The organism is Nonomuraea sp. NPDC050404 (genome assembly GCF_040655495.1).
GTDB lineage: Bacteria > Actinomycetota > Actinomycetes > Streptosporangiales > Streptosporangiaceae > Nonomuraea.
On sequence record NZ_JBFAKB010000023.1, the window covers coordinates 1 to 57671 of the forward strand.

Below are 57671 nucleotides of genomic sequence, written 5' to 3' on the forward strand. Positions count from 1 at the left end.
GCGCGCCCCCGACTACGGCCCTGTCGCGGCCCCCCGGCGCGACTTCGGCCCTGTCGCGGCCCCCCGGCGCGACTTCGGCCCTGTCGCGGCCCCCCGGCGCGACTTCGGTCCCGTCGCGGCCCCCTGGCGCGACTTCGGTCCTTCGGTGGGCTACTTCGCGGCTACTCGCACGCCGTGAGGATCTCGGCGTCGCACTTGTCGACGCCGTCACCGCCGTGCGCGCTGTCGAGCCCGTCGGCCCCGAGCAGCACGTCGTCGCCCGCGTTCCCGGCGAGCCGGTCGTTGCCGACGTCGCCGAACGCCATGTCCACGCCCGCCCCGCCGACGAACTGGTCCGCGCCGGCCCCGAGCACCGCCCGCGAACGCAGCAGCGTCCTGTTCTCCAGCCGGTCGTCACCGTCGCCCAGGTCGGCCACGATCGTGGTGACCCCCTCGGCCGGGCAGACCGAGACGTTCTTGGCGGTCGCCACGCAGGGAGCGGCGGGGATCAGCAGTCCCCCGTCGTTCCTGATGACCAGCCGGTTGCCGACCTGCGTGACCAGGACGTTGTCGGACGCGGCGTCCGAGTCGATCTGCAGCACCGAGCCGGACACGCTCACGTTGGCGGTGGCGTGCGCGGGCCCGGCCACGGCCATCAGCGCGCCCGCCAGCGCGGCGCCCGCCGTCAGCGCGCGCACCCCGTGCCGGCGCAGGACGGTGGCCCTCGACCGTCTCTCAGTCCCCCGAGTCGTACTCATCTGTCCCCCTCTGTCGGATGGCAGGCCGCCGGAGTCGGCGGCCGAAGATGAGTACAACTCGGTTGCGGGCAACACTCAGTACCGGAACGGACAGCCCGTACGTGCCGTTTTACCTGGTCTCAGAGCCAGCCCATCTGCTGGGCGGTACGGATGGCCTCCAGCCGGTTCTGCGCGTTGAGCTTGGTCATGGCGCTGGACAGGTAGTTGCGCACGGTGCCCTCGGTCAGATGCAGTTCGGAGGCGATCCGCGCGATCGCGGCGCCGTCGGCCGCCAGGCGCAGCGCGTCGCGCTCGCGTTCGGTCAGCGGGCTGTCGCCGGCCGCCATCGCCGCCGCGGCCAGCTCCGCGTCCAGGTAGCGCCCGCCGGCCTGGACCTTGCGGATGGCCATCGCCAGCTCCTCCGCGGAGGCGTCCTTGCCCAGGAAGCCGCTCACGCCCGCCGCCATGGCCCGGCGCAGGTAGCCGGGGCGGCCCAGGCTCGTCAGGATGACGATCTTGCACTGGGAGCTGATCCGCTCGGCCGCGCTCAGCCCGTCCATGCCGGGCATCTCGATGTCGAGCACGGCCACGTCGGGCCGGTGCTCGGCGACCGCCGCCACCACCTCGTCGCCCCTGCCCACCTGGGCCACGACCTCGATGCCGTCCTCCAGGTCGAGCAGGGCGGCGATGGCGCCGCGGATGAGGTGCTCGTCGTCGGCCAGCAGCACGCGGGTGATCATGCCGGCACCGCCGCCCGCAGGAGGTAGCGGCCCGCCTGGTCCGGCCGCGCCTCCAGGGTGCCGCCCACCGCGCGCACCCGCTGCGCCAGCCCGGCCAGGCCGTTGGACGCGTGCTCGCTCACCGGGCCGCTCACCCCGTCGTTGGACATCTCCAGCACTCCATCCTCGATCGTGATCGTGCAGCTCTCCGCCTTGCTGTGCTTGAGCACGTTCGTCGCGCCCTCGCGTACGACGGTGGCCAGCAGCGTACGCGTCTCGGGCGACAACGAGCCGGTGTCGGTGCGCACCGTGCAGCGCACGTCGGCGGCCTCCAGCACCGCGCGCACGCTGGCCAGCACCTCGTCCAGGTCGATGGCCCGGTAGTTCTGCACGACGGTGCGCACCTCGCGCAGCGACCGCCTGGACAGGTCGCGCACCTCGAACATCTCGGCCGCCGCCGCCTCCCGGTCGGTGCGCAGGGTCCGCTCGGCGTGCTCGGCCCCGGCCGCGACGTCGGCCAGGCTCTGCCCGAGCAGGTCGTGCAGGTCGCGGGCGAACCGCAGCCGCTCCTCCGAGACCGCCAGCCTGGCCATCGTGTCCTCCCCGTCGTAGGCGTCCTTGGTCAGCCGCCAGAGCGCCAGGTTGGCCCAGACCACGCCGACCGAGATCACCGTGCACAGGAACTGCACCGGGATCATCAGGGAGACGTTGTAGCCGTCGAGGAAGGAGATGTAGAAGTTGAAGGCCGCGATCGAGGCGAGCGACGCGGCGACGACGACGCGTTTGCGGGCGAAGACGGCCAGCAGCGCCAGCCAGGTCGGGATCGACCACATCTGCCCGAGCAGGGCGAGCACCAGCGTGATCGCCCCGGTGACCGCCAGGATGCCCGTGGGGCGCCGGCCGCCCTTGACGGCGATCCTGAGCGGGCGCGTGCTCAGCACGTTGAAGACGGCCAGCAGCACGGCCCCGCCCAGGACCAGCGGCCCCGGCACACCGTCGCGCTCCCAGCGCAGGTACAGGCCGAAATAGCCGGCGATGGGCAGCACGAGGATGATCTCCGTGCAGTACGTGATCATCCAGCGGACCTTGTCCAGCTTCGGCGCGTCCCGCACCCGGGCCCAGACGCTCACGCCGGCACCGCCGCCCGCAGCACGAACTCTCCCGTCGCCGTGGCCTCGGCGGAGAACGAGCCGCCCGCCGCGACCAGCCGCTCGGACAGGCCGCGCAGACCGCTGCCCGACTCCGGGGACAGGCCGCGCAGGCCGCTGCCCGACCCCGCGGACAGGCCATGCGGGCCGCCGCCCGGCTCCGCGGACCCGCCGCGCGGGCCGTTGCCGGGCTCGGCGGGCCGGCCCGGCACTCCGTCGTTGAGCATCTCCAGCACGCCTCCGTCGATCCTGATCGTGCAGCGCGTGGCCTTGCTGTGCTTGATGATGTTGGTGCCGCCCTCGCGCACCGCCCAGGCCAGCAGCGTCCTGGCGACCGGCGACAGGTCGTCGGTCCTGGCCTCGACCAGGCAGCTGGCCCCGGCCGCCTCCAGGGTGGCGCGTACCCCGGCGAGTTCCTCGTCCAGGTCGAGCCCTTGGTAGCCGTGCACGGCCTGCTGCACCTCGAACAGCGACTCCCCGGCCAGCCGGCGTACCGCGGCCATCTCCTCCGCCGACCGCCGCGCGTCCTTGGTCGCCAGCTTGGCCGCCAGCTCGCTCTTCAGCGTGATGACGGACAGGCTGTGCCCGAGCAGGTCGTGCAGGTCGCGGGCGAACCGCAGCCGCTCTTCCGCGACGGCCAGCTGGGCCCTGGCCTCCCGGCTGCGGTGGGCGTCCCTGATCACCCACCAGAGCCAGCGCCACAGCAGCATGGCCGGCGCCAGGAGGGCGACGTTGATCGCCTCGTTGACCAGGATGGGCTGCCACGGGCGGCCGGTCACGAACGCGCCGTAGCAGGTCTGCACCGCGACCACGGCCACGACCAGCAGAACCGTGGCCCGGAAGCGCAGATAGAGGGCGGCGAGCGAGATCCACAACGTCGCGGTCCCGAGCCAGATGCTGTCCATGGCGGTGTCCACAGGCAGGATCACGAGCAGCGCCGCCGAGAGCACTCCCGCGACCACCAGCTTCGGAGTGGGTCTGGGACGGTGGTCGAACGCCTCGCGCATGAGCATGGGCGCCAGCACGAAGAAGCCGACCAGCAGGACCAGCACGGCCGACATCCGCGGGATCGAGATCGCGCCCTGCATCCCCGCCGCGATGCCGAGCAGCAGGAACATGACGAACCCGAACGCCATCGCGGCGTCCATCCAGTGCAGGAGGATCTTCTTCGCGGTCTCGGGACGTGTGGCCATCACGCGCCCTCCCCCTGCCGAACCGATCCCTCCTGGTCAGCGAAATCCTATCTTCAGGTTGGAGTACGCCAAAGAATCCGGGACACGTCCGGCTCGGGCGTGACTCCGCGCAGTGACAACCAGGCCAGCCCGTGACGGGTGGCGTACGCCGACAGCGTACGGGCGTCGCGCTCGCTCAGGTCGCGCTCCCCGGCCAGCACCGGCGTCAGCGCGATGCGCGGCCACGCCTGGCCCGCGTCTTCCAGTCCCTGCGCCCGCGCGATCTGCGCACCGGCCGCCCGCACGGCCGCCGCCACCCGGCCCAGGCGGGCGCCCCGGGTGCCGCGCGGCTCGATGGGGGCCAGCAGGTTGACCGTGCGGACCTCCGCGCCCGCCCGGCGGGTGGCGCGCAACATCGCCGCGTCGCCGGGTGCCAGCCCGTCGGGCCGCAGCGGCAGCGTGAAGCTGACCCCTAGCCGCAGCTCGCGCTGCATGGCGTGGATGGCCCGCGCGCGGCGCAGCACCGCCGCCCGGTCGGCGCTGTCGCGGATCTCGAAGTCGATGGCGGCGGCGTCGAACTCCCCGACCACCCTGCGGTAGGCGGCGGCCAGCCCGCCCGGCCTGGTGCAGGTGGCCGCCAGCTCCCGGCCCGCCGGCCCGCCGAAGACGAGGGCGGCGTCACCGCCCATCGCCCGCAGGCGGCCGATCCGGTCGGAGATCTGGAGCTTGACGAGGTCGGGCAGGCCAGACAGCGTGCCGGGGCCGGACAGCGTGCCGGAGCCGGACAATGTGCCGGGGCCGGACAACGGCGTCCGCCCGGAACCGGGCCGACCCGGCTGGTCGGACTGGTCGGGCTGGTCGGACTGGTCGGGCTGGTCGGAGCCGGGCAGGCCGGACCGATCCTGGCCGGGCAAGTCGGAGCCGGGCAGGTCGGAACGGTCGGCGACCAGGTTGCTGTCCGGGGCGGGCGAGCCGGTCCACCTGGGCACGCAACCGTCGCCGCCCGCGATGAGGTGGCCGAGCGCGTACCGACGGATCCCGGTGCGGCGGGAATCGGCGGGCAGGTCGAAGGCGGGCTGCCGGGCGGTGTCGACGAACGCCACGAACGCGGCGGGCGACGGCGCGGGTACCCGGGCGGGGATCGGCACGGGGAGCGGCGACGCGGTGGCGACCGGCCGCGCGACCGGCGGGCGCGACGGCGCGTAGCCCGTCGGCAGCAGGCGGAGGGCCGTCACGGTTCCGGCGGCGAGGACGAGCGCCCCGAGAACGGCGAGAGGGCGCGGGAGCATGCCGGGCTCGCTCCTGTGCCGAGACATGGGCCACCCCAGGTGGTCGATCGGCTACGGTTTGTGACGCTGGCTGGTGAACGCTAGCAAGCATGTACGGCGCGGCGCGGGCCTTTTCCGGTTCGCGTCCGTTGTGTGCGGATAATGTGGTCCATGAAGCTGCGGATCTTCACCGAGCCCCAGCAGGGCGCCACCTATGACGACCTGCTCGCCGTTGCCCAGGCCACCGAACGCCTGGGTTTCGATGCCTTCTTCCGGTCCGACCACTACCAGCATTTCGGCCCCGGCGACCCGGGCCCCGGCTCGACCGACGCGTGGATCACCCTTGCCGGCCTGGCCAGGGAGACCTCCACGATCCGGCTGGGCACGCTGGTGTCACCGGCCACGTTCCGGCTGCCGGGACCGCTGGCGATCAGCGTGGCGCAGGTGGACCAGATGAGCGGCGGCCGGGTCGAACTGGGTCTGGGAACCGGTTGGCACGACGGCGAGCACGCGGCGTACGGCATTCCGTTCCCGCCGCTGGGCGAGCGGTTCGGCCGGTTCGAGGAGCAACTGGAGGTGATCACCGGTCTGTGGACGGCGGACAAGGACTACTCCTTCGAGGGCCGTTACTACCGGCTGGTGGACTCCCCCGCGCTGCCCAAGCCGGTCCAGCGCCCGCGCCCGCCGCTGATCGTGGGCGGTTTCGGGGCCAAGCGCACGCCGCGGCTGGCGGCGACGTACGCCGATGAGTACAACGTGCCGTTCCACAATCTGAGCGACACCGGCCAGGCGTTCACGCGGGTCCGGGAGGCGTGCGAGACGACCGGCCGCACCGTGCTGCTGTCGGCGGCGCAGACCACGCTCGTGGGGGCGGACCGGGCGGAGTACGAGCGGCGGGCGGCCGCCATCGGCGAGGACCCGGACAAGCTGCGCGAGAACGGCCTGGGCGGCACCCCCGCCGAGGTCCTCGAGAAGATCGGGAAGTACGCGGAGCTGGGCGCCGAGCGGGTCTACCTGCAGATCATGGACCTCAGCGACCTGGAGCACCTGGAACTGATCGCCGCCGAGGTCCTGCCGCACGTGTAGCGACCGGCCGCCGCTGACCGCGGTACCTGCAGCGGCCGGTCGCGCCGCTGGTCGCGGCACCTGCGGCGGCCGGCCGGGCCGCTCGCCGCGGTCACATGCAGCGGCCGGCCGGGCCGCTCGCCCCACCACGTGCGGTAATCGGTTCGCGCCGATTCGCCGACGTACGGCAGACTTGGGGCGTGCTGCTGACGATCACGACCACCGCGAAGCCAGCCACCGACCTGGGCTTTCTCCTGCACAAGCATCCCGAGCGCGTGCAGGAGTTCAGCCAGTCTTTCGGCATGGCCACGGTGTTCTATCCGGAGGCGGGCGAGGAGCGCTGCACCGCGGCGCTCATGCTCGAAGTGGACCCGATCGCGCTGGTCAGGTCCCGGGGCAAGCACTCGCCCGACTTCAGCCTGTCGCAGTACGTCAACGACCGCCCCTACGCCGCCTCCTCGCTGATGGCGGTGGCGCTGGCCGACGTGTTCCGCACGGCTCGGGCCGGGCGCTGCAAGGCCAGGCCCGACCTGCCCGGCACGCCGCTGCCGCTGGAGCTGCGCCTGCCCGCGCTGCCCTGCCGGGGCGGGCCCGAGCTGGCCGGACGACTGTTCGAGCCGCTCGGGTGGGAGGTGGACGCGCGGCCCGTACCGCTGGACGAGGGCTTCCCCGAGTGGGGCGAGTCCCGCTATGTCGGGCTCACCCTGCGCGGCACCGTCCGCCTGGTGGACGCGCTCAACCACCTGTACGTGCTCCTGCCGGTGCTCGACGACAACAAGCACTACTGGGTCGCGCCGGACGAGGTGGACAAGCTGATCAGGGCGGGTGAGGGCTGGCTGGGCGGCCATCCGGAGCGCGCCCTGATCACCCGCCGTTACCTGGGACGGCGCTGGGCCCTTGCACGCACCGCGCTGTCGCGGCTGGCGGAGCTGGGCGATGAGACCGAGGAGCGGCTGGAACCCGCGGTCGAGGAGGAGGCGCCCGCCGACACGACCGCCTCCGACGAGGCCGCCGAAGCCGAAGCCGAAGCCGCCGCAGCTGAGGCCGAGGCGCAGGAACAGTCCCCCCAGCAGGAGTGGTCCCCTCAGCAGGAGCGGTCCCCTCAGCAGGAGCAGCCCTCCCAGGAGGAAGTGCCTCGGGAGGCGGCGGCCAAGCCCCGGTCGCTGAGCGTGCTGCGGCGGGAGGCCGTCCTGGGCAGGCTGGAGGGTCTCGGCGCGGTCAGCGTGATCGACCTCGGCTGCGGCCAGGGCGAGCTGGTCGGTGCGCTGCTGGCCAGGCCCAGGTTCGCCAGGGTCGGCGGCATGGACGTCTCGCCGATGGCGCTCACCATCGCCGCCCGCAAGCTGCGCCTGGAACGCATGCCCGACGCCAAGCGCGCCCGGCTCACCCTCTTCCAGGGCGCGCTCACGTACGCCGACAAGCGCCTGTCCGGCTACGACGCCGCGGTCCTCATGGAGGTGATCGAGCACGTCGACCCGCCGCGCCTGCCCGCGCTCGAACGCGTCGTGTTCGGCCGCGCCAAGCCCCGCCACGTGCTCGTCACCACCCCCAACATCGAGTACAACGTGCGCTACGAGTCCCTGACCGGGCTGCGCCACAACGACCACCGCTTCGAGTGGACCAGGGCCGAGTTCGCCGCCTGGGCCACCCGGGTGGCGGAGCAGTACGGCTACCGGGTCTCCTTCGCGCCGGTCGGCGACGACGACCCCGAGGTCGGCCCCCCGACCCAGATGGGAGTGTTCACCCTTGATCAGCGTTCCTGAGCTGTCCCTCGTGGTGCTCGTCGGCGTGTCGGGCAGCGGCAAGTCCACGTTCGCGCGCAGGCACTTCAAGCCCACGCAGGTCATCTCCTCCGACTTCTGCCGCGGCCTGGTGGCCGACGACGAGAACGACCAGTCGGCCACCCCGGCGGCGTTCGACCTGCTGCACCACATCGTCGGCGTGCGCCTGGCCAGGGGCCTGCTCACGGTCGTGGACGCCACCAACGTGCAGTACGCCGCCCGCAGGAGCCTCATCGACCTGGCCAGGAAGCACAACGTGCTGGCCGACGCGATCGTCCTGGACGTGCCCGAGGAGGTGGCGATCGAGCGCAACGCCGGCCGCCCCGACCGCGACTTCGGGCCCGGCGTGGTGATCAGGCAGCGCAAGGACCTGCGGCGCTCGCTCGGCAAGATCTCGAACGACGGCTTCAGGCGGGTGCACGTGCTGCGCGGCCTGGAGGAGATCGACCGGACCGAGATCACGTACGAGAAGGCGTGGTCGGACAAGACGGAGCTGACGGGACCGTTCGACATCATCGGCGACGTGCACGGCTGCCGCTCGGAGCTGGAGACGCTGCTGCGCGAGCTGGGCTGGCAGGGGACGCGGCACCCGGAGGGCCGTACCGCGGTGTTCGTCGGCGACCTGGTGGACCGCGGCCCCGACACCCCGGGCGTGTTGCGCCTGGTCATGGACATGGTCGAGGCGGGCACCGCGATCTGCGTGTCCGGCAACCACGAGCAGAAGCTGCTGCGCGCGCTGAACGGCCGCAAGGTCAAGGTCGCGCACGGCCTGCAGGAGTCGCTCGACCAGCTCGCCGCGCAGCCGCCGGAGCTCGTGGCGCGGGCCAGGGCGTTCATGGACGGCCTGATCAGCCACTACCGGCTGGACGGCGGCCGGCTGGTCGTCGCGCACGCGGGGCTGAAGGAGGAGTACCACGGCCGCGCCTCCGGCCGGGTGCGTTCCTTCGCCCTGTACGGCGACACCACCGGCGAGACCGACGAGTACGGCCTGCCGGTCCGCTACCCGTGGGCCGACGAGTACCGCGGCCGGGCCATGGTCGTCTACGGCCACACCCCCACCCTCCGCCCCGAATGGGTCAACAACACGATCTGTCTGGACACGGGCGTGGTGTTCGGCGGCGACCTGACCGCGCTGCGCTACCCGGAGCGGCAGATCGTCCAGGTTCCCGCGGAGAAGGTGTGGTACGAGCCGAGCAAGCCGCTCGCGGCCACCGCCGGCCGCGACCCCGGCACGCTGGACATCAACGACGTGATCGGCACCCGGTACGTCGAGACCAGGCACGGCCCGCGGGTCAAGATCATGGAGCAGAACTCCGCCGCCGCGCTGGAGGTCATGAGCCGCTTCGCGGTGGACCCGCGCTGGCTGGTCTACCTGCCGCCGACCATGGCCCCGCCGGAGACCTCGAAGCTCGACGGCTACCTGGAGCACCCGCACGAGGCGTTCGAGGAGTTCGCCGCCGCCGGGGTGCGCGAGGTCGTGTGCGAGGAGAAGCACATGGGCTCGCGGGCCGTGGCCGTGTTGTGCCGGACGCCGCAGGTGGCCGCGGACCGGTTCGGGGTGGGTGACGGGAGCACGGGCGCGATCTTCACGCGTACCGGGCGGCCGTTCTTCGCCGACACGGCGCCGCTGGTGGAGCGGCTGCGGGAGGCGTGCGAGCCGCTCTGGGCCGAGCTGGGCTCGGACTGGGTGGTGCTCGACTGCGAGTTGCTGCCCTGGTCGGCGAAGGCCGGCGAGCTGATCAGGTCGCAGTACGCCTCCGTCGGGGCGGCCGCCCGCGTGGCGCTGCCCGAGGCGGTCTCGGCTCTGGAAGCGGCGGCCGGGCGCGGGCTGGGTGTGAGCGATCTCTTGGACCGCACCCGCCGCCGCTCTGACTACGCTGCCCTGTTCCGCGACGCTTACGCACGCTACTGCTGGCCGACCGAGGGGCTGGAGGGGATCCGGGTGGCGCCGTTCCAGATCCTGGCCTGCGAGGGGCGGGCCACGGCGCTGGAGCCGCACGCCTGGCACCTGTCCACGCTGGCGCTGCTCGGCTCGCCGCTGATCACGCAGACCCGGCACGTCTCCGTCACGCTCGACTCGCCGCGGTCCCGGGCCGAGGCGACCGCCTGGTGGGAGTCGATGACGGCGGCCGGCGGCGAGGGCATGGTGGTCAAGCCGGCCGCGTACACGCCGGGCCGGGTGCAGCCGGGGGTCAAGGTGCGCGGGCGCGAGTACCTGCGCATCATCTACGGCCCCGACTACACCGAGTCGCTCGACGTGCTGCGCCGCCGTTTCCTCGGCAAGAAGCGGTCGCTGGCCCTGCGCGAGTACGCGCTCGGCCTGGAGGCGCTGTCGCGGCTGGCGGACGGCGAGGCGGGCTGGCGGGTGCACGAGCCGGTCTTCGCGGTGCTCGCGCTGGAGTCGGAGCCGGTCGACCCGCGCCTTTGAGGTGAATACGCAGGTTATCGGCGGGTAGTTCCCCGATCATTCGGGGGAGGTACCTGCATGGCTACTCAATACACCCATCAGGAGCATCTGGGGCACGTCGTGTTCATCACGGCGGCCGCGGCGATCGGTGGGTTCCTGTTCGGGTACGACAGCTCCGTCATCAACGGCGCGGTCGTCGGGATCCAGAACCACTTCCAGGTGGGCTCGGTCGAGACCGGCTTCGTGGTGGCCATCGCGCTGCTGGGCTCGGCCGTGGGCGCCTGGGTGGGCGGCGGGCTGGCGGACCGGTGGGGGCGTACGCGGTCGATGCAGGTCGCGGCGTTGTTGTTCGCGGTCAGCTCGATCGGGCAGATGTTGCCGTTCGCGATCTGGGACCTGGGGTTGTGGCGGATCGTCGCGGGCTTCGCGATCGGCATGGCGTCGGTGCTCGGCCCCGCCTACATCGCCGAGGTCGCCCCGGCCGCCTACCGTGGCCGGCTGGGCTCCTTCCAGCAACTGGCGATCGTGCTCGGCATCGCGGTCTCGCAGCTCGTCAACTACGTGATCGCGCGGCTGGCCGGCGGGAACGTCAACAACCACCTGCTGGGGCTGCAGGCGTGGCAGTGGATGCTGGGCGCGTGCGTGGTGCCCGCGCTCCTGTACGGGTTGTTCGCCCTGACCATCCCCGAATCGCCGCGCTACCTCATCATGTCCGGCCGCACCCGCAAGGCGCGCGAGGTGCTGGCCGAGGTCGAGGGCGAGGACGTGGACCTGGACGGCCGCATCTCGGAGATCCAGCACGTGCTGCGCACCGAGCGCGTGCCCGGCCTGAAGGATCTGCGCGGCGGCGCGATGGGCCTGCTGCCGATCGTCTGGATCGGCATCGTGTTGTCGATGTTCCAGCAGCTCGTCGGCATCAACGTGATCTTCTACTACTCGTCGGTGTTGTGGCAGTCGGTCGGCATCAACCAGAGCGACTCGCTGCTGATCAGCTTCTCCAGCTCGATCATCAACATCATCGGCACGTTCATCGCGATCTCCCTGGTGGACAAGATCGGGCGAAAGCCACTGCTCCTGATCGGCTCCGCCGGGATGGCGATCGCGCTGGCCACGGCGGCGTGGGCGTTCAGCTTCGCCGGGGGCGAGGGCGAGTCGGTCACGCTGCCGGACCCGCAGGGTGCGATCGCGCTGGTGGCCGCCAACGCGTTCGTGTTGTTCTTCGCGTTGTCGTGGGGCGTGGTGGTCTGGGTCCTGCTCGGGGAGATGTTCCCCAACCGCATCCGCGCCGCCGCCCTGGGGGTCGCGGCCGCGGCCCAGTGGCTGGCCAACTGGCTGATCACGGTCTCGTTCCCGGCACTGGCCGAGTGGAACCTGCCGCTCACGTACGCGATGTACGCCCTGTTCGCCCTGCTGTCCCTGCTGTTCGTGACCAAATGGGTCAAGGAGACCAAGGGCCGCAGGCTGGAGGAGATGGGCTGAGCGTCCACCGGGATGAGTTACCCTCCGGCACGTGCTCAACGACGTGCTCGGTCCCTCCATGAAAGTGTTGTTCTGCGGCATCAACCCCGGCCTCATGTCCGAGGCCACCGGACACCACTTCGCCCGTCCCGGCAACCGCTTCTGGCCGGCGCTGCACCTGTCCGGCTTCACGCCGCGCCTGCTGGCGCCCGCCGAGCAGCACCTGCTGCCCTCGTACGGGCTGGGCATCACGAACATCGTGCCCCGCGCCAGCGCCAAGGCCGCCGAGCTGACCCGGGAGGAGCTGGCGGCCGGTGGGCGGGCCCTGGCCGCCAAGGTGGCCGAGTTGGCTCCCCAGGTGCTGGCCGTCCTGGGCGTGTCGGCGTACCGGACGGCCTTCGCGCTGCCCAAGGCCCGGATCGGGCCGCAGGACTCGCTCGTGGGAGGGGCCAGGGTCTGGGTGCTGCCCAACCCGAGCGGGCTGAACGCGCACTGGACCCTGGCCACCATCGCAGGCGAACTCGAACGCCTGCGTGCCTCGCTCGACTGACTCTTTGCGGCCTACTTGGCCGCGAAGTCCTGCGTCCAGTAGATCGCGCCCCGCGAGTCCTTGACCGCGCCGACCCCGATCAGGTTGTACTTGCAGTTCATGATGTTGGTCTTGTGACCGGGGCTGTTCATCCAGGAGTTCATCACCGAGGTGGGGCTGGTCTGCCCCTTGGCGATGTTCTCCGCCCAGCCGGAGCCGCCGGTGAACCCGGCCGCCTTGATCCGGTCCATGAACGAGCGGCCGTCCTGGGAGGTGTGGCTGAAGTAGTTCTTCGCCGCCATGTCGGCCGAGTGGCCGCGGGCCGCGTCGTAGAGCTGCGGGTCGTGCTTGACCGCCCCGCAGCCGCCCTTCGCCCGCTCGGCGTTGACCAGCCGCACGACCTCGTTCTCCACGTCCGTGCCCACACCGCTGCCGCCGGACGCCGGGGGCGGCGTGCTCGGACCGGAGGTGGGGTCGGGTGACGAGGGGCTGGGGCTGGGGGTGCCGCTGCCGGGAGTGCAGGTCAGCTTGGCGGCCTTGGACTTCGCGGTGCGGCCGCGGTAGTCCGTGACGGTCGCGTAGTAGGTGCCCGGCTTGCAGGCCAGTGTCAGCGAAAGGCGGCCCTTCCTGGTGGCGCCGCTCTTGACGACCGGGTCGGGACCCGGAACGGCGCGCTGTATACGGACGCGCAGCAGCGCGTTGTTGAAGCAGCCACGGCGGGCGGCCGAGGTTTCGATCTTCAGCGTGTCGCCGACGTGCGGCTTGGCCACACTCACGCGACACCTTGCCGCCTCAGACGATGCCGCGGCAGCCGACGCCGCGCTCAACGGCGTGGCGATCGCTGCCAGACATGTGGCTGCGGCGAGTACCCCAAGGGGTCTACGCATAGGGGGTTTCCTCCAGTTGCGGTAGACGCTGGATGGCAACGCATTCTGGCGGGGCCGATACCGATTTGTCATCTAATTCGGAATATTTTCCCCATACGGAGGTAAACCAGAGTGATCACTGGGACGTCTGCGCAGGTCACGCAGCGATCACGATGGAGGGACCGAAACCCCGGCGCGGGCGCGGTTCCCGACGCCGCCGGGACCGCCGGACGTACAAGATCAGCTTTTACGGAACGTGACATCAATCACCAGGCGTGAGCTTGATACGATCCATCCGGGAACGCGAGTGACCACTCCTCGCCAGGCGCGCCGCCATCCCATCCCCCGGACACTCAACGGATCAGGACGATCCGTCGATGAGCGGCGTCCGGATCCGGGACACACGAGGAGCGACCCACATGAAGCGCTACATCCTGACCGGCACTCCCGGAGCCGGCAAGACGGCGATCCTGCGCCGCCTGGAGCACGACGGCCACACCGTCGTCGAGGAGGCCGCGACGGACGTCATCGCCCTGCGCCAGGCCCAGGGCGAGGCCGAGCCGTGGACGAGCCCGTCCTTCGTCGGCGAGATCGCCGCCCTGCAGCGCAGGCGTCAGGAGCGGGCCGCCGCCCTGCCCTGCGAGGTGCAGTTCTACGACCGATCGCCCGTCTGCACCCTCGCCCTGGCCACCTATCTCGGCCATCCCGTCTCCGAAGCCCTGTCCCGCGAACTGGAGCGGGTCCGGAACGAGCGGGTCTACGAGCGGGAGGTGTTCTTCGTGCGGAATCTCGGCTTCGTCACGCCGACGGACGCGCGGCGGATCACCTACGAGGAGTCGCTGCGGTTCGAGCGCGTCCACCGGGACGCCTACGCCTCGCTCGGCTACGACTGCGTGCCGATCGCCCCCGGCCCGCTGCCGGATCGGGTTGCCAACATCGTCTCTCATGTAGACAATGTTCTTGGCGCCTCGCGGAGCGGGCGTCGGCAATACTGAGATCCGTGAAGGAGGCAGGCAAGGGCGAGCCGGTGCACCCATGACCGAGCGCTATCTCGGAGTCGTCGGCGTCGCCGAAGCCCTGGGAGTGAGCCGGCACGCGGTGCACAAGTGGCGCACTCGATATCCCGACGCGTTCCCCGCGCCGGACGTCGAGGTGGACGGGGCACCCGGCTGGCGGGCCGATCGCGTGGCGGAGATCGTCCAGTGGCGGGCGAGCCTGCCGGGGCGCGGCGCCGGCGGCGGACGTCCCACCGCCGCGCGTCAGGAGTACCTCAAGGCCGCGATGGCCCGCGGCCTCGACCGGGACGAGGCGCTGCGCGCGCTGGCCGCGTTCACGGCGGAGTTCCCGGAGATGAACGAGCCCGAGTTGTGCGCCTGGCTCATCGACAAGTTCCGCGACTGACTTCCTTTTCACACAGAAGGCGATGACGCATGCCCGAAATCAGCGGGGAGACCGCACCGGGATTTGAAGCAGTACGCACGGCGTTCGCCGCCAACCTGGCCTCCGGGCTGGAGATCGGCGCGGCGGTCAGCGTCTACCTGCACGGACGGAAGGTCGTGGACCTGTGGGGCGGCCTGGCCGACCCCGGGACCGGCCGCCCGTGGCGGCGCGACACCCTGCAGATCGTCTACTCCACCACCAAGGCGATCACCGCGGCCTGCGCCCTCCTGCTGGCCCAGCGCGGCGAACTCGACCTGGACGCCCCGGTGGCCCGCTACTGGCCCGAGTTCGCGGCGGGCGGCAAGGAGCACGTCCCGGTACGGTGGCTGCTCACCCACCAGGCCGGCCTGCCCACCCTCGACCGGACGATCACCCCGGCCGAGGCCATCGCCTGGGAGCCCATGGTGAAGGCGCTGGCGGCGCAGCGGCCGTACTGGGAGCCGGGCACGGAACACGGCTACCACGGGCTCACGTACGGGTGGCTCGTCGGCGAGGTCGTGCGCCGGGTGAGCGGCCGCGGCATCGGCACATTCCTCAGACAGGAGATCGCCGAGCCGCACGGCCTGGACCTGTGGATCGGGCTGCCCGGGTCCGAGCACCACCGGGTCAGCCGCATCGTCACGGACGCGGCCGCCTTCGACCCCTCCTCGATCGACCTGGAGGCCGTCCCCGAGGCCATGCGCGAGGTGATGGCGCACTACGCCGACCCGGCGTCGCTGACCGTGCGCGCGCTGAATCTCGTCCAGCCCCCGCTGGACCACAACGACCCCGCCGAATGGGCCGCCGAGATGCCCTCGACCAACGGCGTCTGCACGGCCCGCGCCCTGGCCCGCTTCTACGCCGCGCTCATCGGCGAGGTGGACGGGCGGCGCATCCTCACCCGCGACGCCCTCACCGCCGCGACCGCCGAGCAGGCCGCCGGCGTCGACCGGGTGCTGCGCGTGCCCGTCCGCATCGGCACCGGCTTCGGCCTGCCCGCCCCGGACACCTACTGGTACTCCCCCACGGCCTTCGGGTTCGGCGGCCTCGGCGGCTCGATCGGCTTCGCGGACCCGGACAGCGGGCTCGCGTTCGGCTACGTGATGAACCGGCTCGTGGAAGGCGTGCCGGACACACGGGCCGCAAGCCTGTACGAGGCCGCCAGGGCCGCCGTACCCGCCTGAGTCAGTGTTGAGAGAGCAGGTGGGCCAGCTCCTGCTCGACCTCCTGGTTGGCCACGAAGAGGAGCTCGTCGCCGGCCTCCAGCGGATCGTCCGCCGTGGGCACCAGCACCCTGCCCTCCCGCAGGATCGCCACCAGGGCCGAGTCCACCGGCCACGGCACCGACCCCGCCCGCTGCCCCACCACCGGGGCGTCCTCGGCCAGCGTCAGCTCCACCAGGTTGGCCTGGCCCTGGCGGAAGGTCATCAGGCGTACCAGGTCGCCGACGCTGACCGCCTCCTCCACCAGCGCGCTGAGCAGGCGCGGGGTCGAGACGGCCACGTCCACCCCCCACGACTCGTTGAACAGCCACTCGTTGTTGGGGTGGTTGATGCGGGCGACCACGCGCGGCACGCCGTACTCGGTCTTGGCCAGCAGGGAGACGACCAGGTTGACCTTGTCGTCGCCGGAGGAGGCCACCACGACGTGGCAGTTATTGAGCCCGGCCTCGTCGAGGGAGGCGATCTCGCAGGCGTCGGCCAGCAGCCACTCCGCGCGCGGCACGCTGTCGATCTTTATGGCGCGGGGGTCGCTGTCGATGAGCAGGACCTCGTGACCGTTCTCCAGGAGCTCGGCCGCTATGGAGCGGCCCACGGCACCCGCTCCGGCGATGGCGACGCGCATCACTGATCCTCTTCCGGTGCCGCGGCGAGCACCTTGTTGATCCGGTCCATGTCGTTCTCCGCGGCGATGACGTGCAGGACGTCGCCCTCCTGCACCACGGTGTCCGCCGTGATGGTCACCGCCTCGCCCATGCGGTTGATGAAGGCGGTGCGGGCCCTGGCGCGCGTTTCGAGGTCGGCGACGCGGGTGCCGATCCAGCCGATGTGCACGGTGACCTCCGCCAGGACGACGGTTCCCGTCGGGTCGCGCCAGAGCGGCTCGGCGCCCTCCGGCAGGATGCGGCGCATGATCTGGTCGGCGGTCCACCGGACGGTCGCCACCGTGGGGATGCCCAGCCGCTGGTAGACCTCGGCCCTGCGGGGGTCGTAGATGCGGGCCACCACGTTGTCGACGCCGAACGTCTCCCGCGCCACCCGGGCGGAGATGATGTTGGAGTTGTCCCCGCTGGAGACGGCGACGAAGGCGGTGGCCGACTCGACGCCCGCCTCGGTGAGCACGTCGCGGTCGAAGCCGACGCCCGTCACCCGCCGCCCGCGGAACCCGGCGCGCAGCCGGCGGAACGCCTGCGGGTCGCGGTCGATGATGGCGACCGAATGGCCGCTGTCTTCGAGGATGTGCGCGAGGGTCGATCCGACCCGGCCACACCCCATGATCACTATATGCATTTCCCCCCGCTTATACGCGGCCGGCCGGTTGCTCGACACCAGTATGGCCCCAGGGGGGAGCGCCACGTTTAGGGCCTCTGCTTGGGGCTAGCATCTCGTTACGTGGCGAAGGTAACGGATCTTGTCAAACGCATGCTCGTGGGGCGGGCCCTGCGCAGCGGGCAGCTTCACGAGCAACTACTCCCCAAACGGATCGCACTGCCGGTCTTCGCGAGCGACGCGCTGTCCTCGGTCGCGTACGCGCCCCAGGAGATCCTCGTCATCCTCTCCTTGGCGGGCGTCTCCTTCTACTCCTTCAGCCCCTGGGTGGCCATCGCCGTCGTGGTCGTGATGCTCACGGTCGTGGCGTCGTACCGGCAGAACGTGCACGCCTATCCCAGCGGCGGCGGCGACTACGAGGTCGCCACCACCAACCTCGGCAAGAACGCCGGGCTCACCGTCGCCAGCGCCCTCATGGTCGACTACGTGCTGACGGTCGCGGTGTCCGTCGCCAACGGCGTCGACTACGTCGGCGCCACCATCCCGTTCGTGGCCGAGCACAAGCCCGCCGTCGCCATCGTCATCGTCATCCTGCTCACCGTGGTCAACCTGCGCGGCATCCGCGAGTCCGGCGCCGCCTTCGCCATTCCCACGTACGCGTTCATGATCTCGGTCCTGGGCCTGATCACCTGGGGCGGGTTCCGGCTGCTGGTGCTGAATGAGGAGATCAAGGCGCCGAGCGCGGACTTCTCGATCGTCGCCGAGCAGAGCAACCTCACCGCCTTCGCCGCCGCGTTCCTGGTCCTGCGCGCGTTCTCCTCCGGCTGCGCGGCGCTGACCGGCGTGGAGGCGATCAGCAACGGCGTGCCCGCCTTCAGGAAGCCCAAGAGCAAGAACGCCGCCGGCACGCTGCTGATGATGGGCCTGATCGCGATCACCATGTTCAGCGGCATCATCGCGCTCGGCCTGGCCTCCGGGGTGAAGGTGGCCGAGCCGTCCGTGGTCGCCGAGGACCTGCTGCGCGCCGACGGCACGCCGGTCGGCCACGACTACTACCAGCAGCCGATCATCTCGCAGGTGGCCGACGCGGTGTTCGGGGGCGGGTCGCTGCCGTTCGTGCTGATCTCCGCGGTGACGGCGCTGATCCTGTTCCTGGCGGCCAACACGGCCTTCAACGGCTTCCCCGTACTCGGCTCGATCCTGGCGCAGGACCGTTACCTGCCGCGCCAGCTGCACACCCGGGGCGACCGGCTGGCCTTCTCCAACGGCATCATCATCCTGGCGCTGGGCGCCTGCCTGCTGCTGTGGGGGTTCCAGGCCGACGTGAGCCGCCTGCTGAACCTGTACATCGTCGGCGTCTTCGTCTCCTTCACCCTCAGCCAGACCGGCATGGTCATCCACTGGACCCGCCATCTGAAGACCGAGACCGACCTCAAGATCCGCCACCAGATGCACCGCTCCCGCGTGATCAACTTCTTCGGCGGGGTCATGACGGGCCTGGTGCTGATCGTGGTGCTGCTGACGAAGTTCATGGTCGGGGCGTGGATCGTGGTGATCGCGATGCCGATCCTGTTCCTGATGATGAAGGGCATCAGGCGTCACTACGACAACGTGGCCGCCGAGCTGGAGATCGACGAGGACTACGAGCCGGCCATGCTGCCCGCCCGCAACCACGCCATCGTGCTGGTCTCGAAGATCCACAAGCCCACCATGCGGGCGCTCGCGTACGCCCGCGCCACCCGCCCGTCCACGCTGGAGGCCATCACGGTCGGGGTCGAGGGCGAGGACGCGCGCAGGCTGCAGGAGGAATGGGAGCGGCGGGGCATCCCGGTGCCGCTGAAGATGCTCGACTCCCCCTACCGCGAGATCACCCAGCCCATCCTCGACTACGTCAAGACGCTGCGCAGGCGCTCGCCGCGCGACGTGGTGACGGTCTTCATCCCCGAGTACGTGGTCGGCCACTGGTGGGAGCACCTGCTGCACAACCAGAGCGCGCTGCGGCTCAAGGCGCGCCTGCTGTTCAAGCCCGGGGTCATGGTGACCAGCGTGCCGTGGCAGCTGCACTCCTCCGACCGGCTCCTGGGGCGGCCGGAGCCGTTCGCGCCCGGGTCGGTGCGGCGTCCGTGGCACCAGACGGTCAAGGAGGAGGAGAAGCAGGTCAAAACCCGCTGATCAGCTTGCGCAACCGGTGGGTGTCCTCCGCGTCCCAGCCCTGCGGCGCGGCCACGGCGCTCCAGCCGTCCACGATGTTGGCGCCGTAGCGGTGCCCGTGGCCGGCCGGCACGTCCAGCGCGGTCGTCATGTCACCCAGCACCTGCCAGAACGTCACCAGCGGGAACCAGTTCATCTTCGGGTTGATGCCCGGCCCGCGCGGCCCGTCCAGCCAGTCCGGTTTGTGGTAGATCAGCCGCGGCGACCACCACACGACGGGGTCGGAGGCGTTCTGCAGGTAGACCACGCGCGGGTGCGCCCATGGACCGGGCGGCCTGCCCAGGTCGTCGGGATGCTGGGCGAACCTGGCCGTCTGGCCGGAGCCGTACACCGGCCGCCACACCGGGCTGCCGCTCTCGCGGTCGCCGGTGAGGCGCCCCCAGATGGGATTGGCGTTCGGCGGGCCCACGAACAGCGCGCCGTCCGCCTTGGAGGCCAGGTCGGGCAGGTCGCGGAAGGCCCCCTCCAGCTCGTACGTGCCCAGGCTCTCGCCCGAGAGCAACAGCCTGGGCCGCGAGCCGGGGGGCAGCCTGGCCCATCGCTCGCGCACTGCCTCGAACAACACCCGCCCCGCGTACGCCGCCTTGTCCCTGTCGAGCAGGAAGGACGCCCAGCTCGGCAGGTAGGAGTACTGCAGCGCGACCATGGCCGACCGGCCGTTGTACATGTACTCCAGCGTGTCGGCGATGTGCGGATCCACCCAGCCGGTGCCCGTGGTGCCCAGCACGGCCAGCACCGGCCTGGTGAAGGCGCCGGTACGCTCCAGCTCGCGCACCGCCAGCGCCGCCTGGGCCCGCGGCGAGGAGGTGCTGTCCAGGCCGATGTAGACCCTGATCGGATCGGCGGCCGGCCGCCCCGAGAACGCGGCCAGCCTGGACGGCCTGACGGCGGTGCCGGTGAAGCTCCGCCCCTCCTTGCCCAGCGACTCCCAGCTCACGAGCGAGCCGGGACCTCCCGACAGGTACGCCGAGGTGGGCCGGCCCACGCCCGGATGAGTGCCCTGGTTGGCGACCGACGACACATCGCTCACCCTGGCCACGAACCCGCTGAACAACACGTCGTTGGCGAACACCGTCACCATCAGGCCGACGATCAGCACGCCGGCGGCGTGGCCCACGTACACGGGCACGTAGCGGTCCAGCCAGGCGATCAGTTTGCGGCCGCCCAGGCGTACGAGTCTGGAGATCAGCAGCGCCACCGCGAACAGCACGACGGCGACGGCCAGGATCACCGGCGGGAACCAGGTGATCCGCGTGTCCATGCCCATGAGCGCCCGCAGGTCGCGCTGCCAGTCGTAGCTGTACCAGAGCGCCAGCACCACCAGCGCCGCGCAGCCGCCGAGCATGACCTGCCAGGCGATCCGGCGCGTGCGCTCCGGCAGCCGGTAGGAGATCACCGCGCGGCCGAGCGCGCCCAGCGTGGCGCCGACGGCGTACCCGAGTATGCCGGTGACCGCCCCCATCACCCCCTGGTACAGCCACGGGCGCGGCAACAACGACGGCGTGAGCGAGGCGCAGGCGAACAGCGTGGCCAGCAATACGCCGCCGAAGCCGAGTCGCCGCCGCACCACCCTGTCCATACCAACGTACAGTAGTCGATCAAGCAAAATAGGTGGTCAACCGGGCGCTGCCACTAAGGTGTCGAGTGTGGAACAGGCATCTCTCGAGCTGACGGTAGGTCCGGTCGCCCATGGCGGCTGGTGTGTGGCACGCCATGAAGGGCGCGTGGTGTTCGTACGGCACGCGCTGCCGGGCGAGCGGGTGATCGCCGACGTCACCGAGGAGACCACCCGTTTCCTGCGGGCCGACGCCGTGGAGATCCTGGAGGCGTCCCCCGACCGGGTCGTGCCGCCCTGCCCGTACGCCGGGGCGGGGCGCTGCGGCGGCTGCGACTGGCAGCACGCCACCCTGGAGGCGCAGCGGCGGCTCAAGGCGCAGGTCGTGGCCGAGCAGCTGCGCCGGCTGGCGGGCATCGAACGGGAGATCGTGGTCGAGGAGGTGCCGGGGGCCAGGGACGGGCTCGGCTGGCGTACCCGCGTGCAGTTCGCCGCCCTGCCCTCCGGCGAGCTGGGCTTCCGCCGGCACCGCTCGCACGACGTCGAGGTCGTGGACGCCTGCCTGATCGCCCACCCCGAGGTGGAGGCCGTCGGCGTGGAGGAGCACCTGTGGCCGGGAGCCTCCGGCGTCGAGGTCATCGCCTCCTCTGGCGGCGACCGCGCCGTCGTCGTGGCCCCCCGCCCCCGGCGCAGCGTCGCGGTGCCCGACCTGGAGGCGCCCGCCTCGATCCTGCTCGACCAGGGCAAGGGCCGCACGGTACAGCGGCGCGGCTCGGGCGTGCTGCACGAGCAGGCGGGCGACCGGGAGTTCCGGGTGGCCGGCAGCGGCTTCTGGCAGGTGCACCCCGGAGCCGCCGAGACGCTCCTGGACGCGGTCCTCGCCTACGCCGCGCCGGAGCCCGGCGAGTGGGCCCTCGACCTGTACTGCGGCGTCGGCCTGTTCGCCGCCGGCCTCGCCGAAGCCGTCGGCCCGCAGGGCGCGGTGTTCGGCCTGGAATCGGAGGCCGCCGCCGTCCGCGACGCCCGCGCCAACCTCCGCGACCTGCCCCAGGCCCGGGTGGAACGGGGCCGCGTGGAGGAGGCCCTGGACCGCTTCCAGATCGAACGCGCCGACCTCGTCGTGGTGGACCCACCCCGGGCGGGCCTGGGCCGCGAGGTGGTCAACCGCATCGCCTCCCTGGACCCGCTGAGAATCGTGTACGTCTCCTGCGACCCCGCCACCCTGGCCCGCGACCTGGCCTGGCTCCGGGACCTGGGTTATGCCTTGTCCGACCTGCGAGCCTTCGACGCCTTTCCTATGACGCACCACGTCGAATGCGTAGCCCTCCTGACCAAGCAGTAGGCCGGCCTTTGCCACCCACCCGTTGCCCAATGACCAAGTGAGCCGTCGGACACCCACCCCGAAAGGACTTCACGAGAGACGCGCTACGCGCGACGGAGCTCAGACGCCCTTCCTCAGGCGCCTCCGGCGCAACCCCCGCGCCTCCGGCGCCAGTCGCGCCACCCGCTGACCAGGCCATGGCCCTGCTGCGCCGCCAGGACCCGGCCGAGGCCGACAACTTCCGCCGCACCATCGTCGTCGCCATCAGCGCCGCCGCCCGCATCCACCAGGGCACGCCCAGCCCGACCCTGACGGACATGGCCCGCAAGATCACCGAAGCCCTCGACACCTTCCCCAGCACCTCCCGGACGACCCAGCAAGACCGTCCCGAACTGCAGAAAGTCATGCAGGAGATCATCGACTCCGGCTTCACCGGCATCACCCTGCGCGTCCACGACGAGCAAGGCGCATGGGCCGGCAGCGCCGGTGTAAGCGAAGAACTGGGCGGCAACACCGAACCGCCCATCGACGGCCACGTCAGGATCGGCAGCAACGCCAAGACCTTCACCGCGACCCTGGTGCTGCAACTGGTGGCAGAAGGCAAGATCGCACTGGACGCCCCGGCCGATGATTACCTGCCCGAATACGGCCTGGACCGGCGGGTCACCGTACGGATGCTGCTGCAGCACACCAGCGGAGTGTTCAACTTCACCGGCGAGTATTACGAGGACGGCACGTTCGCACCCGGGATCCCCGCCACCACCTCGGGCAAAGAATGGGTGGACAACCGCTTCACCACCTACCGCCCCGAAGACCTGGTACGGCTGGCGCTGTCCAAGCCCTACCGCTTCAAACCCGGCACGGACTGGAGCTACTCCAACACCAACTACGCGCTGGCCCGGCTGCTGATCGAGAAGGTCACCGGCCGCACCTACGCCCAGGAGATCCAGCGCCTGATCCTGGACCCGCTCGGCCTGACCGGCACCGTGGCGCCGACCACCCAGACGGAGCTCCCCGAGCCGTACGCCCACGCCTACTTCCGCTACGAGGAGGACGGCGAGCAGCAGATCGTCGACGTCACCCTGCACAACCCGTCCTGGATCTCCAGCGGCGGCGACATGATCTCCACCACCCGCGACCTGCGCATCTTCATCTCCGCACTGCTCGGCGGCAAGCTCCTGCCCGCCCCGCTGCTGGCCGAGATGTGCACGCCGGAGGCCAAGGTCGGCTACGGCCTGGGCGTCTTCATCCAGCAGGCACCGGACGGCGCCACCATCATCACCCACAACGGCGGCACAGCCGGCCACGGCGCGCTGATGTACAGCACCCCCGGCGGCGGCAAGACCCTGACCGCCACGCTCAACTACGTCGACGACGCCGCACTGTCCCTGGGCCTGGCCTTCCAGCAGGCCACGCAGAAGCTCGTCAGCGAGGTGTTCGGCAGCGGCAAGGCCACGAGCTGACACGGCCGAGCTGACACGGCCGAGCCGGCCCGGCGGGCTGCCGCCACATCTCATCGATGGGCACTCGGCGACGCGCCCGGCCATCTGGTGGATCCCGACGGAACTCACCCTCACCCTCGCGCCGCTGCGCCATCTCGCCGCCCCGTGGAGGCGGGATGGCGTACACCCTCAGGACGTCGCGGCGGCCGACGGCGCGACGTCCGCTCATAGACCGATGAGTTCCTGCCGCACCGTGAGTCTCACCTGGCAACGCACTGCGTACGGTCGAGCGAAGGAGATCAGTGATGCCGAAGGATGTCTGGCCGATGGTGCATGCGGAGCGTGCGGCGCTGATCGATGACCTGATGCACCTCGACGCCGCCCGGTGGGAGGAGCCGTCACTTTGTGACGGATGGACCGTGCACGACGTGGTCGCCCACCTGATCGATTCGGCCCGGACGACGCGGCTGAGTTTCGTGGTGGGCCTCATCGGTGCGCGGTTTGATTTCGACCGTCTGAACGCGCGCGGTGTCGAACGCGAGCGCGGCGCCTCACCGCAGGAGACGTTGGAGCGCCTTCGCCAGGTGGCGTCACGGAAGTCGATCCCTCCGGCGCCTCTCGACAGCCGACTCGTCGAGGAGATCGTCCACGGAGAGGACATCCGCCGCCCTCTGGGACTCACTCACTCCTACCCACAGGAGGCCGTTGTCAGATCGCTCCGTCTCCATACTGGCACCCCGGCGTCCTTCGGCGGAGCCAAGGAGTTGATGACCCGCGTCAAACTCACGGCAGCCGACGCCGACCTGTCGCTCGGAAACGGTCCGGAAGTAAACGGATCCGCACTTTCACTGCTCCTGGCTGTCTCCGGGCGGCGGGTGGCACCGGACGAGCTCTCCGGCCCTGGACTTGCCATGCTGAAATGACATGTCCGGACACAGGCACCCAGCGGCCTGACCAGTCATGCCCCGCTTCCTGCAGCCGCTGTCGAAGCAGACGATCGCCCGGCGGGCCCTCTCCTCGTCCGAACCGTTCGTGCCCTTGCGCCAGCCACTCGGGCCTTAACGGTGGCAGAATGTGATCGTGCCACCACTCCGAGCAAAGTATTTCAATACCACCGGTCCCTGCGATCCGCGGCTCCACTACATGCTTCCCCCTACGCCACGGCTACCCGAGGCGCGGACGCTCGTCGAGATGGATCGCTACTTCGTGCTACACGCGCCCCGGCAGACCGGCAAGACGACCATACTGCGTACCCTGGCATCCGAGCTGACCGCCGAGGGCGACACCGCCGCCCTGGCGTTCTCCTGCGAGCGCGCCAAGACGGCCGGCGACGACATCGCCGCCGCGGAGACGATCCTGCTGGACTCGCTCCACAGGGCCGCCGACTTGTCGAGATGGCCCGACGAGTTGCTGCCGCCGGATTTCCGGCCGGAGGAGCAGGCGGGCACCCGGTTCGGCAATGCGCTGAGCGAGTGGTGCCGTCGCAGCTCGCGCCGGGTGGTACTGTTCCTCGACGAGATCGACGCCCTCCAGGGCAACAGCCTGGTCAGCATCCTCAGCCAGCTTCGCGACGGTCACAACATACGTCCGGATGGCTATCCGTTCCCTGCGTCGGTGGTGCTGTGCGGGCTGCGCGACCTGCGTGACTACAAGGTCGCCTCGGGCGGCGTACCCGACCGGCACAACGCGGTCAGCCCGTTCAACATCGTCGCTGCCTCGCTGCGCCTGGGCGACTTCACCACCGACGAGATCGCCGACCTCTACGACCAGCACACCCAGGCGACCGGCCAGGAGTTCACCAAGGACGCGGTGGACCAGGTCTTCGAGCTGACCCAGGGACAGCCCTGGCTGGTCAACGCCGTCGCCCATGAGATCACCGTCAAGATGGGGGCGGCCGGCACGATCGGTGTCGGGCAGGTGGAGGAGGCCAAGGAGCGGCTGATCCGGGCACGAGCCATGCACCTGGACGCGTTGGTCTACCGGCTCCGCGAACCCCGGGTCAAGCAGGTGATGGAGCCCGTGCTGGCCGGGACCTTCCCCGACCTCGACCCCACCTTCTCCGACAACTTGTCCTATGTCCGCGATCTGGGCCTGATCAAGCGGAAACCCCCGCTGAAGGTGGCAAACCCGATCTACCGGGAGGTCATCCTGCGAGTACTGGGCGACCCAGCGGCACACTACGTCATGGCCGACCCGCACAGCTTCGTGCTCCCCGACGGCCGCTTCGACCTGCCCCGCCTGCTGCGGGAGTTCGTCGTCTTCTGGCGCGAGCACGGCGAAGTCCTCATCCAGCAGGAGGGCTACCACGAAGCCGCCTGCCAGATCATCCTCATGGCCTACCTGCACCGCCTGGTCAACGGCGGCGGCTACCTCGACCGCGAATACGCCGCCGGCACCAAACGCCTCGACGTCCTGGTCCGCTGGCCCTGCAACGGCCCCGACGGCAAAAAGCTGATGCAACGCGAAGCCATGGAACTCAAAGTGTGGCGACCAAAAGAGAAGGACCCGACCCCCGACGGCCTGACCCAGCTCGACAACTACCTCGACCGCCTCACCCTCCCCACCGGCGTCCTGGTCATCTTCGACCGCCGCCCCGACGCCCCGCCATGGGAAGAACGAGGCGCCTTCGACCAGGCCACCACACCGTCCGGCCGCCAGGTCACCGTCCTACGGGTGTGACAGGACCGTGTGAATACCGGGACGGCCACGCCCCACAGTGACTCCAGCACCGCAAGGTCACAACGTCACAGAGACCCGCCGCGCCAGCGCCCGCAGCCCGGACAGATTGCTGTGGGCATCGCGATGCAACAGATCCTCTATCACCCGCCGCGCCCCCGCCCTCCGCACCTCCGCGGGCGCGACCTTCTCCGCGCTGAGCAGTGCGCGGACGGCCCGGTCCGCCTTTCCCCACAGCGTGTACGCCTCGGCGATCCCCGTGTAATAGCCCGCCCGCCGCTCCACGGTAGGAATCTCCTCAGGAGCGATGCGCCGCGCATGATCGATGGCAGTGCCCGCGTCTCCCAGGATGATGGAAACACCGATCCGGTAGGTCACCACGTGGCCGGCGGACAGCACCAGCTTGGGCGAACGACGGGCTGCCTCGTCCGCTTCGCCGAGCAGGCTGAGTGCGGTGTGCCGATCCTCCAGACGGGCGGCCGCGATCGCCCCCGTGGACATGAGGGTGCCGTACGCGCCCCACGCCGCCGGGCCCGCTTTCGGCAGCGCAGGCCGCAGAATGTCCCCGGCGCGCGCGGTGAGGTCACGCGCCTTGCCGTAGTCGTGGGCCCGGTGAAAGAGGCTCACCATGTCACGGCGCGCCTCAGCGACGGCACGCAGGTCACCGCTCGCCTCGGCGGCCTGCTCGGCCTGGTGGGCCGCCACCCATGCGTACGGCGGCGCGGAAAGTTTGATGAGCGTCCGAGCCGCGAGGTGGTACACCTGCGCGGCGAGCGCATACCCGGCCGGCTCGGTGACTGCGCGTGCAACGGGTACCAGGTCGGCGAGATCGTGTGCCAGACCAGCGTAACGAGCTGCGGTGAAGTCTCGGCGTGCACGGGTGACAGCACGTCCGAAAACCGTCAAGGCCAGGTTTTCACTCGCTGCCGGCGAATCGGGGATCAGGGCATCCCTGAGTCGCGCGACCGCGTCAACGGGCGGGCTCGACTCTGCCACTCCGGGGACGACCAGTGCGGTACTCGCGCTTTTGAGGAACGTGCGCCTTTTCGTTGCCCCACCTCCTGCGCCTGGTTCAAGCATAGGCTTCGGATCGAACTCCATCACCCACGCCTCGATGAGCTTCCCGTCAGCGCCCAGGGCGTCGTCGACCAACTCGGCGAGGAGCCGTTCGGGATTGCGTAGTCGCCGTTCAACGCGGCTGAGGTAGCATTCCCTGCGAAACTGGCGTGAGCGGTGTGGAGTTTCCCTTTCCGGGCTTGCCATGGCGCTGCGCCGCACATTTCCGACGTGGACGATCACATGCGAGCAGGACTCCTCAGGGCTGGCGCAGTGGACGGCACGCCTGCCTTACGAGCCCTCCTTGGAGATGATGGCAGTCGGCATCGACCGCGCTGTCCAGGAAGCCAGCGCCGTCGCTCTCGCCTCCACGCTCGCCCTCCAGACATCTTTGATCCACAACTGGTGGCTCCGCATCGGATCGCTGCCGAGTCAGCCAGCCCCGCCGATGTTCAGGCCTGCGGCCACTCCTCCGGCGGAGACACGTAGCTGCCGCGCTTCTCCACCGTGAACACCCAGCCCTGCTCGCGCAGCAGCGCCACCGCACGACGAACGGTGCCCTTGGCCACGTTGTACTGCTGCCGGAGGGTCCGCTCACTCGGAATCGGGAAGCGCGGGCGCAACTCCCCCGATTTGATCCGCCCGGCGACTTCGGCGGCGATCCGCTCGTACGGGCTCTCCGTCCTGGAGACGCGCGGTACGTCCTCGGGGCCGACGAAGGTGCCTCGGCCCTGGACCAGGTAGACCAGCCCTTCCTCGCGCAGGAGGCGGAGCGCTTTCGTCGCGGTGATGCGGGAGACCTCGAACTCGTCCTCGATCTCCTGCTCGCTGGGCACGGCGTGCCCGGGAGGGATCGCGCCGCTCTCGATGCGGTCTCTGATCTCGGCCGCCGCCTGCTGGTAGAGCGGGACGGGGTCCTCACGCTTGAGCACGTGAGGATGATAGATGCACTATCTGGACCCCAATTAGTGCACTACACCCCCCTTGTCGAGATCGCATTGCCATCTGAACAAGCTATAACTACCTCTAGACCAGATAGCTCATCTGAGTTACCTTGAATACGTGAGGGTGCCGGTCGCTAACCCCTTCAGCGCGCCGAGCCCTTACGAGCGAGATAGGAGATCAGGTGACAGATCCGCATGGAGGCGACCCCGGCAAGGCGCCGACCGGCAGCGCGGAGGCGCGAGCCAGCGAGGTTCTCGACGATGACGAGGTGGCCGGTGACGGCGACTCGGCCGGTGACGGCGACTCGGCCGGTGACGGCGACTCGGCCGGTGAGGGCAAGGAGTTCGGTGGCGAGAACATGTCCAGCGACGGCAAAGAGGCCGGTGGCGGAGCTTCCGGCGAAGATAGGCAGGGCGAAGATAGGCAGGAGGAGCAGAGCGAGAAGCACCCAGCCCTCTCGTTTCCGTGTGCCGAAACCTTCTCCCCACACGTAAAGCCACCGATAGAGGGTCACGCGAAGATCGATTGGATGCGCCCGGCGCGCAGGGCCTGCAGTGTCAGGGTCTCCCAGCACACGTGCGAGTGCACCCCCACGATCTACGAGAAGTGCGCCGGAGGCGGCCTCGGGCACATCCGCCGAACCGTACGGACCGCTGACGGCGACCGCGTCGCCGAAAGCCCGTGGATTCCAGCGGCTCGGGCGAACGCGCTCTGGTTCGATCTGCTCGAAGGACGCGCCCGCTAAGGCGCGCCGCATCCGCCCAATCCAGCCACCCAGCCACCCAGCCACGACAAGCGCTCGCACGCCCGGACTACCGATCGCCTGAGCCCTGACCACCCAAATGATCGACGAAACGGCAGATGCCGATTGCCGACGACAAACACGGCCGGCACCGGGTCCCGGCCGTCCCGGCCTGCTGATCGCATAGGCAAGCGCTACGTCTCCGCCGAGTTGGTCAGACGCGGGTGCGACTGCTGCGCCCGTCTCCCCGCACCCGCGCATGCCAAAAGCCGGGAGCCCCTCGCGCCCTGCCGCCCGTCGAGGGGCTCCCCTTCTACCCGAACCGCGTGCAACCTCAGTTCATCAGGTGCGACATGCTCTCGTCGTCCCACTTGTCAGCGCAGTCGTCCTTCGCGAGCCAGAGCAGCATCGGCGCGTGGAACTTGATCAGCTTGCTGAACACCGAGGACTCGCAGGAGTGGAACTCCGGCCCGCTGAAGTCGTTGTCGGCGATCGCGGGTGTGGCGGCCAGGAGCAGGGCGGCGGCCGTCAGGGTGACGGCGGCGAGAGCGCTTTTGTACATGGTGGTCCCCCGATGTGGTCTGAGGTGATCGTTCGCCAGCGTTCGTACCCGCAGATGTGGATCAAGACCTTAAGGGTTCGCCCTGGAGGTCTTTACCTCACAAACCCCATTCGTCCCGCAGCCCGGCCAGCGCCTCGTGGAAGCCGGGGAACGTCTTCTTCACGCACCCCGGATCGTCCAGCGTGATCCCCGGCGTCCGCAGCCCCGTGACGCTGAACGCCATCGCGATCCGGTGGTCGCCGTGGCAGGCGATCTCGGCGGCGTGCGGCGTCGCCGGGGAGATCTCGATCCAGTCCCGTCCCGTGCTCACCGGTACGCCGAGCCGCCGCAGGTTCTCAGCGCACGCCTCCAGCCGGTCGCACTCCTTGATCCTGGTGTTGTAGACATCCTCGATCCGTACGGGCCCGTCGGCGAAGGGGGCGATGGCGGCGAGGGTGGGGACGGTGTCGGAGATGTCGCGCATGTTGACGGTCAGGCCGCTCAGACGTCCCGTACCGGTCACTGTCACGGCGTCGGGGGAAATATCCACCGAAGCACCCATCTGTGAGAGCACCTCGGCGAACCGCACGTCGCCCTGCAGCGCGCCGGAGCCCAGCCCCGGAATGGTGATGGTGTTCCCGGTGAGCGCGGCGGCGGCCAGCGGGTAGCTCGCGGTGGAGGCGTCCGGCTCGATCGCGTAGTCCGTGGCCTCGTACGTGCCCGGCGGCACGAAGAACGTCTCCCCCTCCCGCCGCACCTCCACCCCGAAGCTGCGCATCATGGCCAGAGTGATCTCCACGTACGGCGCCGACACCAGATCGGTCACCGTGATCTCCAGCCCTTCGGCGGTCAGCGGCCCGACGAGCAGCAGCGCGGTGAGGAACTGGGAGGACAAGCCGGCGTCGAGGGTGATGTGCCCGCCTTTGATGCCGTCCGCCCGTACGGTCAGCGGATGGTGCCCCTCCTCCCCCTCATGGGTCAGGTCAACGCCCAGCTCCCGCAGCGCCTGCGTCAGAGGCCCGAGGGGCCGGCGGCGCATCTGGGCGGAGGCGTCGAAGTGGAAGACGCCGTGTCCGGCCGCCGCGAGCGCAGGCAGAAAGCGCGCGGTCGTGGCGCCGTCGCGGCAGTACACCTCGGCCTCAGCGGACGCAGGCCCCTCGGGGCGGCCCTCGATCGTCCAGGCGTCCGGGGCGCGCTCCACCCGGTACCCCAGCGTGACCAGCCCCTCCGCGAACCCCTCCGTGTCGTCGGAGAGCAACGGCCGCCGCAGCACGGTGGTGCCACGCGCGGCGGCGGCCAGGAACAGGGCGCGGGCGGTGACGGATTTGGAACCGGGAACCTGGAGGATCGTCATGGCAGGAAGTTTAGGACCCGAGGAAAGAGGAACGGCCTGGTGACGGCCGGGGTCGGTGGGAGCCGCACGGGGCCGCCGGATGGGAGGACATCCGGAGGGTACGGGGCAACCATGCGCTATAACGTACTGGCCTGCGACTATGACGAGACCCTGGCCAGAGCCGGTCAGGTGGATGAGAAGACGATCGAGGCGCTGGAGCGGTTGTCCCGCGCCGGTGTGAAGCTGCTGCTGGTGACCGGCCGCGAGCTCGACGACCTGCTCTCCGTCTTCCCGCACCCGGCCCTGTTCGACTTGGTGGTGGCCGAGAACGGCGGCCTCCTGTACGACCCCCACCAGCGCACCTGCGACCTCCTGGCCACGCCCGCGCCACCCGAGCTGGCCGACCGGTTGCGCGACGAGGGCGTCAGCCCGCTGGGACTCGGGCAGGTGCTGATCGCCACGCGTGAACCCCACGACGTCCAGGTCCTGGCGGCGATCCGCGAGCTGGGCCTGGAGCTGCAGGTGATCTACAACAAGGGGGCGGTCATGGTGCTGCCTCCCGGCGTGAACAAGGCCACCGGCCTGGCCGCCGCCCTGGACCGCCTGTCCCTGTCCGCGCACAGCGTGGTCGCGGTCGGCGACGGCGAGAACGACCACGCGTTCCTCAGGGCCGCCGAATGCGGCGCCGCCGTCGCCAACGCGTTGCCCGCGCTCAAGGACGCCTGCGACGTACGCCTGGATGGAGAGAACGGGCACGGCGTGGCCGAGCTGGCCGGGAAGCTACTGGCGGGCGATCTCGACACCTTGGAGCTCCCCCGCCACCATGTCCTGCTGGGTCACGGCGACGGCGACGAGGAGGAGGTGCGCCTGCCCACGTACGGGATCGGCCTGCTGGTGGCGGGACCGTCCGGCAGCGGCAAGTCCACGGTCACCACCGCGCTGCTCGAACGGCTCTCCGGCGACGACTACCAGTGCGTGATCGTGGACCCGGAAGGCGACTACGCCGAATTCCCCGGCCTCACCATCCTCGGCGACCCGGACCGCGTCCCGGCCGTTGACGAGGTGGTCAACGTGCTGGAGCAGCCCTCCCAGAGCGTGGTGATCAACCTGATCGGCCTGCAACTGCGCGACCGCCCCGCCTACTTCGCCGAGCTGCTGCCCCGCCTGACCAGCCTGCGCGCCAAGCTGGGGCACCCGCACTGGCTGGTCATCGACGAGGCCCACCACCTGATGCCCGCCGAGATCCGCGACATCCCCATCCACCAGGTCGGCGACCTGGGCGCGGTACTGATGATCACCGTGCATCCCGACGCGATGAGCTCCGCCGCGCTGCGCCTGGTCACCAGCACGATCGCGGTGGGCAAGGAGCCCGAGAACACCCTGTCCGCCTTCGCCACCGCCCTGGACCTCCCGGCGCCCTCGCTGCCCCCATCACGCGGGGAAGAGGACAAGGGCGACCTGGCGCTGTGGCCGGCGGGGGCGGAGCACGCGCGCCGGCTGCGACTGGTCCCCGCCCGCGCGGAACGGACCCGCCACCGGCGCAAGTACGCGGCCGGCACCATGGCCAAGGACAAGAGCTTCTACTTCACCGGCCCGCAGGAACAGCTGCGGCTGCGGGCGAGGAACCTGCACACCTTCGTCGAGCTGGCCGAGGGCGTGGACGACGACACCTGGCTTCACCACCTGCACCGTGGCGACTACTCGGCGTGGATCCGCGACCAGCTGGGCGACGCCGAACTGGCCGACGAGGTGGCCGCCGTGGAGGGCGAGCAGGAGAACGACCTGTCGCCGCAGGACAGCCGGCAGCGCGTCGCCGGCCTCATCGGCGAGCGCTACACCCTGCCCGCCGAACCCACCGACTTCGACCCCGACCACAAGGACCGGTAGAGCGGCGGCTGCTGCTCAGGCGGGGGCGACAGGCGGTTTGATCGGTGTACGGCCACGCCCGAGCACCCACAACATGGCCCCCAGCGCCGCCACCTGCAGCGGCCAGCCCATCGCGATCTTGGCGAAGCCGAGCGCCGCCACCGCCTGATCACCGCCGCCGAACAGGTAGACCGGCCCCTGCACCGCCACCCGGACCGCGCAGGGCAGCATGAGCAGCCAGGTCAGCCGCGTGCACAGCTTCACGACGCCCTGATCCTTGTGCCAGCCCGTCGGGTCGCCGGTCACCGAACCGATCAGGAACCCCACGACCGGCCACCGGGTGACGATCGAGATCAACATCGCCACCGCGTAGCCGGCGTTGTACAGGATGCCGGGCAGGAAGTAGTCCTTCGCGTCGCCCGTGCGGCTGGCGAAGAACGCGCCGATCGCGATGCCGATCAGGCTGTTGATCACGAACTGCGGCGTGGAGCGCTGGATGATCCGTACCAGCAGGAGCACCACCGACAACGAGACGCTGATGATGAGCGACAGCTTCAGGTCCTCGGTGATGATCCACGACAGTGTGAACGCGATCGTCGGGACCGCCGCCTCGATGATGCCGCGCACACCGCCGAACGCCTTGGCCAGTTGTGCTCGCACCGCCGCCTCAACGGTGTCGTGGGCGATCTCATCGGCCTCGGCACTCACCTGCTCGGCACTCACCTGATCAACTCCCTGGGCGCAGCTCGTAACGCGGATTGAACATCACCTTGCGCCCATCTTGCATGCTGACCAGGCCCTCCGCCTTGACCGTGCGGCCCGGCTCGATGCCCGCGATCTTGCGGCGGCCGAGCCAGACCAGGTCGATGACGTCGGATCCGTCGTAGAGCTCGGCCTCCAGAGCGGGGGCGCCACCCCTCGGACGCAGAGTGACCGTACGTAGCGTACCCGCCACACAGAAACGGCGGCGACCGCCACACGAGACGATTGGAGTCGCACCGACCTCGTCGGCGTCCTCCCGCAGTTCCTGGGCCTCAATTTCGGACTGGCTGGTGGCCAGCCGGCTGAAGAAGCCGCGCAATCCCCCGCGTTTGGGGGGCTCTGCCGTACTCATGATGCATCAGCCTATGTGATGTCAGCTCTTAGCGAATCTCGGTGATTTCAGGTCCTCGCTTGAACGGGTTGAGCCCCGGCCCCTCGGCCGCCTCGCCCGCCGCCGCCTGTTCGTTGGGCCGCCGCAGCGCGATGGGCTCCTCACGCGCCATCGGATCGTTGCCGCGCACCACCACGACGTCCTTGATGAAGTCCAGGTACGCCGCCGCGACCGCGTCGTCCACCGCCGCCTTGCCGGAGATCACCGCCAGCAGGAACCAGCGGGGGCCGTCGATGCCGAGATACCTGGCCGGCCTGCCGGCGCCATCGACCTGCATCTCACCGGCCAGTTCGCTGCCGAACGGCCCCTCCCGCTCCTCCAGGTGCTTGGCCTGGGCGAGGATCTTCGTCTTGACCTCGTCCCACAGCCCGGAACCGCGCGGCGCGGCCAGGGCCTGGAGTTGCAGCGAGCTCTCCTCGTACAGGACGACCACGCCGACGTGCTGGTCGCCGACCGAGGCCAGGCGCACGTCGAAGTCGGGGTTGTGCGGCAACCGCAGGCCGCCCAGGTCGATCCGGTCGGACTCCGGGTGGGGCTCGTCGGCGTCCCACGGGCCGGACTCTCGCTTCGGTACGGCCTGCTCCTGCTCGACCGCCTGCTCCGGCTGCTCACGACGACGACGTCGGAACACGTTCCTCACTCTCCCTGCTCATCGGGCCACTTTCCGGACCCATCGCTCATCGGACCACCCAAGGGCCCACTACTCGTCGAACCGCCCACGAACCCGTTCCTCGTCGAACCGCCCACGAACCTGTTGCCCGTAGTGCCGCCCACGAACCCGTTCCTCGCCGGACCGCTCATGAGCCCGCCACTCGTCGGACCGCCCACGGACCCGATACTCGTCGAACCGCCCACAGGCCCGCTACCCGTCAAGCCGGCACCGGACCCTCTGCTACCCATCTGTTCAACGTCCGGTCGACCCGAAGCCGTTCGCGCCACGCCCGGATCCCGGCAGCCGCTCGACCTCGGCGAAGATCACGCGCTCGACCTGCTGGATCACCAGCTGCGCCACCCGGTCGCCCCGCCGCAGCTCGAACGGTTCCTTGGCGTCGGTGTTGATCAGCGTCACCTTGATCTCGCCCCGGTAGCCGGCGTCCACCGTGCCGGGCGCGTTGACCAGCGTGACGCCGTGCCTGGCCGCCAGCCCCGAACGCGGATGGACGAAGGCCGCGTACCCATCGGGCAGGGCGATCGCCACCCCGGTGCCGATGACGGCACGCTCGCCGGGCATCAGCTCCACACCCTCGGCCGCATAGAGGTCGGCGCCCGCATCTCCCGGGTGGGCATATGACGGGATCGGCAGCTCGGGGTCGAGCCGCTGGATGAGGACCTCTGTCCTGGTCAAGGATTCACCTCGTAGTCCTGGTTCTCTGCGGCAAGGGCGGCCAGATCGCCATGCTTGGCGAAGTGTTCCATGTTCACCTCGATGAACAGCGCTGCCGCACGGACGGCGACCGGCCCGTCCGGGGCGCCGATGCGCCCCTCTGCCTCAAGGTACGCCTTTCTGCCGGAGATGCCGTTGCACCAGGCGCGCAGGTGGAGTGTCGTGCCCACGGGAACGGGGAGGAGGTAGTCGGTCTCCAGCCGTCCCGTCACATAGGGCTTGTGGAACAGGTAGACGGACATTCCGATGACTTCGTCCATGGCGGTGGCCAGCACGCCGCCGTGCGCCAGCCTGGGCGCTCCCTGGTGCGCCTCCCCCACCGTGAACTCGGCCTCGACGGTCGCGCCGTCGGGGGTCATGGCGGTCAGGTGCAGACCGGTCGGGTGCCCTTCGCCGCATCCGAAACACTGGCTGTAGTGGGCGCCCAGGGCACTGCCCGGTGGGGGCGCGGCGGGATGCGCGGCAGGCGCCTTCGCTTCCGGCGGCGGGGTCGTGAGGGATGAACGAGTCACGGGTGACGAGGTTACTCCGTACCCGCCCCCAGCCCACCCCCACCCACCTCCACCCCAGCCACCCTGCCCCCATGGGAAGTGCGGCCACAGTGCCAACTGAGGACCGCTGAAGGTCCGAGAAGAGCTGAGAATCCCAGAAGGGCGTTCCAACACGCACCGCCAGCCGGTGACATCACCACGCCCGACCGCACTGCGTCACCCACCGCCGCATCACCGCGGTGAGGCAGCCCCATCACGCCACCGCCAACCAGTGACATCACCACGCCCGACCGCACTGCGTCTCCCACCGCCGCCATGCAACCCGGCACCGTCACGAGATCTGACACCATCACGAGACCTGACACCATCACCCGGCCTCGCGCCGTCTTGTGGCCCGCCATCGTCGCTAGGGGGACGGTCGTCGTCGCCACGCCACCGGACGTCCTTGTCGCGGGAGTCGGTGTCCTCGCCGCGCCACCGGTCGTCACCGCCCCGGGAGTCGGTGCTCTCGCCGCGCCATCGGACGTCACCGCCCTCAGAACCGGTGGCCTCGCCACGGAGTTCGTCGTCGCGGGGGCCGCTGTCGTCGCCGAAGAAGCCGCCGCCTGGGCCAGGTGGGGGTGAGCCGCCGGGTGGTTGGTCCGTGTGGCCTGGCGGCAGTTCGGGGGTCTGGTGACGGAGCTCCGGGAGTGCCCGGTAGATCACCGCTGCCACCGGAACGGCCACGGCGGCTCCCGCGATGCCTGCCAGGATGCCCCCGATCGACAGCACCAGGATGATCGCCAGCGGATGGAAGTTGAGCGCCCGTCCCACGATCAGCGGTTGCAGCACGTGGTTCTCGAGTTGCTGCTCCACGATCAGGATGCCGAGGAAGATCAGTGCGAGGACGAGGCCCTTGGCGCCCAGCGTGACGAGGGTCGCGACCGTACCGGCGAAGAAGATGCCGACGATGGGGATGAAGCTGGCGAAGAAGATCAGTACGGCCAGCGGCGCCCACAAGGGCACTCCCAGCCCCGCCAGCACGATCCCCATGATGAGCCCGTGCACGGCGGCCACCGCGACCGTGCCCTGGACGTAGTGCGACAGCGTGGACCAGGCGGCCCGCCCCGCCCTGTCGACCCGGGGCGTCATCCCGCCGAAGCCCTTCAGGAACCACGACCAGATCCGGTCGCCGTCCTTGAGCAGGAAGAACGTCACGAACAGCAGCAGCACGAAGGACGCGAGCACCTCGACGGCCACCGCGCCGGCCGACAGCACGGTGCCGGTGATGGCCGTGCGTTGCGCGTTGACCATGGCCGCGACCTCGTCGACGTAGCCGGTGATCTGCGCTTCCTCCAGGTGCAGCGGGCCGGTGATCAGCCACTCCTGCACGTCTCTGGCGGTCACCTGCACCTGTTCGACCAGGTTGGGGAACTCCTCGCTGGCCCGCGCCCCGACCAGCCAGCCCGTGCCGCCGAGCACGGCCATCGCCACCAGCATGGTGATCCAGGTGGCGTAGATCGGGCGCATACCGGCGTTGCGCAGCCCTCTGGTCAGCGGGAACAGCAGGGCGGTCAGAAGGAGGGCGATCGCCACGGGCAGCGCCACGAACGCCAGGCGGGCGATCCCCTGCACGATGAAGTAGACGACCACACCGACGAGGATCAGGCACCCGCACCATGAGGCCATCTTGGCCAGGACGGGTGGCACGAGCTTGGTTGGGCGGTCGGACAGCACGTGTTCAAGACTGGCACGTCCGGGCGGTGGATGCGCGCGGATAACCGGCCAGGCAGCTTATAGCGTAACGAAGCAGCAGGTAGGGAAGTCGCGTTCGGGGCGGGGGTCTGAGGGTACAGGGGGCCGGGTGCGGACCACCCGAAGGGGCAGCCCGTCCCGGGACGGCACGGGCCACGCGATCACCAGGTTGCCGGTGACCGCCGACGGCGGGGCAGCCGTATTGAAGTGACGTGAGATCGGGCCTGTGCAGGGGTTGAACCGCGTGCCACCGTCATGCCATGAGAGCTGTGGTGGTCCTCACCGTGCTGGCGTCCCTCATCGCCGCCCCCGCGTCCGCCTCCCCCGCCGCCCCGGCGCTGGCGTCCCTCATCGCCGCCCCCGCGTCCGCCTCCCCCGCCGCCCCGGCGCTGGCGTCCCTCATCGCCGCCCCCGCGTCCGCCTCCCCCGCCGCCCCGGCGCTGGAGGTCCTCTCCAGCCGCCCCGACCAGGTCTCCGGAGGCGACGCCCTGGTCAGGGTCCGCCACCCCAAAGGCAGCACCGCCAGGCTCAGGGTGCTGCGCAACGGTGAGGACGTGACGGCGGCTTTCAAGCAGACCAAGGACGGCCTCACGGGCCTGGTGACGGGCCTGGCGGACGGGGACAACACGATCACCGCCACGGCGGGGCCGTACCGGGAGAGCCTGAGGGTGCGCAACCACCCGATCCAGGGGCCGATCTTCTCGGGCGAGCGCCAGTATCCGTTCCTGTGCAAGACCGAGCGCAGCGGTCTCGGCCCGCCGGTCGCGGACAATCAGGACGGTCAGGGCATGCGCGTCAGCGGCGGCTGGAGCAGGGACTGCTTCGCCCCGACGATCACCGACCGCCTCTACCGCTCCACGGACGGCACGTTCAAGCCCATGCCGGCCGAGCGCCCCGCCGACCTGGCCACCACCACGCTACTGGACGGCCGTACGGTCGACTTCGTGGTACGCAGGGAGCGCGGCGTGATCAACCGTTTCCTGTACTCGATCGCCATGCTGGAGAACGGCTGGAACGGCAGGGCGATGTACCGCTTCGACGGCGGCGTGGCGATCGGCCACGACCAGGGCACGCTGGGCGGCAGCGCCCTGGACCCGTACGGCCTGGGCACGGGCTACGCGATCCTGCACTCCTCGGGCACCCGCACCTCCACCCACTACAACCTGATCCTGGGCGGCGAGACGGCCCTGATGGTCAAGGAACGCTTCATCGAACGGCACGGCCTGCCGCTGTACACGGTGGGCGTGGGCGGCTCGGGCGGCGGCATCCAGCAGTACATCTACGGCCAGAACCACCGGAACAGGGTGATCGACGCCGCCATCCCGCAGTACTCCTATCCGGACATGGTCACCCAGACCATCCACGTGGGCGACTGTGAGCTGCTCGAACGCTACATGGATCACAATCCGCGCTGGGCGAAGTGGGACGACCGCACGGCGCTGATCGGCATGAACGCCAGTGACACGGTCGCCAACCCCTACACCGGCCGTCCCGGCTCCGACGAGTGCGTCAACGGCTGGCGCGGCCTGACCCCGCTGACCATGAACCCGCTGTGGACCGACGACAACGATCCCGAGTGGGCGCTGATGGATCCGCCCGGCGTCAAGGACACCGTCCAGTGGACCCACTGGGACGACCTGCGCAACGTCTATGGCGTGGACGACCGGGGATACGCCCGTTCGACCTGGGACAACGTGGGCGTCCAGTACGGGCTCAAGGCGCTCACGGACGGCGTGATCACACCGGAGGAGTTCCTCGACGTCAACGCCGGGGTGGGCTCGTGGAAGGAGGCGGCCGACATGGTGCGGGAGGGCTGCCCGTACGTGCCGTCCGCCTGCCCGGCCGACCTCGACCCGTGGAGCGCGCGCAACGCGAACCTGAGCGGCGACCCGGCCCCGAGGCGTACGGGCGATCCGGTCGCGATCGGGAACGTGTGGCGCAGCGGCCTGGTGTTCCGCGGCGACATCGACCTGCCGATCATCGACTGGCGGCACTATCTGGAGGACCGGCTGGACATGCACAACGCCCACCAGTCGTTCGCCTCCAGGCGGCGCATGCTGGACCATGACGGCCGGGCGGGCAACCAGGTCATCTGGTTCACCGACGCGCGTCCTGACGGGCCGATGTTCGACCAGACGCCCGAGGCGCTGCGGGTCATGGATGAATGGATGGCGAATATCAGGAAATATCCGGCGCGGGGGGTCGTGGCCAACCGGCCGCCCCAGGCCGTGGACCGCTGCTTCGCCACCGACGGCACCGAACTCGCGGCCGGCCCGCGCGTCTGGGACGGCGTCCTCGACCGCCGCTCCCCCGGCGCCTGCACCCAGCGCTTCCCGCTCTATTCGACCTCCCGCATCGTGGCGGGCGGCCCGATCGAGGGCGGCGTCTTCAAGTGCCGCCTGCAGCCGGTCGAGCGGGCGATCACGAAGGGCCTGTACGGCTCCTGGCGGCCGACCCAGGCCCAGCAGACCCGCCTGAAGCAGATCTTCCCGACGGGAGTGTGCGACTACTGACTCGTAGACGGCACGGGCAGTTCCCGCATCGTCCGCATGGGCGAGGCGAACAACCACAGGAACGCCAGGCAAGCCCCGCAGGCCGCCACCAGCACCGTGTCCCTGATCCCGACCACCTCGCCCAGCACCCCGCCGACCAGCCCGCCCAGCGGCAGCGTCCCCCACACCAGGAACCGCATGGTGGCGTTCATCCGCCCGAGCAGCGGCTCGGGCGTGGCGGCCTGGCGGAAGCTGACCTGGGTGACGTTGTAGACGACGGTGCCGACCCCGGTGCAGAACTCGAACACGACGAACAGCCCGAGCCGCCAGTCGGCCTGCACCCACGGCACCAGGAACATCAGCGGCGCGGGCACCGCGATGGCCAGCCACATGGTCGGCCCCTGGCCGATCCGGCGGGCCAGCCGCCCGGTGACCGCGACGCCGGTGACCCCGCCGAGCCCGCCCGCCGCCATGAGCAGGCCGATCGTGCCCGCGCCCAGGCCCAGCTCCCGGGCCAGCAGCAGCAGGATCTGCGGTTGCGCGATCGCGAGGAACAGGTTCGAGGTGGCGGTGCAGCCGGCGATGCGCCGCAGCAGCGGGTGCCCGAACACGAACCTGACGCCCTCGCCGATCTCATGAGCCAGGTTGGCGCGGCCGGAGGCGGGCCGCCGCTCCTCGCGCTTGCGGATCCGCGCCAGGCACAGCGCCGACCAGGCGTATCCGGCCACGGTGACGACGAGCGCGAACGGCGCGGTGAGCAACTGGATCAGGTATCCGCCGGCGGAGGGCCCGCCGAGGTGCGCCACCGTACGCACGGCCTCCAGCGCGGAGTTCCCCTCAAGCAGCCGCTCACGCCCGACGAGGTGCGGCAGGTAGCTCTGGTACGCGGCGTCGAAGAACACCGTGAACACCCCGAGCACCAGCGCCACGGCGTACAGCTGGTAGATCGTCAGCACTTCGAGCCACCAGGCCATCGGCACGGAGGCCAGCGCCACGGCGCGCGCCCAGTCGGCGGCCACCATCACCGGGCGCTTGCGCAACCGGTCGACGATCGCCCCGGCGGGCAGCCCGATCACCGCGAACGCCAGCGTCTGGCAGGCGGCCAGCAGCCCCACCTCGAAAGGCGAGGCGTGCAGCGCCGACACCGCGACGAGCGGCAGGGCCAGCATGAGGAGCTGGGTGCCCACCTGACTGGCGGTGTCGGCCAGGAACAGCCCGCGGAAGTCGTGCTCGCGTAAGAGACTCACGCAAAGCAGCATTCCGGACCGATTGGGAAAAATCAACCGGTTATAGGGTGGTCTGCCATGGGCATCAACCGCCGCCCCGCCACCGAGGCCGAGGCCCGCGCGCTGGCCTCGTCCGTACGCCTGCGCATCCTGCGCCTCTGCCTGGACCAGGCGCTCACCAACAAGGAGATCGCCGACCGGCTGGGCGCGAACCCGGCCACGACCCTGCACCACGTGCGCAAACTGGTCGAGACGGCCTTCCTGACGGCCGAGCCGAGCCGTCCCGGCCCGCGCGGCTCCACCGAGATCCCCTACCGGGCCACCGGCAAGTCCTGGGAGATGGACGTCAGCGAGAGCGGCGTGAGCGGCTCGAACGCCGCCATCCTCGATGCCTTCCTGGAGGAGGTCAGGCTCGTGGACATCGAGGAGAGCAGCTTCACCAGGCTCGGCCTCCGGCTCACCGCCGAAGGCCACGCCGAGTTGCAGCGGCGGCTGCAGGAGGTGTTCGACGAATACCGCGACCGGCAGCCGCCGCCGGGTGGAGAGGCGTACTCACTGTTCGTCGCCCTGCACCGCGACGTCACCCGGGACGGACACCCGTGATCAGTCCAGGTGCACCTCGACCTTGAGCGAGTCACCGTATTCCAGCACGAACTCCTCGACGTTGCCCGCCGCGCACAGGTCGTCCGCGGCCTGCCGTACCAGCTCGACGTCCGGCGCCCACACGGTCAGCCGCGAGACCTCGGCCCGCATCGACAGCTTGGCCTCTGACTTGGCCTTGCGCACCTGCCCGAGCACCTCCGAGGCGACGGCCAGCACCGCCGGGTCGCCCGTGCCCCGCTCCACGGCGGGCCAGGAGGCGCGGTGCACGGAGCCCTCACGCCACCACGACCACACCTCCTCGGTCACGAACGGCAGGAACGGCGCGAACAGCCGCAGCAGCGCCTCCAGCGCCTGCCGCAGGGCGGCGTGCGCGGAGGCGGAAGCGGCGCCGGACTCGTAGGCGCGGGCCTTGACCAGCTCCACGTAGTCATCGCAGAACGCCCAGAAGAACCGCTCCACGGCCTCGATGGCGCGCGTGTGGTCGTAGGACTCGAACGCCTCCGTGGTCTCCCGTACGGCCTCCGCCAGCGCCGCCAGCATGGCGGCGTCGAGCGGTTCGGTAACACCCGAAGCAGAGTCGGAGGAGAGCCCGAGCACGAACTTCGACGCGTTCAGGATCTTGATGGCCAGCCGCCGCCCGATCTTGAGCTGCCCGGGGTCGAAGGCGGTGTCCACGCCGTAGCGCCCGTTGGCCGCCCAGTAGCGCACCGAGTCGGAGCCGTGCTGCTCCAGCAGGTCGATCGGGGTGACCACGTTGCCCTTGGACTTGGACATCTTCTTGCGGTCGGGGTCGAGGATCCACCCCGAGATCGCCACGTCGCTCCACGGCAGCCCGCCGAACTCGTAGTGCGACCTGACCACGGTCGAGAACAGCCAGGTGCGGATGATCTCGTGCGCCTGCGGCCGCAGGTCGGCGGGGAAGACGCGCCGGAACAGGTCGTCGTCGGTGCCCCACCGCCCGGCGATCTGCGGCGTCAGCGACGAGGTGGCCCAGGTGTCCATGACGTCGGGGTCGGCCATGAACCCGCCGGCCACGCCGCGCTGCTCCTCGGTGTAGCCGGGCGGCACGTCGGAGGACGGGTCCACCGGCAGCATGTCCTCGGTGGGCAGGATCGGCGCGTCGTGGACGGGCTGCCCGGACTCGTCGATCGGATACCACACCGGGAACGGCACACCGAAGAAGCGCTGCCGCGAGATCAGCCAGTCGCTGGTCAGCCCCTCGACCCAGTTGTCGTAACGCACCCGCATGTGCGGCGGGTGCCAGGCCAGCTCGCGCCCGCGCTCCAGCAGCCGCCGGCGCAGCTCCTCGTCGCGCCCGCCGTTGCGGATGTACCACTGGCGGGTGGTGACGATCTCAAGCGGCTTGTCGCCCTTCTCGTAGAACTTCACCGTGCGCCGCACGGGCCGCGGCTCACCCTCCAGGTCGCCGGACTCGCGCAGCAGCTCCACGATGCGCTCGCGGGCGCTGTGCACGGTCTTGCCGGCCAGCTCCTTGTACGGCTCCGCCTCCACCCCCTGCGGCGGATCGGGCAGCAGCCGCCCGTCCCAGCCGATGACCGGCCGGGTCGGCAGGTGCAGCTCCCGCCACCAGGTGACGTCGGTGATGTCGCCGAAGGTGCAGATCATCGCGATGCCGGTGCCCTTGTCGGGCTCGGCCAGGCGGTGGGCCAGCACCGGCACCTCGACGCCGAACAACGGCGTCAGCACCGAGGTGCCGAACAGGTCCTGGTAGCGCTCGTCGTCGGGGTGCGCGACCAGCGCCACGCAGGCGGGGATCAGCTCGGGCCTGGTCGTCTCGATGAAGACCGGCCCCTTCTCGCCGTAGAAGGAGATCTTGTGGAAGGCGCCGGGCCACTCCCGGTCCTCCAGCTCGGCCTGGGCCACGGCGGTGCGGAAGCTGACGTCCCACAGGGTCGGGGCCTCGGCGAGGTAGGCCTCGCCACGCAGCAGGTTGCGCAGGAAGGCGCGCTGCGACACCGCCCGCGACTCGTCGCTGATCGTGGTGTAGAGCAGCGACCAGTCCACCGACAGACCGACCCGCCGCCACACCTCCTCGAACGCCTGCTCGTCGATGGCGGTCAGCTTGTGGCACAGCTCCACGAAGTTGCGCCGGGAGATGGACACATCGCGCTTGCCGGGCTTGTCAGGGGGCACGAAGTCAGGGTCGTAGGGCAGCGAAGGATCGCAGCGCACGCCGTAGACGTTCTGCACCCGGCGCTCGGTGGGCAGGCCGTTGTCGTCCCACCCGATGGGGTAGAACACCGCCTTGCCGATCATCCGCTGGTAGCGGGCCATGATGTCGGTGTGGGTGAAGGAGAAGACATGACCGACGTGCAGCGAACCCGACACGGTCGGGGGCGGCGTGTCGATGGCGTAGACCTGCTCGCGCGGCTTGGACCGGTCGAAGCGGTAGGTGCCCTCGTCCTCCCAGCGAGCTACCCATACCTGCTCCAAGCCGTCGAGAGTCGGCTTATCCGGCATGGATGCATGGCGTAGTCGCTGTTGAGTCATGCCTCCTTATGGTACGGCTTCGCCGGCCCGGCAAACGGTAGAGACTAGTGTTCGTTATGAAGGGGAAGGGAGATCGACATGGCGGAGGACAAGCCCGATATCGCCTGGCGTGTCGTCGGCGGTCTGGTGGGCCTGGTGACCGCGTGGGCGGCGCGCAAGATCCTGGGTTTCGCCTGGAAGAAGGCGACAGGCAAGGAGCCGCCCATGGACACCGACTCGCCCGAGGTGAGCATGGGCGAGGCGATCGGCTACGCCGTCGTCATGGGCGTGGGCATGTCGGTGGCCCAGATCGTGGTCAACCGGACCGCCAAGAAGCGCTACGACGCGTGGAAGGCTCTGAAGCAGGTGACTCCAGGGCAGTGAGAAACTCACTCGCCCAACGGTCCACGTCGTAGGTGGCGACCCGGCGGCGCATCGTGCGCATCCGCCGGGCCAGCTCGTGCGGCGTGGCCCGCATGGCGGCCAGCATCTGGCGCTTGACGTCCTCCACGTCGTACGGATTGACCAGGTAGGCCTGCCGCAACTCGTCGGCGGCCCCGGTGAACTCGCTGAGCACCAGCGCGCCGTGCAGGTCGTGGTGACAGGAGACGTACTCCTTGGCGACCAGGTTCATGCCGTCGCGCAGCGGCGTGACGACCATGACGTCGGCGGCCAGGTAGAGCGCGGCCAGCTCCTCCTGGTCGTAGGACTGGTGGAAGTACCACACGGGCTGGTAGCCGAGCTGGGCGTGGGTGCCGTTGATCCGGCCCACCTGCAGCTCGATGTCGTCGCGCAGCCTGCGGTACTCGTCCACCCGCTCCCTGCTGGGCGTGGCGATCTGCACGAACACGGCCTCGCCGGGCTGCAGCCGCCCGTCGTTGAGCAGTTCGCCGAAGCCTTCGAGGCGCTGCCCGATGCCCTTGGTGTAGTCGAGCCGGTCCACGCCGAGCAGCACGTGCTCGGGGTCGCCCAGCTCCGCCCTGATCTCCTTGGCCCGCGCGACGATGTGCGGCTCGCGTACCAGTGAGTCGAGGTGGGCGAAGTCCACCGAGATCGGGAACGCCTGTGTCCTGACGATCCGGTCGTCGAGGTAGATCTCATTCCCCTTGTACGGCAGCCCGAGCAGCCTGCGGCACAACCGGCGGAAGTTCGAGGCGCCGCCGGGCAGCTGGAAGCCCACCAGGTCGGCCCCGAGCAGTCCTTCGACCAGTTCCTTGCGCCACGGCAGCCGCCAGAACAGCTCCGTGGGCGGGAACGGGATGTGCAGGAAGAAGCCGATCCGCAGGTCGGGCCGGAGCTTGCGGAGCATGGCGGGCACGAGCTGGAGCTGGTAGTCCTGCACCCACACGACCGCGCCCTCGTCGGCCGCCTCCGCGGCGGCCTCGGCGAAGCGCTGGTTGACGACCTTGTAGGCCTCCCACATCTCCCTGTCGAACACCGGCGTGGCCACCACGTCGTGGAAGAGCGGCCACAGGGTGGCGTTGGAGAAGCCCTCGTAGTAGAGCTCGACCTCGCGGGCCGACAGCGGGACCGAGATGAGGTGCATCCCGTCCTGCTCGAACGGCTCAAGCGTCTCGTCCGGAGCCCCGTGCCAGCCGGCCCAGGCGCCGTGGCGGCGCTGCATCACCGGCGCGATGGCGGTGACGAGGCCCCCTGGACTCCTGCGCCACGAGGCCGTTCCGTCAGGCCCGATCGTCCGGTCCACCGGCAGCCGGTTCGCGACGATCAGAAACGAGCTACGGCCACTCACGCAGTCCTCCTATGGGGTCATGTCGGGAAAGCCGCAGAGCGCACGGCTAACAGCGGCCACCACCGACTCCGGCCCCGCATGGGGGATGATCGCGGCGATGTGGGAATCGGGCCTGATGAGCCATGCCTCATCCGGCCCGGCGCCGAGCCTCTCAGCGAGCGAGCCAGTTCCATCCATCTCCGCGAGCCCGCGTACGGCGAGCGGCGCCGTAGTGACCTTGCCCAAGACCTGCGCAAACAAACGCGAATCGCACATATCGCCCAGCAGTACGAGGAATCCGTCCCGCGCGAACTCCCGCAATCTGCCCCCCGGCAGCAGCACGTCGGGCAGGATCACGCCGGGCGCGGGCGGGCACAGCGCCCCCTTCGGCGGCCGGCCGGAGAACGGGCGCGACGGCTCGGGCGTGGTGAGCGGCGAGTCCACGTACCAGAACGGCTCGGCGAAGCGCCCCGAGTCCACCTCGGCCACCCGCCCGCCCTCCAGCACGGCCCGCCTGTTCATCCGCTCCTCCACGCTCCTGGGCGCGAGGAAGCGCATGGTGGCGGCGGTGACCTCCAGGTTCTCCAGGGCCGCCGCGTGCCGCTCCACGTGGTAGGACTCCAGCAGGTCGGGCCCCGCCCAGCCGTTGAGCACGAAGGCCAGCTTCCAGGCCGCGTTCTCGGCGTCGGGCACGCCCGAGTTGAGCCCGCGCGCCCCGAAAGGGGCCACCAGATGGGCGCAGTCGCCCGCCAGCAGGACCCGGCCCACGCGCATGCGGGAGGCGATGCGCGAGTGGAAGCGGTAGGTGCTGTGCCACAGCAGCTCGTACGGCCGGTCCCCGATGATCTGCCGGATCTTGCGCGCGATGTCCACGCCGGTCGGGATGAAGTCCGGCGCGATCTGCCAGTCCACCCGGTAGGCGCCCCCGGGACACGGATGGATGAGCACCTGACGGCCAGGGTTCCAGACCGGGTCGAAGTAGAAGCGCCGCTCGTCCTCCCATCCGGGCAGGTCGGCCCTGATGTCGCAGATCAGGAACTGGTCGTCGAACGTCTCTCCGGAGAACGACACGCCCAGCGAGCTCCGTACCTCCTGGGCCCTGGCGCCCGCGCACACCAGCACGTACGGCGCCCGGAACCGCCGCTGGCCGCAGCGCACGCTCACCCCGGAGTCGTCCTGGGACAGGCCGGTGACCTCGTGGTCCCAGCGCACCTCGATGAGCGGCTGGGCCGCGATCACCTCGTCGAGTATCTGCTCGGTGCGGGCCTGGGAGATGTTCACGCACGGCGGCAGCGGCCCCTCGCGCTCGAACGTCCAGGAGATCAGCTCGCGGTCGCGGTAGTAGGTGCGCGCGGTCGTCCAGGCCAGGCCCTCCTCGGCCACCTTGCCCGCGCCCGCGGCGGCCCAGATGTCGAGCACGTCGCGCTGCTGGCAGATGGACCTCGACCCGCCGGTCCCCCGGCACGGCCGCTGGTCCAGCACCAGCACCTGGACGCCCCAGCGGGCCAGCAGCAGCGCGGCGCTCTGCCCCACGGGGCCCGCCCCGATCACGATCACCTGCGGCTCGTTCATCCTTGCAGCTCGTCCCACACCTGGCGGTCGCGCTCGGCGGTCCAGATCTTCGGCCGTTCGACGCCGTGCAGTTCGTCCCAGAGCCTGGAGACGTTGAACGGCATGCAGTGCTCGAAGATCGGCCAGCGGCCGAACCGCGGTTCGAGTGCCCGGTGCGCGCGCTCGAACGCCTCCTTCAGCGTTCCCGAGGCCCCGACCTCGCGCAGCATCACCTCAAGGAAGTCGCGCGTCTGCCCGATGGCCGCCGCCACGCCCTCCTTGCCCACGGCCACCGCGCCCCTGCCGCCGACCAGCGTCCCGGCCCCGAACGAGGCCACCGCGTCGAGCGTCGAGGAGGCCCAGTCGCGGTGGAAGGCGTCGCCGGTGTAGAGGGCGGCCTGCGACTCGACCAGGTCGCCGGCGAACAGGATCCGCCGCTCAGGCAGCCAGGCCACCAGGTCGCCCTCGGTGTGGCCGCGCCCGCAGTGTTGCAGGACGAGGTCGCCGCGCCCGCCGCCCAGGTCGATGGTGAAGCGGTCGCTGAAGGTGGCCGTCGGCCAGGTCAGGCCGGGGATCGAGGCGGGGTCCTGGAACAGGCGGGGCATTCTGGCGTACTCGCTGGCCCAGTCCTGCTCGCCGCGCTCGGCGATCAGGTCGCGGGTCTTCTCGTGCGTCACGATCACCTCCGCGCCGAACGCCGAGGCCCCCAGCACCCTGACCGCGTGGTAGTGCGACAGCACCAGGTACCTGATCGGCTTGCCGGTGTGCTCGCGCAGCCTGGCCAGCCACGCGCGGGCGGCCACCGGCGTGGCCAGCGCCTCGAAACAGACGAGGAAGTCCTCGCCCTCGATCGCGCCCACGTTCGGGTCGCCCTCGGCGGTGAGCGCGTACACACCTGGCGCGAGCACCTCCAGGGACTGCTTCTTCTCGCCGAGATCGGCCGATGAGGCGAACGGTTTGGCCATCGCTGCTCCTCTGCTCAAGCGTCGAAGTCGACGCGCACCCGCGGCGTCACGGGGCGGCTCTGACAGGCCAGGACATACCCCGCCGCCAGCTCTTCTCGCTCCAGCGCGTAGTTCTGCTCCATGCCCACCTCACCCGAGACCAGCCGCACCCGGCAGGTGCCGCAGACGCCGCCGCGGCAGGCGTACGGGGCGTCGGGGCGGGCCCGCAGGGCGGCGGCCAGCACACTCTCGCCACCCCTCATCCTCGCCTCGGTGGTGCGGCCGTCAAGCGTGAACGTCAGCGCCGTGCCCTCCGACGAGGTGTCCGCACGCGCCTGAGCGGGCGGCTCACCGGCGTAGAACAGCTCGTAGTGGACGCGCCCCCGGCCGACCTCGCCCAGCGCCTGCCTGGCCGACTCCACCAGGCCGATCGGGCCGCACAGGTAGTAGTGGTCGGCCGGTCCGAGGATCGGCAGCAGCCTGGCCAGGTCGATCCGGCCCGAGGCGATCGGCGCCTCCTGCGGCTCCCTGCTCAGGACGTGCAGCAGGTTGAGCCGGGGGCCGTAGCGGTCCTTGAGGTCGGCCAGCTCCTCGGCGAACATCACCTCGCGCGCGGTCCTGTTGCCATAGACGAGGGAGAACCTGCTGCGCGGCTCGGCGGCCAGCGTGGTGGCCAGGATCGACAGGACCGGCGTGATGCCGCTGCCGGCGGCCACGGCCAGGTGGTGGCGCGCCAGGCCGGGGCGGAGCGGGGTGTGGAAGCGGCCGAGCGGCGGCAGGGCCTCGATCACGTCTCCGGGCTGCAGCTCGGCGTTGGCGTACTCGCTGAACGCGCCGCCCGGCAGCCGCTTGACGCCGATCCTGAGCGGGCCGCCCGCCGGTGAGCAGATCGAGTAGCTGCGCCGCACCTCCTCTCCGGATGGCCGGGCCCGCACGGTCAGGTGCTGGCCCTGCACGAACGGCAGGCGCTCGGCGAACGTCACGGCCACGGCGTCGTCGGTCAGCCGGTCCACGGCTGCCACGGTCAGCGGATGGAAGCGGCTCAAAGTTCCTTCAGGTGTTCGAACGGTTCGAGGCAGTCGGAGCAGGCGTAGTGGGCCTTGCAGGCGGTGGAGCCGTACCTGCTGACCAGGCGGGTGCCGGGCGAGCCGCACTGCGGGCAGCGCACGCCCAGCGTCACGGGTACGGCGGCGGCCCTGCCCGGCGGCGAGATGCCGTGCTCGCGCAGTTTGCCGCGCCCCTCCTCGGTGATCCAGTCGGTGGTCCAGGGGGGTGACAGCACGGTCGTGACGACGGCGCCGGGCAGGGCGCGGCGCAGGTCGTCGCGGATGGCGTCCATGGCGGGGCAGCCGGAGTACGTCGGCGTGATCACCACCTCGATCCCGCCGCCGGGCGCGTGCCGCACCTCCCGCAGGATGCCGAGGTCGCCCAGCGTCACCATGGGCAGCTCCGGATCCGGCACGGCCGCCGCCACGGCCCTGGCCTCCTCCAGGGTCACCATCTGGCCCCCAGGTGCTCGCGGTGCAGGCACTGCAGTTCGTCCAGCAGTCCGGTCAGGTGCTCGGTGTGCTCACCCCTGCGCCCGCCGTCCCGCTGCGGCACGCCGTGCGGTGCTTGCAACCCCGCCTGCCGCAGCACCTGTCCGACCCGTTCTTCGGTCTCCGGCCGCACGGCGAAGATCTCCCCTGTGTACGGCCACAGCGCCGCCAGGGCCGCGACCATGCGCCGCCCGCTCTCCTGCGTGCCCCGCCCCAGCCGGACCGCCCACAGGCCCGCGTAGTCGCGGTGGTAGGCCAGCTCCTTGATCCCCTTGGCGGCCACGTCGTCGTCCGGGTGATCGGCGTACAGGGCGTGCAGGAAGGTCGAGTACAGCAGGTGCCTGACGACGGTGTGCGCGAAGTCGGCGTCCGGCTGCTCGACCAGCAGGCAGTTGCGGTATTCGGCCGGGCCGCGCCGGTAGGCCAGCTCGTCCTCGTCGCCGACCCTGGACAGCAGCGCGCGGGCCTGGCCGAGCAGGTCGAGGCTGAGGTTGGCCAGCGCGATGTCCTCCTCCAGGGTCGGCGCCCTGGTGACCTGCGCGGCCAGCCGCTGCGACAACACCAGGCAGTCGTCGCCGATCTCCAGTGCGTCGATCACAGGTGCTTCACCCCTTCCGGCAGCTCGTAGAAGGTGGGATGCCGGTACGGCTTGTCGCCCGCCGGGTCGAAGAAGGCGTCCTTCTCGTCCGGCGAGGAGGCGGTGATCCGCGCGGCGGGCACGACCCAGATGCTCACGCCCTCCTGGCGGCGGGTGAACAGGTCGCGGGCGTGGCGCAGGGCCAGCTCGGCGTCGGGGGCGTGCAGGCTGCCGGCGTGCACGTGGGACAGGCCGCGCCTGGGCCTGACGAACACTTCCCACAAAATCATGACTTTTCGCCCTCCTCCCGGGCTGCGTAGGCGGCGGCCGCCTCCCGTACCCAGGCGCCCTCCTCGTGAGCTCTGCGGCGGTGGGCCAGCCGCTCGGCGTTGCAGGGCCCGTCGCCCGCCAGCACCCGCCGGAACTCCGACCAGTCGATCTCGCCGTGGTCGTAGTGGCCGCGTCCGGCGTTCCAGCGCAGCTCGGGGTCGGGCAGGGTGAGGCCGAGCACCTCCGACTGGGGCACCACCATGTCGATGAAGCGCTGGCGCAGGTCGTCGTTGGAGTGCCGCTTGATCTTCCAGGCCATCGACCTGGCCGAGTGGGTGGACTCCTCGTCCGGCGGGCCGAACATCATCAGCGACGGCCAATACCACCGGTCCACCGCCTCCTGGGCCATCCTCCGCTGGGCCCCGGTGCCGTGGGCGAGGGTGTGCAGCAGCTCGAAGCCCTGCCGCTGGTGGAAGCTCTCCTCCTTGCAGATGCGGACCATGGCGCGCGCGTACGGGCCGTAGGAGCAGCGGCACAGCGGCACCTGGTTGACGATGGCCGCGCCGTCCACGAGCCAGCCGATCGCGCCTACGTCCGCCCAGGTGGGCGTGGGGTAGTTGAAGATCGAGGAGTAGCGCTGGCGGCCCTCGTGCAGGGCGTCGAGCAGGTCGCCGCGGTCGGCGCCGAGCGTCTCGGCGGCGCCGTACAGGTAGAGGCCGTGTCCCGCCTCGTCCTGCACCTTGGCCAGCAGGATGGCCTTGCGCTTGAGGCTGGGCGCCCGCGCGATCCAGACCCCCTCCGGCTGCATCCCGATGATCTCGGAGTGCGCGTGCTGGGCGATCTGCCTGATCAGGGTCTTGCGGTAGGCGTCGGGCATGTCGTCGCGCGGCTCGACCCGCTCGTCCGCCTCGATCAGCGCCTCGAATGTCACCACTCGTAGAACCCCTTCCCGCTCTTGCGGCCCAACTCCCCGGCCGCGACCTTGTCGCGCAGCAGCCGGGGCGGCTCGAACCGGGGTCCGAGCCTGGTGTGCAGGTATTCGGCGATGGCCAGCCGCACGTCGAGCCCGACCAGGTCGCTCAGCTTCAGCGGCCCCATCGGGTGGCCGTAGCCGAGCGCCATGGCCGTGTCGATGTCCTCGGCGGCGGCCACGCCCTCCTCCACCATGCGTACGGCCTCCAGCCCGAGCAGCACGCCCAGCCGGCTCGTGGCGAACCCGGGCGAGTCGTTGACAACCACGCTCGTCTTGCCGATGCCCGCCACGACCGCCCTGGCCCGCTCCAGCACCGCCGCGGGCGTGGCCTTGGTTACCACGATCTCGACCAGGCGCTGAACCGGAACCGGGTTGAAGAAGTGCAGCCCGATGAGGCGCTCCGGGCGCTCCAGGGCGGCGGCCAGCTCGCCGATGGACAACGAACTGGTGTTGGTGGCCAGCAGCGCGTCCCGCGACACCCTCGCCTCGGCCCCGGCCAGCACGCGGACCTTCAGCGCCGCGTCCTCCGGCACCGCCTCGACCACCAGCTCGGCGTCGCCGGGCACCTCCGCCATGGTCAGCCTGGCCAGCGCCGCGTCCTTGTCCGCGACGCCCTTGGACTCGGCGATGGCCAGCCCCTCGGCGATGCGCCACCTGGCGGCCTCGGCCTGGGGCTCCTGCACGGTCACGCGATCGCCCCTGGCCAGGAACACCTGCGCGATCCCGGCGCCCATGCGCCCGCCGCCGATGACCGCCACCCTCACAACTGCCTCCCCAAGCTCATGTGCCTTTCTAAGCTCATGCCGGACGCCTGGACTGCACCACGTGGAAGCGGCCCGCCACATAGCCGGGATCGGTCAGCGAGGCCGTGGCGGCCGGGTTGGCGCCGGTGCCGTGGTAGTCGCTGAACGCGGCCGACTGATTGACGAAGATCCCTCCGGTCAGGTTGCACGACAGGTTGACGCCCGCGTCGAGCGCGGCCCGTTCGGCCTGGTCGAGCACCTCGGGGAAGGTCGAGTACGCGGCGGCGGTCAGCGCGCCCCGCGCCTGGATGGTGCGCCGCAGCACGTCGAGGCTGTCGGCGGTGGAGCCCGTGGGAATGACGAACGCGATCGGGCCGAAGTGCTCGTGCCCGTAGACGTCGTCGCGCTCGGGGGCGACCTTGACGATCACCGGCGTGCGGGTGACGGCGTCGGGGAAGGCCGGATGCTTCAGCGTCCGCGACTCCAGCACCACCTCACCCAGCGAGCCGGCCGACTCCACCCGGGCCAGCACGTCGGGGTTGACGATGGCCCCGGTCAGCTCGACCGCGCGGGCGTCGTCGCCGAGCAGCTTGCCGACCGCGGCGGCCAGCCCCGCGGCGAACTCGTCGAAACTCTTGTGCCCCTCGTCGGTGTCGATGCCGCCGGCCGGAACGAGCAGATTCTGCGGCGCGGTGCACATCTGGCCGCTGTAGAGCGACAACGAGAACGCCAGGTTGCCGAGCATGCCGCGCCAGGAGTCGGTGGAGTCGACCACGATCGTGTTGACCCCGGCCTTCTCCGTGTGCACGAGCGCCTGGCGGGCATTGGCCTCCAGCCAGTCGCCGAACTCGGTGGAGCCGGTGAAGTCGATGACGCGGATGTCGGGGTGGGTGGCCAGCGTCTTGGCCAGCCCCCTGCCCTCCTCAACGGCCAGCGACACCAGCGCCGGGTCGAAACCGGCCTCCGACAACACCTCGCGGGCGATCTGCACGGTGATCGCCAGCGGCAGCACGGCCTGCGGATGCGGCTTGACGATCACCGGGTTGCCGGTGACCAGCGAGGCGAACAGCCCCGGGTAGGCGTTCCAGGTCGGGAACGTGTTGCAGCCGATCACCAGCGCGACGCCCCTGGGCACAACGGTGAAGCGCTTGTCCATGACCAGCGGGTCACCCTTGGCGGGCTTCTCCCAGCGGGCCGTGGCGGCCGAGGAGGTCATGGCGGTCAGGCCGTAGGCGATGGCCTCCAGCGCGCGGTCCTGCGCGTGCGGCCCACCGGCCTGGAAGGCCATGACGAACGCCTGCCCGGTCGTGTGCTGCACCGCGTTGGCGATCTCGAAGCTACGCTGGTTGATCCGGTGCACGATCTCGGCGCAGGCCAGCGCGCGCGACTCCGGCCCCGCGTCCCGCCACGCCGGAATGGCCGCCTTCGCGGCCGCGATCAGGTCTTCGACCATGGGCTGCGGGTAGCTGACCCCCAGGTCGATCCCGTACGGCGAGCGCTCGGCCCCGATCCACGACCCGGTGCCCTGCTGGTCGAGGGGGAACGGTTTGCCGAGATAGGACTCGAACGCCTCCTTGCCCCGTTCCGCCGCCCCCTCGCCATAGACGCGCGGGCTCGGTGACTCGGGGTAGGCGCTCCAGTAGCCGCGCTCGGCGATGGCTTGTCGCGCTTTGGCCAGAGTGTCGCGGTGCTGCTCGAACATGTGGTTCACCCTCTTGACAGGGAAGTCCAGACGATGATTTGTTTACCGAACATTCGGTCAGTTGACAAGGGAGACTTGCGTTGGAGAGCGCGCGTCGCATGATGGACGCCGACACCGCCTCCGCCGCCCTCGGCATCGAGCTGACGGAGCTGGGCGAAGGCCGCGCGCTGTGCCGTATGACCGTGACCGAACAGATGATCAACGGCCACGACCTGTGTCACGGTGGATACGTGTTCCTGCTGGCCGACACGGCGTTCGCGTGCGCGTGCAACACCCATGGACCCGTCACGGTGGCGGCCGGCGCGGAGGTGACATTCGTGTCGCCCGCCAGTAAGGGTGACGTGCTGGTGGCCGAGGCGTTCGAGCGCACCCGCTACGGCCGCAGCGGCATCTGTGATGTCACCGTGCGACGGTCGGACGGTCAGGTGGTCGCGGAGTTCCGCGGCCGAAGCCGGGAGTTAAGGTGAAATTCGGAGATCCCCCCGCATCGCACGCGCTCGACGCGATCGAGCGCGTGTCCCGTGACGAGCTCATGGCGCTCCAGCTTGAACGCCTGCAGCGGACCCTTGCCCACGCGTACCAAAACGTCCCGATTTATCGGGAAAAATTCGATCAGGTGGGAGTGCATCCGGGCGACTGCAAGGAGCTCGGCGACCTGGCGAAGTTCCCCTTCACCACCAAGCAGGACCTGCGCGAGTCCTACCCCTTCGGCATGTTCGCGGTGCCGCGCGAGCAGGTGGCCAGGATCCACGCCTCCAGCGGCACCACGGGCCGCCCGACCGTGGTGGGTTACACGAAGAACGACATCGACGTGTGGGCCGAGGTCATGGCCCGTTCGATCCGCGCCTCGGGGGGCCGCCCCGGCGATCTCGTGCACGTGATCTACGGGTACGGGCTGTTCACCGGCGGCCTGGGCGCCCACTACGGGGCCGAGCGGCTGGGCTGCACCGTGGTGCCCATCTCGGGCGGCATGACGCCGCGGCAGGTGCGGCTCATCGAGGACTTCCGGCCTGACATCGTCATGGTGACGCCGTCGTACATGCTGGCCTTGCTGGACGAGTTCGCCGCCCAGGGGCTGGATCCGCGCGCGTCGTCCGTGCGGATCGGGATCTTCGGCGCGGAGCCGTGGACCGAGAAGATGCGCGTGGAGATCGAGGAGCGCTTCGACCTGCACGCCGTGGACATCTACGGTCTGTCGGAGGTGATGGGGCCCGGCGTGGCCAACGAGTGTGTCGAGACCAAGGACGGGCTGCACATCTGGGAGGACCACTTCTACCCCGAGACCGTCGACCCGTTCACCGGCGAGCCGGCGGATGAGGGCGAACTCGTCTTCACCAGTCTCACCAAGGAGGCCATGCCGGTCATCCGTTACCGCACGCGCGACCTGACCCGGCTGCTGCCGGGCACCGCCAGGCCCGCCTTCCGCCGCATGGAGAAGGTGACGGGCCGCACGGACGACATGATCATCCTGCGGGGCGTGAACGTGTTCCCGACCCAGATCGAGGAGCTCGTGCTGGCCATCGACGGCCTGTCGCCGCACTTCCAGCTGCACCTGACCCGCCCGGACCGGCTCGACGTGATGACCGTCAAGGTCGAGGCGCGGCCCGGGTTCGACGCCGGGCGTACGGATGCCGGTCAGATTCTGCGCAGGGCGGTCAAGGACGGGGTCGGCGTGAGCGTCGAGGTCGAGGTCGTGGATCCGGAGACGCTGGAGCGGTCGGTGGGCAAGCTCAAACGAGTCATCGACAAGCGGGATAATTAGGGATATGGCCACCTCGAATCCCACCCGTCAGCGCAGGCGCGGGCACGATCCCGAGTCCGTGCTCTCCATCGCCGTGGGCGTGTTCAACGAGCGCGGCTACGACGGGACGAGCATGGAGGACCTGGCCAGGGCGCTCGGCGTCACCAAGTCGGCCATCTACTACCACGTGCCGGGCAAGGAGCAGCTCCTCGGCCGGGCGCTGGACCGGGCGCTGGACGGGCTGTTCGAGATGGTGGCCGACGAGCGGGCCGCCAGGGGGGTGGCCATCGACCGCCTGGAATGGGTGCTGCGGCAGAGCGTGCGCATCCTGGTCGACCGCCTGCCGTACGTGACGCTGTTGCTGCGGGTGCGCGGCAACAGCGCGACCGAGCAGGCGGCGCTGGAGCGGCGCAGGGAGTTCGACCGGTTCGTCAGCAGCCTGGTCAAGGAGGCGGCGGTGGATGGCAGCATCCGGGCGGACGTGGACCCGGCGCTGGTGACGCGGCTGCTGTTCGGCACGGTGAACTCGATCACCGAGTGGTACCAGCCGGCGCGCGGCGCCTCGGCCGACGACCTGGCGGACGCGCTACTCAAGATCACCTTCAACGGCCTGCGCGCGGACGCGGCCTGAGGCTCCTCAGAGGTCCACGTTCCACGTTCCTGCCGCTTGAGGCTGCTCAGGGGTCCGGTTCGTCGCGTGTCTGGCGCTTGAGGTTGCTCAGGGGTCCAGTTCGTCGCGTGTCTGGCGCTTGAGGTTGCTCAGGGGTCCAGTTCGTCGCGTGTCTGCCGCTCGGCGACGGCACGCTGCGGCCCGGGGTCCAGCGGGCGCTTGACGCGCAGGTCGTTGCGGACGGCCTCGCCCAGCTTCTTGGTGGCCATGCGGTTGAGCGCCCCACCGGCGACGGCGCCGGTCAGGAACGGCCCGAACGTGGTCAGGTGGCGGCCGAGGGTACGCATGAGACGGTTGCGCAGGGCCGTCTTGGTGGCCGCGCCGAGCGCCAGGGAGACGGACGCGGGCGCGAGCGGGTCGATGCCGCGTTGTTTGGCCCAGGCCGCGGTGAAGGCGACCGCGCGCTGGGTGCCGGAGCCCTGGACGCGTACGCCATAGACCTCGTGCAGTTCGGCCAGCAGCTTGACCTCGATGGCGGCGACGACGATGGTCTCGGCGACGAGTTGTGCGGGGGCGGAGAGCAGGAGGGGTGGCGCGGCGAACTCCGCCGCGGCAAGTGCTCCGCCGATGGCGCCGACCGTCATCGTGGCCTTCTGGGCGGTGCGCACCAGGTCGTCGGCGAGCTCTTCGCCGGTCAGGCCATGATGATGCTCGGCAAGGGTGTGCAGATCCCGGATCGGGATGCGCGGCGCGATGTTGAGGAAGACGTCGGCCAGCCAGCGTCCCCGGCCGGCGCCGGTTTCGCGTGCCCGCTTCGCCCCGGCGGACAACGCCCGGGCTAGTCGGCCGAGCAGCCTGCGCCGCTCGGCCGGCTCCAGCTCATCGGAATCGGTGAGCCTGCCTACGAGTTCGCCGACCTCACGTTCGGGGTCGGCGATCTCACTGCCTGGTTGCTGGTCTTTCTCAGGTTCGGCCACGCGTTTGCCTCCGTGTCT

53 protein-coding genes are annotated in these 57671 nt (G+C 70.4%); 21 read left to right on the forward strand and 32 right to left on the reverse strand.

The window, feature by feature from the left end:
* Positions 1-161 precede the first annotated feature (161 nt).
* From AB0I81_RS45405 to AB0I81_RS45425, 5 genes are all read right to left on the reverse strand, one after another.
* Positions 162-737: a calcium-binding protein gene (locus AB0I81_RS45405; protein WP_360671492.1), complete on the reverse strand. Its 576-nt coding sequence runs from the start codon at positions 735-737 to the stop codon at positions 162-164.
* Positions 738-856: 119 nt separating this feature from the next.
* Entirely contained in the window at positions 857-1453 is a 597-nt protein-coding gene (locus tag AB0I81_RS45410) for a response regulator transcription factor (RefSeq protein WP_360672011.1), read from the reverse strand.
* Positions 1453-2565, reverse strand: coding sequence for a histidine kinase (locus AB0I81_RS45415; RefSeq protein WP_360671495.1), 1113 nt, complete (start codon positions 2563-2565; stop codon positions 1453-1455). Before AB0I81_RS45415 ends, AB0I81_RS45410 begins: the two co-directional genes overlap by 1 nt.
* Positions 2562-3776: a histidine kinase gene (locus AB0I81_RS45420; protein WP_360671497.1), complete on the reverse strand. Its 1215-nt coding sequence runs from the start codon at positions 3774-3776 to the stop codon at positions 2562-2564. Before AB0I81_RS45420 ends, AB0I81_RS45415 begins: the two co-directional genes overlap by 4 nt.
* 53 nt (positions 3777-3829) lie before the next feature.
* A complete protein-coding gene (locus tag AB0I81_RS45425; protein WP_360671500.1) occupies positions 3830-5044 on the reverse strand; it encodes a hypothetical protein in 1215 nt (404 codons plus the stop codon).
* Positions 5045-5194: 150 nt separating this feature from the next.
* Here AB0I81_RS45425 and AB0I81_RS45430 point away from each other — a divergent pair, with 150 nt between their 5' ends.
* From AB0I81_RS45430 to mug, 5 genes are all read left to right on the forward strand, one after another.
* On the forward strand, positions 5195-6109 hold the full coding sequence (locus AB0I81_RS45430; RefSeq protein WP_360671503.1) for an LLM class F420-dependent oxidoreductase: 915 nt from the start codon (positions 5195-5197) through the stop codon (positions 6107-6109).
* Between the two features lie 179 nt (positions 6110-6288).
* Positions 6289-7851 carry a 3' terminal RNA ribose 2'-O-methyltransferase Hen1 gene (locus AB0I81_RS45435; RefSeq protein WP_360671506.1) on the forward strand — a complete coding sequence of 521 codons (1563 nt, stop codon included), beginning with the start codon at positions 6289-6291 and terminating at the stop codon, positions 7849-7851.
* Entirely contained in the window at positions 7835-10297 is a 2463-nt protein-coding gene (locus AB0I81_RS45440; protein ID WP_360671509.1) for a polynucleotide kinase-phosphatase, read from the forward strand. The genes AB0I81_RS45435 and AB0I81_RS45440 overlap by 17 nt, the downstream gene beginning before the upstream one ends.
* 57 nt (positions 10298-10354) lie before the next feature.
* Positions 10355-11755 (forward strand): sugar porter family MFS transporter, encoded by a 1401-nt coding sequence (locus AB0I81_RS45445; RefSeq protein WP_360671512.1) that lies wholly within the window; start codon positions 10355-10357, stop codon positions 11753-11755.
* A gap of 31 nt (positions 11756-11786) precedes the next feature.
* Positions 11787-12284, forward strand: coding sequence for a G/U mismatch-specific DNA glycosylase (mug, locus tag AB0I81_RS45450; RefSeq protein ID WP_360671515.1), 498 nt, complete (start codon positions 11787-11789; stop codon positions 12282-12284).
* A gap of 11 nt (positions 12285-12295) precedes the next feature.
* Here the strand turns inward: mug and AB0I81_RS45455 are convergent, their stop codons facing one another.
* The gene (locus AB0I81_RS45455) at positions 12296-13039 is read right to left on the reverse strand and encodes a CAP domain-containing protein (RefSeq protein WP_360671518.1); all 744 of its coding nucleotides are present in this window, start codon (positions 13037-13039) and stop codon (positions 12296-12298) included.
* 509 nt (positions 13040-13548) lie between these two features.
* On the opposite strand from AB0I81_RS45455, the gene AB0I81_RS45460 reads away from it, so the two are divergent.
* Genes AB0I81_RS45460 through AB0I81_RS45470 form a run of 3 tightly spaced genes read left to right on the forward strand, consistent with a single transcriptional unit; the run spans position 13549 to position 15732 of the window.
* Positions 13549-14124, forward strand: coding sequence for an AAA family ATPase (locus AB0I81_RS45460; RefSeq protein WP_360671521.1), 576 nt, complete (start codon positions 13549-13551; stop codon positions 14122-14124).
* A gap of 40 nt (positions 14125-14164) precedes the next feature.
* Positions 14165-14530, forward strand: coding sequence for a hypothetical protein (locus AB0I81_RS45465; protein WP_360671524.1), 366 nt, complete (start codon positions 14165-14167; stop codon positions 14528-14530).
* A gap of 29 nt (positions 14531-14559) precedes the next feature.
* Positions 14560-15732 (forward strand): serine hydrolase domain-containing protein, encoded by a 1173-nt coding sequence (locus AB0I81_RS45470; protein ID WP_360671527.1) that lies wholly within the window; start codon positions 14560-14562, stop codon positions 15730-15732.
* 1 nt (position 15733) lies between these two features.
* On the opposite strand, the gene AB0I81_RS45475 is transcribed toward AB0I81_RS45470, so the two are convergent.
* Together AB0I81_RS45475 and AB0I81_RS45480 are read right to left on the reverse strand one after the other, a co-directional pair.
* Positions 15734-16393 (reverse strand): TrkA family potassium uptake protein, encoded by a 660-nt coding sequence (locus AB0I81_RS45475; protein WP_360671530.1) that lies wholly within the window; start codon positions 16391-16393, stop codon positions 15734-15736.
* The gene (locus AB0I81_RS45480; protein ID WP_360671533.1) at positions 16393-17058 is read right to left on the reverse strand and encodes a TrkA family potassium uptake protein; all 666 of its coding nucleotides are present in this window, start codon (positions 17056-17058) and stop codon (positions 16393-16395) included. The genes AB0I81_RS45475 and AB0I81_RS45480 overlap by 1 nt, the downstream gene beginning before the upstream one ends.
* Before the next feature lie 102 nt (positions 17059-17160).
* Here AB0I81_RS45480 and AB0I81_RS45485 point away from each other — a divergent pair, with 102 nt between their 5' ends.
* Positions 17161-19209: an APC family permease gene (locus tag AB0I81_RS45485; RefSeq protein ID WP_360671536.1), complete on the forward strand. Its 2049-nt coding sequence runs from the start codon at positions 17161-17163 to the stop codon at positions 19207-19209.
* On the opposite strand, the gene AB0I81_RS45490 is transcribed toward AB0I81_RS45485, so the two are convergent.
* Positions 19196-20827: an alpha/beta-hydrolase family protein gene (locus tag AB0I81_RS45490; RefSeq protein WP_360671539.1), complete on the reverse strand. Its 1632-nt coding sequence runs from the start codon at positions 20825-20827 to the stop codon at positions 19196-19198. The two genes, AB0I81_RS45485 and AB0I81_RS45490, sit on opposite strands and share 14 nt — an antisense overlap.
* Before the next feature lie 88 nt (positions 20828-20915).
* On the opposite strand from AB0I81_RS45490, the gene AB0I81_RS45495 reads away from it, so the two are divergent.
* From AB0I81_RS45495 to AB0I81_RS45510, 4 genes are all read left to right on the forward strand, one after another.
* Complete coding sequence (locus AB0I81_RS45495) at positions 20916-22145, forward strand: class I SAM-dependent RNA methyltransferase (RefSeq protein ID WP_360672014.1); 1230 nt, start codon at positions 20916-20918, stop codon at positions 22143-22145.
* Positions 22146-22321: 176 nt separating this feature from the next.
* Positions 22322-23587 (forward strand): serine hydrolase domain-containing protein, encoded by a 1266-nt coding sequence (locus tag AB0I81_RS45500; protein ID WP_360671542.1) that lies wholly within the window; start codon positions 22322-22324, stop codon positions 23585-23587.
* Positions 23588-23871: 284 nt separating this feature from the next.
* Complete coding sequence (locus tag AB0I81_RS45505) at positions 23872-24489, forward strand: maleylpyruvate isomerase family mycothiol-dependent enzyme (RefSeq protein WP_360671545.1); 618 nt, start codon at positions 23872-23874, stop codon at positions 24487-24489.
* A gap of 268 nt (positions 24490-24757) precedes the next feature.
* Complete coding sequence (locus tag AB0I81_RS45510; protein WP_360671548.1) at positions 24758-26245, forward strand: ATP-binding protein; 1488 nt, start codon at positions 24758-24760, stop codon at positions 26243-26245.
* Between the two features lie 57 nt (positions 26246-26302).
* Here the strand turns inward: AB0I81_RS45510 and AB0I81_RS45515 are convergent, their stop codons facing one another.
* Together AB0I81_RS45515 and AB0I81_RS45520 are read right to left on the reverse strand one after the other, a co-directional pair.
* The gene (locus AB0I81_RS45515) at positions 26303-27541 is read right to left on the reverse strand and encodes a hypothetical protein (protein ID WP_360671551.1); all 1239 of its coding nucleotides are present in this window, start codon (positions 27539-27541) and stop codon (positions 26303-26305) included.
* Between the two features lie 209 nt (positions 27542-27750).
* Positions 27751-28230, reverse strand: a complete 480-nt coding sequence (locus AB0I81_RS45520) for a GntR family transcriptional regulator (protein WP_360671554.1) — start codon at positions 28228-28230, stop codon at positions 27751-27753.
* A 194-nt stretch (positions 28231-28424) separates the two neighbouring features.
* On the opposite strand from AB0I81_RS45520, the gene AB0I81_RS45525 reads away from it, so the two are divergent.
* Complete coding sequence (locus AB0I81_RS45525; RefSeq protein WP_360671557.1) at positions 28425-28988, forward strand: hypothetical protein; 564 nt, start codon at positions 28425-28427, stop codon at positions 28986-28988.
* Between the two features lie 331 nt (positions 28989-29319).
* Here AB0I81_RS45525 and AB0I81_RS45530 read toward each other — a convergent pair whose 3' ends face one another.
* Positions 29320-29547: a hypothetical protein gene (locus AB0I81_RS45530; protein WP_360671560.1), complete on the reverse strand. Its 228-nt coding sequence runs from the start codon at positions 29545-29547 to the stop codon at positions 29320-29322.
* Between the two features lie 97 nt (positions 29548-29644).
* The gene (aroA, locus tag AB0I81_RS45535) at positions 29645-30880 is read right to left on the reverse strand and encodes a 3-phosphoshikimate 1-carboxyvinyltransferase (RefSeq protein ID WP_360671563.1); all 1236 of its coding nucleotides are present in this window, start codon (positions 30878-30880) and stop codon (positions 29645-29647) included.
* A 111-nt stretch (positions 30881-30991) separates the two neighbouring features.
* Between aroA and AB0I81_RS45540 the strand changes: the two genes are divergently transcribed.
* Positions 30992-32746: an HAD hydrolase family protein gene (locus AB0I81_RS45540; protein WP_360671565.1), complete on the forward strand. Its 1755-nt coding sequence runs from the start codon at positions 30992-30994 to the stop codon at positions 32744-32746.
* A gap of 15 nt (positions 32747-32761) precedes the next feature.
* Here the strand turns inward: AB0I81_RS45540 and AB0I81_RS45545 are convergent, their stop codons facing one another.
* The 6 genes from AB0I81_RS45545 to AB0I81_RS45570 all read right to left on the reverse strand — a co-directional run bounded on the left by AB0I81_RS45545 (position 32762) and on the right by AB0I81_RS45570 (position 37469).
* Positions 32762-33448: a DUF3159 domain-containing protein gene (locus AB0I81_RS45545; protein WP_360671568.1), complete on the reverse strand. Its 687-nt coding sequence runs from the start codon at positions 33446-33448 to the stop codon at positions 32762-32764.
* Between the two features lie 4 nt (positions 33449-33452).
* Positions 33453-33839, reverse strand: a complete 387-nt coding sequence (locus AB0I81_RS45550; RefSeq protein WP_043614113.1) for an OB-fold nucleic acid binding domain-containing protein — start codon at positions 33837-33839, stop codon at positions 33453-33455.
* 28 nt (positions 33840-33867) lie between these two features.
* The gene (locus AB0I81_RS45555; RefSeq protein WP_360671571.1) at positions 33868-34509 is read right to left on the reverse strand and encodes a DUF3710 domain-containing protein; all 642 of its coding nucleotides are present in this window, start codon (positions 34507-34509) and stop codon (positions 33868-33870) included.
* A gap of 273 nt (positions 34510-34782) precedes the next feature.
* Entirely contained in the window at positions 34783-35223 is a 441-nt protein-coding gene (gene dut / locus AB0I81_RS45560; protein ID WP_360671574.1) for a dUTP diphosphatase, read from the reverse strand.
* The gene (locus AB0I81_RS45565) at positions 35220-35774 is read right to left on the reverse strand and encodes a PaaI family thioesterase (RefSeq protein ID WP_360671577.1); all 555 of its coding nucleotides are present in this window, start codon (positions 35772-35774) and stop codon (positions 35220-35222) included. Before AB0I81_RS45565 ends, dut begins: the two co-directional genes overlap by 4 nt.
* Positions 35775-35984: 210 nt before the next feature.
* A complete protein-coding gene (locus AB0I81_RS45570; protein ID WP_360671580.1) occupies positions 35985-37469 on the reverse strand; it encodes an AI-2E family transporter in 1485 nt (494 codons plus the stop codon).
* Between the two features lie 278 nt (positions 37470-37747).
* Here AB0I81_RS45570 and AB0I81_RS45575 point away from each other — a divergent pair, with 278 nt between their 5' ends.
* A complete protein-coding gene (locus AB0I81_RS45575) occupies positions 37748-40000 on the forward strand; it encodes a DUF6351 family protein (RefSeq protein WP_360671583.1) in 2253 nt (750 codons plus the stop codon).
* Here AB0I81_RS45575 and AB0I81_RS45580 read toward each other — a convergent pair.
* A complete protein-coding gene (locus AB0I81_RS45580; protein WP_360671585.1) occupies positions 39994-41226 on the reverse strand; it encodes an MFS transporter in 1233 nt (410 codons plus the stop codon). The genes AB0I81_RS45575 and AB0I81_RS45580 overlap by 7 nt on opposite strands.
* A 57-nt stretch (positions 41227-41283) precedes the next feature.
* On the opposite strand from AB0I81_RS45580, the gene AB0I81_RS45585 reads away from it, so the two are divergent.
* A complete protein-coding gene (locus AB0I81_RS45585; RefSeq protein WP_360671588.1) occupies positions 41284-41808 on the forward strand; it encodes a helix-turn-helix domain-containing protein in 525 nt (174 codons plus the stop codon).
* On the opposite strand, the gene valS is transcribed toward AB0I81_RS45585, so the two are convergent.
* Positions 41809-44289, reverse strand: coding sequence for a valine--tRNA ligase (gene valS / locus AB0I81_RS45590; protein ID WP_360671591.1), 2481 nt, complete (start codon positions 44287-44289; stop codon positions 41809-41811). It abuts the gene before it with no gap.
* Between the two features lie 108 nt (positions 44290-44397).
* Between valS and AB0I81_RS45595 the strand changes: the two genes are divergently transcribed.
* Positions 44398-44682 carry a DUF4235 domain-containing protein gene (locus AB0I81_RS45595; protein ID WP_360671594.1) on the forward strand — a complete coding sequence of 95 codons (285 nt, stop codon included), beginning with the start codon at positions 44398-44400 and terminating at the stop codon, positions 44680-44682.
* Here the strand turns inward: AB0I81_RS45595 and AB0I81_RS45600 are convergent.
* The 10 genes from AB0I81_RS45600 to paaN are packed head-to-tail and all read right to left on the reverse strand — an operon-like array spanning position 44615 to position 54325.
* The gene (locus AB0I81_RS45600; protein WP_360671597.1) at positions 44615-46048 is read right to left on the reverse strand and encodes a trehalose-6-phosphate synthase; all 1434 of its coding nucleotides are present in this window, start codon (positions 46046-46048) and stop codon (positions 44615-44617) included. The two genes, AB0I81_RS45595 and AB0I81_RS45600, sit on opposite strands and share 68 nt — an antisense overlap.
* A gap of 9 nt (positions 46049-46057) precedes the next feature.
* Positions 46058-47599, reverse strand: coding sequence for an FAD-dependent monooxygenase (locus tag AB0I81_RS45605; protein WP_360671599.1), 1542 nt, complete (start codon positions 47597-47599; stop codon positions 46058-46060).
* Positions 47596-48543: an MBL fold metallo-hydrolase gene (locus AB0I81_RS45610; protein WP_360671602.1), complete on the reverse strand. Its 948-nt coding sequence runs from the start codon at positions 48541-48543 to the stop codon at positions 47596-47598. The genes AB0I81_RS45605 and AB0I81_RS45610 overlap by 4 nt, the downstream gene beginning before the upstream one ends.
* 14 nt (positions 48544-48557) lie before the next feature.
* Complete coding sequence (locus AB0I81_RS45615; protein ID WP_360671605.1) at positions 48558-49568, reverse strand: 2Fe-2S iron-sulfur cluster-binding protein; 1011 nt, start codon at positions 49566-49568, stop codon at positions 48558-48560.
* Positions 49565-50023 carry a 1,2-phenylacetyl-CoA epoxidase subunit PaaD gene (gene paaD / locus AB0I81_RS45620; RefSeq protein WP_360671608.1) on the reverse strand — a complete coding sequence of 153 codons (459 nt, stop codon included), beginning with the start codon at positions 50021-50023 and terminating at the stop codon, positions 49565-49567. The genes AB0I81_RS45615 and paaD overlap by 4 nt, the downstream gene beginning before the upstream one ends.
* On the reverse strand, positions 50017-50658 hold the full coding sequence (gene paaC, locus AB0I81_RS45625) for a 1,2-phenylacetyl-CoA epoxidase subunit PaaC (RefSeq protein WP_360671611.1): 642 nt from the start codon (positions 50656-50658) through the stop codon (positions 50017-50019). The genes paaD and paaC overlap by 7 nt, the downstream gene beginning before the upstream one ends.
* Positions 50655-50927: a 1,2-phenylacetyl-CoA epoxidase subunit PaaB gene (paaB, locus tag AB0I81_RS45630; RefSeq protein ID WP_360671614.1), complete on the reverse strand. Its 273-nt coding sequence runs from the start codon at positions 50925-50927 to the stop codon at positions 50655-50657. Before paaB ends, paaC begins: the two co-directional genes overlap by 4 nt.
* The gene (paaA, locus tag AB0I81_RS45635) at positions 50924-51841 is read right to left on the reverse strand and encodes a 1,2-phenylacetyl-CoA epoxidase subunit PaaA (protein ID WP_360671617.1); all 918 of its coding nucleotides are present in this window, start codon (positions 51839-51841) and stop codon (positions 50924-50926) included. Before paaA ends, paaB begins: the two co-directional genes overlap by 4 nt.
* The gene (locus AB0I81_RS45640; RefSeq protein ID WP_360671620.1) at positions 51835-52644 is read right to left on the reverse strand and encodes a 3-hydroxyacyl-CoA dehydrogenase family protein; all 810 of its coding nucleotides are present in this window, start codon (positions 52642-52644) and stop codon (positions 51835-51837) included. Before AB0I81_RS45640 ends, paaA begins: the two co-directional genes overlap by 7 nt.
* Positions 52645-52678: 34 nt before the next feature.
* The gene (paaN, locus tag AB0I81_RS45645; protein ID WP_360671623.1) at positions 52679-54325 is read right to left on the reverse strand and encodes a phenylacetic acid degradation protein PaaN; all 1647 of its coding nucleotides are present in this window, start codon (positions 54323-54325) and stop codon (positions 52679-52681) included.
* Between the two features lie 98 nt (positions 54326-54423).
* Here paaN and paaI point away from each other — a divergent pair, with 98 nt between their 5' ends.
* The 3 genes from paaI to AB0I81_RS45660 are packed head-to-tail and all read left to right on the forward strand — an operon-like array spanning position 54424 to position 56697.
* Positions 54424-54792 carry a hydroxyphenylacetyl-CoA thioesterase PaaI gene (paaI, locus tag AB0I81_RS45650; RefSeq protein WP_360672016.1) on the forward strand — a complete coding sequence of 123 codons (369 nt, stop codon included), beginning with the start codon at positions 54424-54426 and terminating at the stop codon, positions 54790-54792.
* A complete protein-coding gene (paaK, locus tag AB0I81_RS45655; protein WP_360671626.1) occupies positions 54789-56087 on the forward strand; it encodes a phenylacetate--CoA ligase PaaK in 1299 nt (432 codons plus the stop codon). Before paaI ends, paaK begins: the two co-directional genes overlap by 4 nt.
* A gap of 4 nt (positions 56088-56091) precedes the next feature.
* Complete coding sequence (locus AB0I81_RS45660; protein WP_360671629.1) at positions 56092-56697, forward strand: TetR/AcrR family transcriptional regulator; 606 nt, start codon at positions 56092-56094, stop codon at positions 56695-56697.
* A gap of 128 nt (positions 56698-56825) precedes the next feature.
* Here the strand turns inward: AB0I81_RS45660 and AB0I81_RS45665 are convergent, their stop codons facing one another.
* The gene (locus tag AB0I81_RS45665; protein WP_360671632.1) at positions 56826-57653 is read right to left on the reverse strand and encodes a hypothetical protein; all 828 of its coding nucleotides are present in this window, start codon (positions 57651-57653) and stop codon (positions 56826-56828) included.
* Between the last annotated feature and the right edge of the window lie 18 nt (positions 57654-57671).

Bases quoted from the DNA above. Each gene is read 5' to 3' on its own strand.
- AB0I81_RS45480 (WP_360671533.1), bottom strand. From the start codon at position 17,058: ATGCATATAGTGATCATGGGGTGTGGCCGGGTCGGATCGACCCTCGCG.
- paaN (WP_360671623.1), bottom strand. From the start codon at position 54,325: ATGTTCGAGCAGCACCGCGACACTCTGGCCAAAGCGCGACAAGCCATC.
- paaI (WP_360672016.1), top strand. From the start codon at position 54,424: ATGATGGACGCCGACACCGCCTCCGCCGCCCTCGGCATCGAGCTGACG.
- AB0I81_RS45585 (WP_360671588.1), top strand. From the start codon at position 41,284: ATGGGCATCAACCGCCGCCCCGCCACCGAGGCCGAGGCCCGCGCGCTG.
- valS (WP_360671591.1), bottom strand. From the start codon at position 44,289: ATGCCGGATAAGCCGACTCTCGACGGCTTGGAGCAGGTATGGGTAGCT.
- AB0I81_RS45425 (WP_360671500.1), bottom strand. From the start codon at position 5,044: ATGCTCCCGCGCCCTCTCGCCGTTCTCGGGGCGCTCGTCCTCGCCGCC.
- AB0I81_RS45575 (WP_360671583.1), top strand. From the start codon at position 37,748: ATGAGAGCTGTGGTGGTCCTCACCGTGCTGGCGTCCCTCATCGCCGCC.
- AB0I81_RS45465 (WP_360671524.1), top strand. From the start codon at position 14,165: ATGACCGAGCGCTATCTCGGAGTCGTCGGCGTCGCCGAAGCCCTGGGA.
- AB0I81_RS45475 (WP_360671530.1), bottom strand. From the start codon at position 16,393: ATGCGCGTCGCCATCGCCGGAGCGGGTGCCGTGGGCCGCTCCATAGCG.
- AB0I81_RS45550 (WP_043614113.1), bottom strand. From the start codon at position 33,839: ATGAGTACGGCAGAGCCCCCCAAACGCGGGGGATTGCGCGGCTTCTTC.
- AB0I81_RS45500 (WP_360671542.1), top strand. From the start codon at position 22,322: ATGGCCCTGCTGCGCCGCCAGGACCCGGCCGAGGCCGACAACTTCCGC.
- AB0I81_RS45430 (WP_360671503.1), top strand. From the start codon at position 5,195: ATGAAGCTGCGGATCTTCACCGAGCCCCAGCAGGGCGCCACCTATGAC.
- AB0I81_RS45505 (WP_360671545.1), top strand. From the start codon at position 23,872: ATGCCGAAGGATGTCTGGCCGATGGTGCATGCGGAGCGTGCGGCGCTG.
- AB0I81_RS45510 (WP_360671548.1), top strand. From the start codon at position 24,758: ATGGATCGCTACTTCGTGCTACACGCGCCCCGGCAGACCGGCAAGACG.
- AB0I81_RS45660 (WP_360671629.1), top strand. From the start codon at position 56,092: ATGGCCACCTCGAATCCCACCCGTCAGCGCAGGCGCGGGCACGATCCC.
- AB0I81_RS45420 (WP_360671497.1), bottom strand. From the start codon at position 3,776: ATGGCCACACGTCCCGAGACCGCGAAGAAGATCCTCCTGCACTGGATG.
- AB0I81_RS45605 (WP_360671599.1), bottom strand. From the start codon at position 47,599: ATGAACGAGCCGCAGGTGATCGTGATCGGGGCGGGCCCCGTGGGGCAG.
- paaD (WP_360671608.1), bottom strand. From the start codon at position 50,023: ATGGTGACCCTGGAGGAGGCCAGGGCCGTGGCGGCGGCCGTGCCGGAT.
- AB0I81_RS45530 (WP_360671560.1), bottom strand. From the start codon at position 29,547: ATGTACAAAAGCGCTCTCGCCGCCGTCACCCTGACGGCCGCCGCCCTG.
- AB0I81_RS45460 (WP_360671521.1), top strand. From the start codon at position 13,549: ATGAAGCGCTACATCCTGACCGGCACTCCCGGAGCCGGCAAGACGGCG.
- AB0I81_RS45470 (WP_360671527.1), top strand. From the start codon at position 14,560: ATGCCCGAAATCAGCGGGGAGACCGCACCGGGATTTGAAGCAGTACGC.
- AB0I81_RS45445 (WP_360671512.1), top strand. From the start codon at position 10,355: ATGGCTACTCAATACACCCATCAGGAGCATCTGGGGCACGTCGTGTTC.
- AB0I81_RS45595 (WP_360671594.1), top strand. From the start codon at position 44,398: ATGGCGGAGGACAAGCCCGATATCGCCTGGCGTGTCGTCGGCGGTCTG.
- aroA (WP_360671563.1), bottom strand. From the start codon at position 30,880: ATGACGATCCTCCAGGTTCCCGGTTCCAAATCCGTCACCGCCCGCGCC.
- AB0I81_RS45490 (WP_360671539.1), bottom strand. From the start codon at position 20,827: ATGGACAGGGTGGTGCGGCGGCGACTCGGCTTCGGCGGCGTATTGCTG.
- paaB (WP_360671614.1), bottom strand. From the start codon at position 50,927: ATGATTTTGTGGGAAGTGTTCGTCAGGCCCAGGCGCGGCCTGTCCCAC.
- AB0I81_RS45405 (WP_360671492.1), bottom strand. From the start codon at position 737: ATGAGTACGACTCGGGGGACTGAGAGACGGTCGAGGGCCACCGTCCTG.
- AB0I81_RS45540 (WP_360671565.1), top strand. From the start codon at position 30,992: ATGCGCTATAACGTACTGGCCTGCGACTATGACGAGACCCTGGCCAGA.
- AB0I81_RS45610 (WP_360671602.1), bottom strand. From the start codon at position 48,543: ATGGCCAAACCGTTCGCCTCATCGGCCGATCTCGGCGAGAAGAAGCAG.